At 67.4% G+C, this 56,127-nt stretch carries 54 protein-coding genes (2 of these 54 running past the window's edge); 28 read left to right on the top strand and 26 right to left on the bottom strand.

What is annotated here, in order from left to right:
- On the top strand, positions 1 to 558 hold the 3' portion of the coding sequence (locus ACNJ7K_RS19290) for a YqeB family protein (RefSeq protein WP_159416766.1). The gene continues 126 nt to the left of window position 1, outside the view; 558 of the gene's 684 nt are visible here — the last part of the coding sequence; the start codon falls outside the window, past its left edge; the stop codon is at positions 556 to 558.
- Between the two features lie 82 nt (positions 559 to 640).
- Here the strand turns inward: ACNJ7K_RS19290 and ACNJ7K_RS19285 are convergent, their stop codons facing one another.
- Positions 641 to 1,894: a cytochrome P450 gene (locus ACNJ7K_RS19285; RefSeq protein ID WP_088897557.1), complete on the bottom strand. Its 1,254-nt coding sequence runs from the start codon at positions 1,892 to 1,894 to the stop codon at positions 641 to 643.
- 180 nt (positions 1,895 to 2,074) lie between these two features.
- Here ACNJ7K_RS19285 and ACNJ7K_RS19280 point away from each other — a divergent pair, with 180 nt between their 5' ends.
- The 3 genes from ACNJ7K_RS19280 (at position 2,075) to ACNJ7K_RS19270 (ending at position 4,463) form a co-directional block, all read left to right on the top strand.
- A complete protein-coding gene (locus tag ACNJ7K_RS19280; protein WP_159416767.1) occupies positions 2,075 to 3,238 on the top strand; it encodes a steroid 3-ketoacyl-CoA thiolase in 1,164 nt (387 codons plus the stop codon).
- A 1-nt stretch (position 3,239) separates the two neighbouring features.
- Entirely contained in the window at positions 3,240 to 3,713 is a 474-nt protein-coding gene (locus tag ACNJ7K_RS19275; RefSeq protein WP_487042075.1) for a nitroreductase family deazaflavin-dependent oxidoreductase, read from the top strand.
- Positions 3,714 to 3,803: 90 nt separating this feature from the next.
- Entirely contained in the window at positions 3,804 to 4,463 is a 660-nt protein-coding gene (locus ACNJ7K_RS19270; protein ID WP_120281360.1) for a GNAT family N-acetyltransferase, read from the top strand.
- A 60-nt stretch (positions 4,464 to 4,523) separates the two neighbouring features.
- Here the strand turns inward: ACNJ7K_RS19270 and ACNJ7K_RS19265 are convergent, their stop codons facing one another.
- Together ACNJ7K_RS19265 and ACNJ7K_RS19260 are read right to left on the bottom strand one after the other, a co-directional pair.
- Positions 4,524 to 5,438 (bottom strand): SDR family oxidoreductase, encoded by a 915-nt coding sequence (locus ACNJ7K_RS19265; protein WP_016694674.1) that lies wholly within the window; start codon positions 5,436 to 5,438, stop codon positions 4,524 to 4,526.
- On the bottom strand, positions 5,435 to 6,211 hold the full coding sequence (locus ACNJ7K_RS19260; RefSeq protein WP_016694675.1) for an SDR family oxidoreductase: 777 nt from the start codon (positions 6,209 to 6,211) through the stop codon (positions 5,435 to 5,437). The genes ACNJ7K_RS19265 and ACNJ7K_RS19260 overlap by 4 nt, the downstream gene beginning before the upstream one ends.
- Before the next feature lie 195 nt (positions 6,212 to 6,406).
- Here ACNJ7K_RS19260 and ACNJ7K_RS19255 point away from each other — a divergent pair, with 195 nt between their 5' ends.
- The 6 genes from ACNJ7K_RS19255 to ACNJ7K_RS19230 are packed head-to-tail and all read left to right on the top strand — an operon-like array spanning position 6,407 to position 11,357.
- Entirely contained in the window at positions 6,407 to 6,961 is a 555-nt protein-coding gene (locus tag ACNJ7K_RS19255; RefSeq protein WP_016694676.1) for an FAS1-like dehydratase domain-containing protein, read from the top strand.
- On the top strand, positions 6,958 to 7,365 hold the full coding sequence (locus ACNJ7K_RS19250; RefSeq protein ID WP_016694677.1) for a Zn-ribbon domain-containing OB-fold protein: 408 nt from the start codon (positions 6,958 to 6,960) through the stop codon (positions 7,363 to 7,365). Before ACNJ7K_RS19255 ends, ACNJ7K_RS19250 begins: the two co-directional genes overlap by 4 nt.
- A complete protein-coding gene (locus ACNJ7K_RS19245) occupies positions 7,362 to 7,772 on the top strand; it encodes a hotdog family protein (protein WP_006551927.1) in 411 nt (136 codons plus the stop codon). The genes ACNJ7K_RS19250 and ACNJ7K_RS19245 overlap by 4 nt, the downstream gene beginning before the upstream one ends.
- Complete coding sequence (locus ACNJ7K_RS19240) at positions 7,769 to 8,953, top strand: lipid-transfer protein (protein ID WP_006551928.1); 1,185 nt, start codon at positions 7,769 to 7,771, stop codon at positions 8,951 to 8,953. The genes ACNJ7K_RS19245 and ACNJ7K_RS19240 overlap by 4 nt, the downstream gene beginning before the upstream one ends.
- Before the next feature lie 39 nt (positions 8,954 to 8,992).
- On the top strand, positions 8,993 to 10,225 hold the full coding sequence (locus ACNJ7K_RS19235) for an acyl-CoA dehydrogenase family protein (protein ID WP_016694679.1): 1,233 nt from the start codon (positions 8,993 to 8,995) through the stop codon (positions 10,223 to 10,225).
- Between the two features lies 1 nt (position 10,226).
- Positions 10,227 to 11,357, top strand: a complete 1,131-nt coding sequence (locus ACNJ7K_RS19230; protein ID WP_159416768.1) for an acyl-CoA dehydrogenase family protein — start codon at positions 10,227 to 10,229, stop codon at positions 11,355 to 11,357.
- Between the two features lie 71 nt (positions 11,358 to 11,428).
- Here the strand turns inward: ACNJ7K_RS19230 and ACNJ7K_RS19225 are convergent, their stop codons facing one another.
- Positions 11,429 to 12,034: a TetR/AcrR family transcriptional regulator gene (locus ACNJ7K_RS19225; RefSeq protein ID WP_225623709.1), complete on the bottom strand. Its 606-nt coding sequence runs from the start codon at positions 12,032 to 12,034 to the stop codon at positions 11,429 to 11,431.
- A gap of 238 nt (positions 12,035 to 12,272) precedes the next feature.
- Here ACNJ7K_RS19225 and ACNJ7K_RS19220 point away from each other — a divergent pair, with 238 nt between their 5' ends.
- A complete protein-coding gene (locus ACNJ7K_RS19220; protein ID WP_120281356.1) occupies positions 12,273 to 12,788 on the top strand; it encodes a flavin reductase family protein in 516 nt (171 codons plus the stop codon).
- 50 nt (positions 12,789 to 12,838) lie between these two features.
- On the opposite strand, the gene ACNJ7K_RS19215 is transcribed toward ACNJ7K_RS19220, so the two are convergent.
- From ACNJ7K_RS19215 to ACNJ7K_RS19190, 6 genes are all read right to left on the bottom strand, one after another.
- Positions 12,839 to 14,305, bottom strand: a complete 1,467-nt coding sequence (locus ACNJ7K_RS19215; RefSeq protein WP_268655116.1) for an FAD-dependent oxidoreductase — start codon at positions 14,303 to 14,305, stop codon at positions 12,839 to 12,841.
- A gap of 158 nt (positions 14,306 to 14,463) precedes the next feature.
- Positions 14,464 to 15,633, bottom strand: coding sequence for a 3-hydroxy-9,10-secoandrosta-1,3,5(10)-triene-9,17-dione monooxygenase oxygenase subunit (gene hsaA / locus ACNJ7K_RS19210; protein ID WP_120281354.1), 1,170 nt, complete (start codon positions 15,631 to 15,633; stop codon positions 14,464 to 14,466).
- Between the two features lie 12 nt (positions 15,634 to 15,645).
- On the bottom strand, positions 15,646 to 16,569 hold the full coding sequence (gene bphC, locus ACNJ7K_RS19205; RefSeq protein ID WP_487042074.1) for a biphenyl-2,3-diol 1,2-dioxygenase: 924 nt from the start codon (positions 16,567 to 16,569) through the stop codon (positions 15,646 to 15,648).
- Between the two features lie 34 nt (positions 16,570 to 16,603).
- Positions 16,604 to 17,782 (bottom strand): acyl-CoA dehydrogenase family protein, encoded by a 1,179-nt coding sequence (locus ACNJ7K_RS19200; RefSeq protein WP_159416772.1) that lies wholly within the window; start codon positions 17,780 to 17,782, stop codon positions 16,604 to 16,606.
- Positions 17,783 to 17,950: 168 nt separating this feature from the next.
- Positions 17,951 to 18,817: an alpha/beta fold hydrolase gene (locus ACNJ7K_RS19195; RefSeq protein ID WP_159416773.1), complete on the bottom strand. Its 867-nt coding sequence runs from the start codon at positions 18,815 to 18,817 to the stop codon at positions 17,951 to 17,953.
- Between the two features lie 96 nt (positions 18,818 to 18,913).
- The gene (locus ACNJ7K_RS19190) at positions 18,914 to 19,801 is read right to left on the bottom strand and encodes an IclR family transcriptional regulator (RefSeq protein WP_159419045.1); all 888 of its coding nucleotides are present in this window, start codon (positions 19,799 to 19,801) and stop codon (positions 18,914 to 18,916) included.
- Between the two features lie 279 nt (positions 19,802 to 20,080).
- Here ACNJ7K_RS19190 and ACNJ7K_RS19185 point away from each other — a divergent pair, with 279 nt between their 5' ends.
- The 3 genes from ACNJ7K_RS19185 (at position 20,081) to ACNJ7K_RS19175 (ending at position 23,970) form a co-directional block, all read left to right on the top strand.
- Complete coding sequence (locus ACNJ7K_RS19185; RefSeq protein WP_159416774.1) at positions 20,081 to 21,226, top strand: oxidoreductase; 1,146 nt, start codon at positions 20,081 to 20,083, stop codon at positions 21,224 to 21,226.
- A gap of 227 nt (positions 21,227 to 21,453) precedes the next feature.
- Positions 21,454 to 22,800, top strand: a complete 1,347-nt coding sequence (locus ACNJ7K_RS19180; protein WP_120281348.1) for an MFS transporter — start codon at positions 21,454 to 21,456, stop codon at positions 22,798 to 22,800.
- A gap of 117 nt (positions 22,801 to 22,917) precedes the next feature.
- Positions 22,918 to 23,970, top strand: a complete 1,053-nt coding sequence (locus tag ACNJ7K_RS19175) for a 2Fe-2S iron-sulfur cluster-binding protein (protein ID WP_487042073.1) — start codon at positions 22,918 to 22,920, stop codon at positions 23,968 to 23,970.
- A gap of 174 nt (positions 23,971 to 24,144) precedes the next feature.
- Here ACNJ7K_RS19175 and ACNJ7K_RS19170 read toward each other — a convergent pair whose 3' ends face one another.
- The 5 genes from ACNJ7K_RS19170 to ACNJ7K_RS19150 all read right to left on the bottom strand — a co-directional run bounded on the left by ACNJ7K_RS19170 (position 24,145) and on the right by ACNJ7K_RS19150 (position 29,122).
- On the bottom strand, positions 24,145 to 24,948 hold the full coding sequence (locus ACNJ7K_RS19170) for an SDR family NAD(P)-dependent oxidoreductase (protein ID WP_120281346.1): 804 nt from the start codon (positions 24,946 to 24,948) through the stop codon (positions 24,145 to 24,147).
- Positions 24,949 to 24,997: 49 nt separating this feature from the next.
- Complete coding sequence (locus ACNJ7K_RS19165) at positions 24,998 to 25,267, bottom strand: hypothetical protein (protein ID WP_120281345.1); 270 nt, start codon at positions 25,265 to 25,267, stop codon at positions 24,998 to 25,000.
- Positions 25,268 to 25,278: 11 nt separating this feature from the next.
- Positions 25,279 to 26,439 (bottom strand): 3-ketosteroid-9-alpha-monooxygenase, oxygenase component, encoded by a 1,161-nt coding sequence (locus ACNJ7K_RS19160; RefSeq protein WP_120281344.1) that lies wholly within the window; start codon positions 26,437 to 26,439, stop codon positions 25,279 to 25,281.
- Between the two features lie 167 nt (positions 26,440 to 26,606).
- Positions 26,607 to 28,286: an AMP-binding protein gene (locus ACNJ7K_RS19155; RefSeq protein ID WP_159416776.1), complete on the bottom strand. Its 1,680-nt coding sequence runs from the start codon at positions 28,284 to 28,286 to the stop codon at positions 26,607 to 26,609.
- 26 nt (positions 28,287 to 28,312) lie between these two features.
- Positions 28,313 to 29,122: a MaoC/PaaZ C-terminal domain-containing protein gene (locus ACNJ7K_RS19150; protein WP_120281342.1), complete on the bottom strand. Its 810-nt coding sequence runs from the start codon at positions 29,120 to 29,122 to the stop codon at positions 28,313 to 28,315.
- 235 nt (positions 29,123 to 29,357) lie between these two features.
- Here ACNJ7K_RS19150 and casG point away from each other — a divergent pair, with 235 nt between their 5' ends.
- Positions 29,358 to 31,037, top strand: coding sequence for a steroid-24-oyl-CoA synthetase (gene casG, locus ACNJ7K_RS19145; protein WP_487042072.1), 1,680 nt, complete (start codon positions 29,358 to 29,360; stop codon positions 31,035 to 31,037).
- A 72-nt stretch (positions 31,038 to 31,109) separates the two neighbouring features.
- On the opposite strand, the gene ACNJ7K_RS19140 is transcribed toward casG, so the two are convergent.
- Positions 31,110 to 32,327 (bottom strand): acetyl-CoA C-acetyltransferase, encoded by a 1,218-nt coding sequence (locus tag ACNJ7K_RS19140; protein WP_120281340.1) that lies wholly within the window; start codon positions 32,325 to 32,327, stop codon positions 31,110 to 31,112.
- Between the two features lie 124 nt (positions 32,328 to 32,451).
- Between ACNJ7K_RS19140 and echA20 the strand changes: the two genes are divergently transcribed.
- The 4 genes from echA20 to ipdC are packed head-to-tail and all read left to right on the top strand — an operon-like array spanning position 32,452 to position 35,953.
- Entirely contained in the window at positions 32,452 to 33,213 is a 762-nt protein-coding gene (gene echA20, locus ACNJ7K_RS19135) for a (7aS)-7a-methyl-1,5-dioxo-2,3,5,6,7,7a-hexahydro-1H-indene-carboxyl-CoA hydrolase (protein ID WP_120281339.1), read from the top strand.
- 30 nt (positions 33,214 to 33,243) lie between these two features.
- On the top strand, positions 33,244 to 34,122 hold the full coding sequence (locus ACNJ7K_RS19130; protein WP_179161794.1) for a CoA transferase subunit A: 879 nt from the start codon (positions 33,244 to 33,246) through the stop codon (positions 34,120 to 34,122).
- Entirely contained in the window at positions 34,119 to 34,877 is a 759-nt protein-coding gene (gene ipdB, locus ACNJ7K_RS19125; RefSeq protein ID WP_085469434.1) for a cholesterol ring-cleaving hydrolase subunit IpdB, read from the top strand. The genes ACNJ7K_RS19130 and ipdB overlap by 4 nt, the downstream gene beginning before the upstream one ends.
- Positions 34,874 to 35,953, top strand: a complete 1,080-nt coding sequence (gene ipdC, locus ACNJ7K_RS19120; RefSeq protein ID WP_487042071.1) for a (3aS,4S,5R,7aS)-5-hydroxy-7a-methyl-1-oxo-octahydro-1H-indene-4-carboxyl-CoA dehydrogenase — start codon at positions 34,874 to 34,876, stop codon at positions 35,951 to 35,953. Before ipdB ends, ipdC begins: the two co-directional genes overlap by 4 nt.
- A 91-nt stretch (positions 35,954 to 36,044) precedes the next feature.
- Here ipdC and ACNJ7K_RS19115 read toward each other — a convergent pair whose 3' ends face one another.
- Positions 36,045 to 36,962, bottom strand: a complete 918-nt coding sequence (locus ACNJ7K_RS19115; RefSeq protein ID WP_487042070.1) for a TIGR03564 family F420-dependent LLM class oxidoreductase — start codon at positions 36,960 to 36,962, stop codon at positions 36,045 to 36,047.
- Positions 36,963 to 37,252: 290 nt separating this feature from the next.
- On the opposite strand from ACNJ7K_RS19115, the gene ACNJ7K_RS19110 reads away from it, so the two are divergent.
- Entirely contained in the window at positions 37,253 to 39,220 is a 1,968-nt protein-coding gene (locus ACNJ7K_RS19110) for a CocE/NonD family hydrolase (protein WP_487042069.1), read from the top strand.
- 31 nt (positions 39,221 to 39,251) lie between these two features.
- Here the strand turns inward: ACNJ7K_RS19110 and ACNJ7K_RS19105 are convergent, their stop codons facing one another.
- The 4 genes from ACNJ7K_RS19105 to ACNJ7K_RS19090 all read right to left on the bottom strand — a co-directional run bounded on the left by ACNJ7K_RS19105 (position 39,252) and on the right by ACNJ7K_RS19090 (position 43,885).
- A complete protein-coding gene (locus tag ACNJ7K_RS19105; RefSeq protein ID WP_088897579.1) occupies positions 39,252 to 40,025 on the bottom strand; it encodes a crotonase/enoyl-CoA hydratase family protein in 774 nt (257 codons plus the stop codon).
- Positions 40,026 to 40,109: 84 nt separating this feature from the next.
- Entirely contained in the window at positions 40,110 to 41,042 is a 933-nt protein-coding gene (locus tag ACNJ7K_RS19100; protein ID WP_301179088.1) for a DUF5996 family protein, read from the bottom strand.
- A 327-nt stretch (positions 41,043 to 41,369) separates the two neighbouring features.
- Positions 41,370 to 41,552: a YbdD/YjiX family protein gene (locus ACNJ7K_RS19095; RefSeq protein ID WP_174246939.1), complete on the bottom strand. Its 183-nt coding sequence runs from the start codon at positions 41,550 to 41,552 to the stop codon at positions 41,370 to 41,372.
- Entirely contained in the window at positions 41,549 to 43,885 is a 2,337-nt protein-coding gene (locus ACNJ7K_RS19090; RefSeq protein WP_487042068.1) for a carbon starvation CstA family protein, read from the bottom strand. The genes ACNJ7K_RS19095 and ACNJ7K_RS19090 overlap by 4 nt, the downstream gene beginning before the upstream one ends.
- 207 nt (positions 43,886 to 44,092) lie before the next feature.
- On the opposite strand from ACNJ7K_RS19090, the gene ACNJ7K_RS19085 reads away from it, so the two are divergent.
- Complete coding sequence (locus ACNJ7K_RS19085; protein WP_487042067.1) at positions 44,093 to 44,605, top strand: luciferase domain-containing protein; 513 nt, start codon at positions 44,093 to 44,095, stop codon at positions 44,603 to 44,605.
- Positions 44,606 to 44,614: 9 nt separating this feature from the next.
- Here the strand turns inward: ACNJ7K_RS19085 and ACNJ7K_RS19080 are convergent, their stop codons facing one another.
- The 5 genes from ACNJ7K_RS19080 to ACNJ7K_RS19060 form a co-directional block, all read right to left on the bottom strand.
- Positions 44,615 to 44,884 carry a DUF2277 domain-containing protein gene (locus tag ACNJ7K_RS19080; protein ID WP_230788411.1) on the bottom strand — a complete coding sequence of 90 codons (270 nt, stop codon included), beginning with the start codon at positions 44,882 to 44,884 and terminating at the stop codon, positions 44,615 to 44,617.
- Between the two features lie 117 nt (positions 44,885 to 45,001).
- On the bottom strand, positions 45,002 to 46,150 hold the full coding sequence (locus tag ACNJ7K_RS19075; RefSeq protein WP_229566950.1) for an acetyl-CoA C-acetyltransferase: 1,149 nt from the start codon (positions 46,148 to 46,150) through the stop codon (positions 45,002 to 45,004).
- A gap of 9 nt (positions 46,151 to 46,159) precedes the next feature.
- Positions 46,160 to 46,771 carry a TetR/AcrR family transcriptional regulator gene (locus ACNJ7K_RS19070; RefSeq protein WP_230788416.1) on the bottom strand — a complete coding sequence of 204 codons (612 nt, stop codon included), beginning with the start codon at positions 46,769 to 46,771 and terminating at the stop codon, positions 46,160 to 46,162.
- A 34-nt stretch (positions 46,772 to 46,805) separates the two neighbouring features.
- Positions 46,806 to 47,621, bottom strand: coding sequence for an SDR family oxidoreductase (locus tag ACNJ7K_RS19065; RefSeq protein ID WP_120281326.1), 816 nt, complete (start codon positions 47,619 to 47,621; stop codon positions 46,806 to 46,808).
- On the bottom strand, positions 47,618 to 48,826 hold the full coding sequence (locus ACNJ7K_RS19060; RefSeq protein ID WP_487042066.1) for an acyl-CoA dehydrogenase family protein: 1,209 nt from the start codon (positions 48,824 to 48,826) through the stop codon (positions 47,618 to 47,620). The genes ACNJ7K_RS19065 and ACNJ7K_RS19060 overlap by 4 nt, the downstream gene beginning before the upstream one ends.
- A gap of 44 nt (positions 48,827 to 48,870) precedes the next feature.
- Between ACNJ7K_RS19060 and ACNJ7K_RS19055 the strand changes: the two genes are divergently transcribed.
- The 7 genes from ACNJ7K_RS19055 to ACNJ7K_RS19025 all read left to right on the top strand — a co-directional run.
- Positions 48,871 to 50,418: a FadD3 family acyl-CoA ligase gene (locus ACNJ7K_RS19055; protein ID WP_487042065.1), complete on the top strand. Its 1,548-nt coding sequence runs from the start codon at positions 48,871 to 48,873 to the stop codon at positions 50,416 to 50,418.
- Positions 50,415 to 51,287 carry an enoyl-CoA hydratase gene (locus ACNJ7K_RS19050; protein ID WP_120281323.1) on the top strand — a complete coding sequence of 291 codons (873 nt, stop codon included), beginning with the start codon at positions 50,415 to 50,417 and terminating at the stop codon, positions 51,285 to 51,287. Before ACNJ7K_RS19055 ends, ACNJ7K_RS19050 begins: the two co-directional genes overlap by 4 nt.
- Positions 51,287 to 52,447 (top strand): acyl-CoA dehydrogenase family protein, encoded by a 1,161-nt coding sequence (locus ACNJ7K_RS19045; protein WP_230788419.1) that lies wholly within the window; start codon positions 51,287 to 51,289, stop codon positions 52,445 to 52,447. The genes ACNJ7K_RS19050 and ACNJ7K_RS19045 overlap by 1 nt, the downstream gene beginning before the upstream one ends.
- Positions 52,444 to 53,415, top strand: a complete 972-nt coding sequence (locus ACNJ7K_RS19040; RefSeq protein WP_487042064.1) for an acyl-CoA dehydrogenase family protein — start codon at positions 52,444 to 52,446, stop codon at positions 53,413 to 53,415. The genes ACNJ7K_RS19045 and ACNJ7K_RS19040 overlap by 4 nt, the downstream gene beginning before the upstream one ends.
- Entirely contained in the window at positions 53,412 to 54,461 is a 1,050-nt protein-coding gene (locus ACNJ7K_RS19035; protein ID WP_487042063.1) for an acyl-CoA dehydrogenase family protein, read from the top strand. The genes ACNJ7K_RS19040 and ACNJ7K_RS19035 overlap by 4 nt, the downstream gene beginning before the upstream one ends.
- 269 nt (positions 54,462 to 54,730) lie before the next feature.
- Positions 54,731 to 55,606 (top strand): aldo/keto reductase, encoded by an 876-nt coding sequence (locus ACNJ7K_RS19030; RefSeq protein ID WP_487042062.1) that lies wholly within the window; start codon positions 54,731 to 54,733, stop codon positions 55,604 to 55,606.
- 70 nt (positions 55,607 to 55,676) lie between these two features.
- A protein-coding gene (locus tag ACNJ7K_RS19025; RefSeq protein ID WP_455408037.1) for an acetoacetate decarboxylase family protein crosses the window boundary here: on the top strand, positions 55,677 to 56,127 show its 5' portion. It continues 287 nt past the right edge of the window; only the first 451 of its 738 coding nucleotides appear in the window; its start codon is at positions 55,677 to 55,679; the stop codon falls past the right edge of the window.

The raw sequence follows: 56,127 nt of genomic DNA, 5'->3' as shown, positions 1-56,127 counted from the left end.
GTCGACACCCTTCCGGCGGTTCCCGGCCCGCTCGAACTCTTGGCCGGTCTCACCACGGCGTGGACGATCCCGCTCCTCACCGTCGTCGGCATCGGCGCAGGACTCTTCCTCGCCTCGACGGCGATCCACGAGTCCCTGGCACTGACCGTGGATTCCGAAGGAGTGCTGCTGACCCAGGACGAGCGCGATTTGTACGTGCCGCGCGCGAAGGTCGGGTCGGTGTTCCGCGAAGGCCGCGATCTCGTCCTGCTCGATTCTGCGGAGCGAGAACTCGCGCGACGCAAGGCCGACGACCTGAACGACCGAGCCGTCGCCGACGCATTCACGGCGCACGGTTATCCGTGGAGCGAGAAGAACACCCACGAGGAATCGTTCACCCGGTGGATCGAGGGGCACCCCGGCCTGGACGAGCAGACCCACACCCTGTTGCGGGAGCGACGGGAAGCGCTGTCCGGCAAGAACACACATCTTGCCACCGCACTGCACGAGCAACTGCAGGAACTCGGCGTCGTCGTACGCGACCGGGGGCATCACCAGGAGTACCGCCTCCTGGCGTAGATCTCCCTCCCGGCAGTGGGGTACGAAAACGACGAGGTTCCCGGACACCTGACGGCGTCCGGGAACCTGCGCTGTGGTCCGATCAGTGCTTGACCGGGCATCCTCCCGAGGTCTTGTAGTCGACCTGGAACTCCTTGATGCCGTTGAGCCAGCCCGACCGCAGACGGTGCGGGTCGCCGATCTTGGTGATGTCGGGGATGTGGTCGGCGATGGCGTTGAAGATCAGGTCGATCTCCATGCGGGCGAGGTTCGCGCCGAGGCAGTAGTGCGCACCGGTGCCACCGAAGGCGAGGTGCGGGTTGGGATCCCGGAGAATATCGAACTCGCGGGGGTTCTCGAACACCTCTTCGTCGTTGTTGGCCGAGGCGTACAGCATGACGACACGCTCGCCCTTGCGGATCGTCTGTCCGCCGAGTTCGGTGTCCTCGAGCGCCGTGCGCTGGAACGAGGTGACCGGAGTGGCCCAGCGGATGATCTCGTCGGCGGCGGTCTTCGGCCGGTCGCGCTTGAAGATCTCCCACTGCTCGGGGTTGTCGAGGAAGGCCGCCATGCCATGGGTGATGGCGTTGCGGGTGGTCTCGTTGCCGGCCACCGCGAGGACGATGAAGAAGAAGCCGAACTCCTCGGGAGCGAGCTCGTCGCCGTCGATGTCGGCCTCGATGAGGGTGGTGACGATGTCGTCGGCCGGGTTCTCCTTGCGGGCGGCGGCCATCTGGTAGGCGTAGCCCAGCACCTCCATGGAGGCGGCCGCCGGATCGGCGGTGTTGTCCGGATCGTCGTAGCCCGTCATCTGGTTGGACCACTCGAAGATCTTCGCGCGGTCCTCCTGCGGGACGCCGATGAGATCGGCGATCGCCTGCAGCGGCAGTTCCGCGGCGATCTGCGTGACGAAGTCACCCTGACCGGCCTGGCAGGCCTCCTGGACGATCATCTTGGAGCGACGGTCGAGCTCGTCGCGCAGGCCGTTGATCGCACGGGGCGTGAAACCGCGGGCGACGAGTTTGCGCAGCTTGGTGTGCTCGGGGGCGTCCTTGTTGAGCAGGACGTGACGCTGCAGTTCGATGGCCTCGCGCGGAATGTCGTCGTTGAACCGCGGAATCGCAGTGTTCTCCCAATTGGAGAACACGTCGCTCCGGCGGGAGACCTCACGGACCTCCTCGTGCCGGGAGACAACCCAGAAACCCTCGTCGTGGAAACCACCGACGTCGGGAGACTTCTTGTTCCACCACACCGGTGCCGTCTTGCGCAGTTCCGCGAACTCTTCGAACGGCATACGGTCTGCGTACAGATCGGGATCGGTGAAGTCGATGTCTTCGGGGATGTTCGGCTGCGCCACTGATATCTCTCCTGCCCTGGCGAGTACCGCTCGCGTGATTTGGAACACGTTCTAGAACCATTCAAACACAGGTGCGCCGTGCGACCAAGAGATCCGCACGTCCGTGGGATAATCAAGTTCTGTTGCCTCTCGGAGAAACCTGTTCTATTTTGCGAAGAACGTAGGAGAAAGGAGCCCGAAGTGGGCACACCAGTCATCGTCGAGGCCGCACGGACCCCGATCGGCAAGCGGGGTGGATGGCTCGCGGGCCTGCACGCTGCCGAGATCCTGGGCGCCGTCCAGGCCGGACTCGTCGAACGTGCCGGCATCGACGCCGAGCTCGTCGAACAGGTCATCGGTGGCTGCGTCACCCAGGCGGGCGCCCAGTCCAACAACATCACCCGCACCGCGTGGCTCAACGCCGGCCTGCCCTGGCAGGTCGGCGCGACCACCATCGACGCCCAGTGCGGATCGGCGCAGCAGGCCAACCACCTCATCGCGGGTCTCATCGCCACCGGCGCCATCGACGTGGGCATCGCGTGCGGCATCGAGGCGATGACCCAGGTGCCCCTCGGCGCCAACGTCGGCGATCAGGCCGGCCCGCGTCGCCCCGAGTCGTGGAACATCGACATGCCCAACCAGTTCGAGGCCGCCGAGCGCATCGCGCGGCGCCGCGGTATCACCCGTGAGGACGTCGACGCGCTCGGCGTGCGGTCGCAGCAACTCGCGAAGCATGCCTGGGACGAGGGCCGGTTCGACCGCGAGGTGCTGCCGGTCGTCGCTCCCGTCGTCGACAAGGAGGGCAACCGCACCGGCGAGAAGGCGACCGTCACCCGCGACCAGGGTCTGCGCGAGACGTCGGCCGAGTCGCTGGCGAAGCTGAAGCCCGTACTCGAGGGGGGCATCCACACGGCCGGCACCTCCTCGCAGATCTCCGACGGAGCCGCAGCCGTGCTGCTCATGGACTCCGACCGCGCGAAGGCGCTCGGACTGAAGCCGCGGGCGCGGATCGTCGCGCAGGCACTCGTCGGCGCCGAACCCGAGTTCCACCTCGACGGCCCCGTCCAGGCCACGACGAAGGTTCTCGAGAAGGCGGGCATGAACATCGGCGATCTCGACCTGTTCGAGGTCAACGAGGCGTTCGCATCGGTGCTGCTGTCCTGGGCCCAGGTGCACGGACCCGACATGGACAAGGTCAACGTCAACGGCGGCGCGATCGCGCTCGGCCACCCCGTCGGATCGACCGGTTCCCGTCTCATCACCACCGCGCTGCACGAACTCGAGCGCCGCGACGCATCGACCGCTCTGATCTCGATGTGCGCCGGCGGCGCGCTGGCGACGGGCACCATCATCGAGCGCATCTGACATGAGCACCGAAGCGGCACCGAAGGGCCTCGATTCGAAGGCCACGGTCTCGATCATCAAGTGGATGTCGCGGTTCAACGTCGCGGCGTACCGGGCGACCGGCGGTCGCATCGGCGGGAAGTGGCGCGTGGGAAGCGCCTTCCCGTGGGGCATCCCGGTGTGCCTGGTGACCACGATCGGGCGGAAGACCGGGCAGCCGCGGACGGCACCGCTGCTGTTCCTCGAGGACGGCGACAAGGTGGTCCTCGTCGCCTCCCAGGGAGGACTGCCCAAGCACCCCTTGTGGTTCCGCAACATCCAGGCGAACCCGGAGGTCACGGTGCAGATCAAGTCGCGCATCCGGACCATGCGGGCCCGGGTCGCGAGCGACGAGGAACGAGCGGCCTACTGGCCGCGTCTGACGGCGATGTACCCGGACTTCGACAACTACCAGTCGTGGACCGACCGTGTGATTCCCGTCGTGGTGTGCGAGTGAGCGTCCCGGCCGGCACGGTTCGCCGGGACGGTCCCGTGCGGGAATACTGAGTCTCGTACGTCCAGGTTCTCGACGAAGGGATGTCGCACGATGGCAACCACCAATCACGACAAGGTGCTCGACCGGCGGGAGATCGCGGCCGCGCTGCTCCGGGCGCTCGAACGACGCCACGAGGTGCTCGACGTGATCGTCGAGAGCAAGGATCGGGGCGACGCGGTCGCGAAGCTCGCCTCGCTGCTCGACACCGACGAGTTCTGCGCGGAGGCCGTGCTGAACCTTCCGTTCCGCCGCCTGACGCAGGCGGAGCGGAAGAAGATCCGTGAAGAACTCGACGATCTCGATGCGGTGCTGCAGTGGACGACGGCGGCGCGTCCGTACGCGACCGGCGCGCATTTCCGGTTGCGGCCCATCTCCCACAGCGCCGCCGACACCGCGCTGTTCAAGCAGCGCTGCGCCGACCAGTTGGGTGACGACAGCGACGAGCGGGTCGAGTCCGAGCGGCAACGCGGCACCGAGCTGATGGACGACGAATCCGGGATGTGGCTTGTGGCCGAAGACCTTTCAGGCGACGAGCCGAAGGCCATCGGGTTCGCGTTCGGCGAGCTGACCGGCAACGAGGTCGACGTGCGGATCTGGGTGCATCCCGAGTTCCGCAAGCAGGGTTACGGCACCGCCACGCTCAAGCAGGCGCGTTCCGAACTCGCCGCCTACTTCCCCGGCTCCACCCTCATCGTCCGTACGCCCGCCTAGATCGACGACGCCGTCCGTGCGCGTTTCCGGTGACGATCACCGGAAACGCGCACGGGGACATCACGCTCCGTAGACCGGCGTCGGCGGCTGCGACGCTGCGATCAGCTTCTCGACGACGGGACCGAGTTCCTTCGGATCCCAGCGGTCGCCCTTGTCGATCGCCTCACCGTGGCGCCATCCGTCGGCCAGCGACACCTTGCCACCTTCGGCCTCGAACACGCGCCCGGTCACGTCCTTCGCTTCGGCACTGCCGAGCCATACGACGAGCGGCGAGACGTTCTCCGGCGCCATGGCGTCGAAACCCTCTTCGGGCGCGGCCATCATCTCGGCCATCGCGCCACCGGCACCGACGGTCATGCGGGTGCGCGCCGAGGGTGCGATCGCGTTGACGGTCACGCCGTAGCGGCCGAATTCGGCTGCGGCCTGGATCGTGAGCGTCGCGATGCCGGCCTTGGCGGCGGCGTAGTTGCCCTGACCGATGCTGCCCATCAGTCCGGCGCCCGAGCTGGTGTTGATGATGCGGGCGTCGACGGGGTTGCCGGCCTTGGACTCGGCGCGCCAGTAGGTCATGGCGTGACGCATCGGCGCGAAGTGTCCCTTGAGGTGCACACGGATGACCGCGTCCCATTCCTCTTCGCTCATGTTGGCGAGCATGCGGTCGCGCAGGAAACCCGCGTTGTTGACGAGCACGTCGAGGCGGCCGAAGTTGTCCAGCGCCGTCTTCACGAGGTTCTCGGCACCGGCCCAGTCGGCGACGTCGTCACCGTTGACGACGGCTTCGCCGCCGGCAGCCCGGATCTCCTCGACCACCAGTTCGCCGGGGCTCTCCCCCGTCGCCGTTCCGTCACTGCCGACACCGATGTCGTTGACGACGACCTTCGCACCCTCCGCGGCGAAGGCGAGGGCGTGGGCACGGCCCAGTCCTCGCCCGGCGCCGGTCACGATGACGACGCGCCCGTCCAGCAGTCCACTCACTTCGTCTCCTTCGTTTCGGCCGCTGCCATGTAGGCAGGGCGTTCACCGCCGCCGTGGACGGTCAATGTCGATCCGCTGACGTAGGCCGACAGCGGAGAGGCCAGGAATGCGGCGCAGTGGCCGATGTCCTCGGGTTGGGCCAGCCGCCCCAGCGGAACGGTCTCGCCGACTGCGGCGACGCCTGCCTTGTCGCCGTAGAACAGATGCGACTGTTCGGTTTCGACGAGCCCGACCACCACCGAGTTCACCCGTACCTTCGGTGCCCACTCGACGGCGAGCGACTGTGCGAGACTGTCGACGCCCGCCTTGGCCGCACCGTAAGCCGCGGTTCCCGGCGAGGGGCGCGATCCGCTCACGCTCGAGATGTTGACGATCGAGCCGCCGGTGTCCTGCTTCTGCATCACCGCGTTGGCAGCCTGCGCGACCAGCAGCGGGGACAGCAGGTTCAGTTCCACGATCTTGGCGTGGAACTTCGGGCTGGCATCGGCCGCCAGTGCGTACGGCGACCCGCCGGCGTTGTTCACCACGGCGTCGAGCCGACCGTGACGCTCCACGATGGTCTCGATCAACGTGCCGACCTGATCGGCGTCGCGAACGTCGCACTTCAGGAACTCCGCGGTCCGCCCGTCCACTTCGACAGGCTGTTCGGGTTCGTTGCGTGCGCATGTCACGACGGTCGCTCCGGCGCGCAGGAACACCCTGGTGATGCCCGCACCGACTCCTCGTATCCCCCCGGTGACGAGCACGACCGCACCGCCGAGTCCCAGATCCATTCGCTGCCTCCACGTCGTTCACCCCGCAGAATGCGCGGGTCTCACGCCGACAACTTACCAAGCAATCGCTTGGTTCGGTACTGCTCCCCCTCGTCCTCCGCCACTGCTCCTGCTCAGTGGGAATCACGGGAACTTGCTTGTCGGCCCCACTTAGCGTGACGACGAACGCGCGTGTCGAAGAGGAGTGACTGGGCCATGCAGACCGTCGAGCAGGATTACGAGAAATACGTCGGGCAGGTGGCCGAACCACCCCGCGTGGCCCGGTACGCCGTCAACGACGCCATGATCCGCAACTGGGTCGAGGCCCACGACGACTTCAACCCGATCTACGTCGACGCCGAGGCCGCCCGCGAAACCGGGCGCGACTCCATCGTCTGCCCGCCCGCCATGATCTCCACCTGGATCATGGCCGGCTACCGCCGCTGGCGTGATGTGCAGCGCAAGCGGGCCGAGGGCGTCGTGGAGGATTTCGCGTACTCCCGGATGCTCGCCGACCTCGATCGCGAGGGTTTCACCTCCGTCGTGGCGACGAACGTCGAGCAGGACTACCACCGCGAACTCGTCCCGGGCGATCACATCACCGCCCACTACACGATCGAGTCCGTATCGGAGATCAAGCGAACGGGTCTCGGCGACGGCCGATTCTTCACGCTGTACAAGCGCTACGAGGACCAGAACGGCGAAGTCGTCGCTGAGGAACGCTTCCGGATGCTCCGGTTCAACCCGAACACCGACAAGGAGACGCGATGACCGCCGTCCCCCGGCTCACCATCACCCAGGACAACCAGTTCTGGTTCGACGCCGTCCGTGAGGGCCGACTCGAGATCCAGCAGTGCAGCGACTGCGGCACTCTGCGCCATCCCCCGGGCCCGGCCTGCCCCGCGTGCCGCTCGTTCGAGTGGAAGACCGTCGAATCCTCGCGGCGCGGAACGCTTCACAGCTGGACGATCATCCACCACCCGCAGGATCCGGCCTTCGAGTACCCGCTCGCCGTCGGGCTGATCGACCTCGACGAAGGAATCCGCATCGTCGCCGACATCGCGGGCGTCGACCACGACACCCTCGAGATCGGCATGGAACTCGAGGTGGGATTCTCCGAGCACGCGCACGGCGAGATCCTGCCCCAGCTGCGCAAGCCCGGAGGAGAAGCATGAATCTCACCGAATGCACTGTCGGACAGTCGCTTCCCGAGCTCGTCCTGCCGATGGATCGCACGACCATCGTGGCCACCGCGATCGCGTCACAGGATTTCGAGGACGTGCATCACGACCCGGCTGCCGCACTCGGACGCGGCACCCCGGACGTGTTCATGAGCATCAACGCCACCAACGGTTTCGTCGACCGGTACGTCACCGACTGGACCGGGCCGTCGGCGCGTGTACGCCGCGCGTCGCTGCGCCTGGGCGTGCCCTGCTTCCCCGGCGACCCCATGCACATGAACGGTGAGGTGACCGCAGTCGACGGCGCGGCCGTCACCCTGAAGGTGCAGGGCCGCAACAGCAGAGGCGTCCACGTCACCGCCGAGGTCGTGGTGGAGCCCTACGAGAGGAAGAGCCGATGACCGTCAAGGGCTTCTCCGGAGCCGCCGCTATCGCCGGTATCGGAGCCACCGAATTCTCCAAGAACTCCGGCCGCAGCGAATGGCAACTCGCGTGCGAGTCGGTCCTCGCCGCTCTCGAGGACGCGCAGATCGGCGTCGAAGAGGTCGACGGCTTCGCGCTGTTCACCATGGAGACCAACCCCGAGATCGCCGTCGCCCGCGCGCTCGGCATCCCGGAACTGAAGTTCTTCAGCCGGATCCCGCACGGCGGTGGCGGCGCCTGCGCGCCCGTGCAGCAGGCCGCCCTCGCCGTCTCGAGCGGTGTCGCCGACGTCGTGGTCGTCTATCGCGCCTTCAACGAGCGCTCGGGCCATCGTTTCGGCGCCGGGCCGCCGCCCTTCGCGTACAACTCCAGCACCGACCAGGAATACCGGAACTGGATCAACCCGTACGGTCTGCTCACTCCCGCTCAGCAGGAAGCCTTCCTGGCCCGCACCTACATGCACAAGTACGGGGCGACCAGCGCGGACTTCGGGCAGATCTCGGTGCTCTCGCGCAAGCACGCGGCGAACAATCCCAAGGCCTGGTTCTACGAGCGGCCCATCACCCTCGACGACCACCAGAACTCGCGGATGCTCGCCGACCCGCTGCGTCTGCTGGACTGCTGCCAGGAGAGCGACGGCGGCCAGGCACTGGTCATCGTGAGTGCCGAACGCGCACGGGATCTTCCGCACCCGCCGGCGATCATCACCGCTGCAGCGCAGGGTGTCGGCCCTCAGCAGATCTCGATGAGCAGCTACTACCGCAAGGACATCGACGCGATGCCCGAGGTGGAGCTCGTCGCCCGGCAGATGTGGGCACAGGCCGGTTTCGGCCCCGAAGGTATCGACGCCGCGATCCTGTACGACGCGTTCACCCCCATGGTCCTGCTCCAGCTCGAGGAGTACGGCTTCTGCGGTCGCGGTGAGGCGAAGGACTTCATCGCCGACGGCAACCTCGAGGTGGACGGGCGACTGCCGATCAACACCCACGGCGGTCAGCTCGGTGAAGGCTACATCCACGGCGTCAACGGCATCGCCGAAGGCGTCCGGCTCATCCGCGGCACCTCCGTGAACCAGCCGGCGAAGACACTCGACAACGTGCTCGTCACAGGCGGATCGCCGGTGCCGCACAGCGCGATCGTCCTCTCGGCCGACCGTTAGGCCCGCAACCCGGGCCCCGACCACCTCTCAGGAGACCACATGCATCCCGAGCTGTCCGACAAGTCACGGCGGCTGCGCACCGAACTGCGGGAGTACTTCGCCCGCATCATCGACGACGACGATCGACGCGCCCTGGTCGATCAGACCGAGGGTGGACCGGTCTTCGACAAGATCTACCGGCAGATGGGCGCCGACGGCTGGCTCGGCCTGGGATGGCCCGAGGAGTACGGCGGACGTGGTGAGGACCCTGAGGCGCTCTACGTCTTCTACGACGAGACGATCCGCGCCGGCGCGCCGGTCTCGTTGGTCACGCTCAACACCGTCGCCCCGGCACTGATGAAGTACGGCACGCAGGAGCAGAAGGACTTCTTCCTTCCCAAGATCCTCACGGGTGAACTGAAGTTCGCGATCGGGTACACCGAGCCCGGCGCCGGCACCGACCTCGCCGCGCTCCAGACGCGGGCCCGCATCGACGGTGACGAACTCGTCATCGACGGCAACAAGCTGTTCACGAGTTCGGCCATCTTCGCCGACTGGATCTGGCTCGCCGTGCGCACCGATCCGGACGCGCCCCGCCACAAGGGGATCTCGGTCGTGCTCGTGCCGACCTCGTCGCCGGGCTTCTCCGCCACCGAGATCCAGACCGTCGGCGGAATCAGCACGGCGGTCACGTACTACGAGAACATCCGCGTTCCGCTGAGCAACGTCGTCGGCGAGCTCAACGGCGGCTGGACCCTGATCACGAGCCAGCTCAACCACGAGCGTGTCGCGCTGGCCGCCCGCGGTGGCATCGCCAACGAGATGTACGACGAGGTGCTCGCCTGGGCGAAGCAGGAGCCCTTCGGCCCCGGCGTGCTGTTCGACGTCCCGTGGGTCCGTTCGACTCTGGCCGAGGTCTACGCGCTGTTGTCGGCCGCCGACCTGGTGAACCTGCGTCTGGTGTCGGACATCGCGGCCAACACCCTCGACGGTGGCGACTCCGCCGCGGCGAAGGTGTTCGGAACCGAGGGCGTGGTCGCGGCCTACGGCATGTTGCAGGAGGTGCTCGGCGCCCGCGGTCTGCTGCGTCCCGGTAGCCACGGCGCCGTGATCGAAGGCCGCGTCGAAGCGCTCGGCCGACGCGCGCAGAACAACACCTTCGGTGGTGGCAGCAACGAGGTGATGCGCGAGATCGTGGCGGCGAAGACCCTCGGAATGACCCTGGGCGCCCGTAGGCGCCCCGACGCGACGGCACAGGCTGCGGTGAAGACGCCGGCCGAGACGAGGAGCTGACATGGAATTCGAACTCGATGACGACCTGATCGCGGTCGAGGACCTCGCGTCGCAGGTCTTCGGTTCGCTGGCCAAGGTCGAGCGTGTGGTCGAGGTGGAGCGCAAGGAAGGCGGCTTCGACGCCACCCTGTGGCAGGCACTCGCCGACGCCGGGCTCCTCGGACTCGCTCTACCCGAGTCCGTCGGCGGCGCCGGCATGGGCATGCTCGGGCTCACGACGATCCTGCAGCAGCAGGGCCGTCGCGTCGCCCCCGTTCCCGTGTGGTCCACTGTGGCCGGTGCGGCTCTTCCGCTCGCACAGTTCGGCACGGAAACCCAGGTCGAGCGTTACGTTCCGAAGCTCATCGACGGGTCGGTCGTCCTGACCGGCGCGTTCGACGACACTCCGGGCGCGAGCCCCACCGTGACCGCGATCCGCAAGGGCGACGACCTCGTCATCAGCGGTGAGATTCCGTCCGTTCCGTGGGCTCCCATCATCGCCGGCGTCGTCGTCCCGGTCCGCTGTGACGACGACTCGGTCGCCGTGGTGGTGGCGCCGGTGGACGCGACCGGCGTCGAGGCTGTCCCGGTCGCCGTGACCGGACGTGGCGCCGAAGCGGCGGTGCGCTTCACGGACGTGCACATCGGAGCCGAGGACGTCCTGCCCGGTGACGGTGAGGAGATCGCGGCCTGGACCCGTCGTCGTATCCGCATCGCTCTTGCTGCCGTTCAGCTCGGGGTGTGCGAGGAGACGCTGCGGGCGACGGCCAAGTACACCTCCGAACGCGTGCAGTTCGGCCGCCCGTTGTCCACGAATCAGGCTGTCGCGGTGCGCGCGGCCGACGCCTACCTCGACACCGAAGCGATCCGGCTCACGGTGCGCAAGGCGGCATGGTTGATCGACGTCGGACGCGAGGACGAAGCCGAGTCCGCGGCCCTGGTCGCCAAGTGGTGGGCATCCCGCGGCGGTGTGCGGGTCGGTCTGACCGGCCAGCACCTGCACGGTGGTATCGGCGCCGACATCGACTACCCGATCCACCGCTACTTCCTGTGGGGACGGCAGTTGGCGTTCACCTTCGGCGGGGCGGACGCGACCGCCGCTGCGCTCGGGGACGTCCTCGACACCGCACCCTCGATCGGCGCCGCCGGATAGCCGGCCCGCACTCACGACGCGAGTCCCTTTTCCACACGGGAGAGGGACTCGCGTCGTATCCGGACCTGTCGCTATTCCGTCAGATGGACGAGCAACAGCTCGCAGCTGCTCCGCACGTCCGCCTCGGTCTCCTCGAGCGTCGCTGCACCGTTGAGATACGCGACCAGCAGACCGGACCACATCATCGACAGCAGCCGCACGGCGTTCCGATCCTGTTCGGTCGGGTCGTCGAGGCCCGCCTTGTCGAACAGGATGCGGTGGAACGTCCGCCTCACCTCTTCGGAATCCGGCACCACCGCCGCGGGGGCGGTGCTGTTGGACAGCAACATCGCGGAGGCCAGGAGAGGCCGGTCGACGAACCGCCTGGTCATCTCGATCAGCACCTCGGTGATCGCATCCCGGGCACTCATACCCGGTTTCCGCGCCGGCAACCGATCCGCGCCGAGTTCGAGCCGGTGGAGCAGCACCGCCACGAACAGGTGCGTCTTCGACGGGAAGTACCGGTAGAGGGTCCCGATCGCCACCCCGGCACTCTTCGCGACCTCGGTCATCTGCACGCGGGCCAGTTCGTGTTCGGATCCCAGCCGTGCTGCGGCCTCGAGGATCCGCACCTGCCGTCGCCGCTGCTCGGCCGAGGTCGGCTCGGCTCCGTCCCGCGCCTTACCGATTCTGGGCACCGGTTCCCCTTTCCACGATGACGGCCCGTCGTTTCTGTCCCGCGCCGTCGGGCAGATTGTCGCATCGCGGTTTTTCTGCGGTCCCGAACGGTGGGAGCTCGGGGCCTCGCCGACCCGGGTCGTTCCGGCAGGAAGTCCACTCAGCGAGAAGCCGTTCCGAGGTGTCACGCGTCACCCATACGCTCGATTCGAAGGACGTCGCCGGAGGCAGCGACCAGAGCGAATCGGAGTGAGTCACATGCAGACCCGGATACCGACCTACGAAGCCGAGTTCGACGTCGACGTGCCCGGCCCGGACGAGATGCGCCGCGCCATGGGGCGCTTCGCGAGCGGCGTCACCGTCGTGACCGGCCTCGACGAGGACGGCCCCACCGGCTTCGCGTGCCAGTCGTTCGCGTCGGTCTCGCTCGAGCCGCCCCTCGTGCTGTTCTGCGCCGATCACCGCGGACGAGCTTGGCCGCGACTTCGCCGCACCGGCCGGTTCACCGTCAACGTGCTCGGTGCGAACCAGACCGATCTGTGCTCCCGGTTCGGTTCGAGCCGCGGTCTCAAGTTCGACGGCCTCGACTGGGAGCTCTCCCGCTGGGGCACCCCGTCCCTACCGGGTGTGCTCATGCGGGTGCACGCCTCGATCGAGGACGTGCACGTAGCAGGTGATCACGATGTCGTCATCGGCCGCGTCGCCGAACTCGAATGCCTCGGCGACGAGAGCCCGATGGTGTTCTACCGCGGCGGGTTCGACCTCGGCCGCTGACGGGGAAGGTGTGCGTGCGATGGACGAGCACCGCACGCACATCCCGTCGTCTACGAGGCGGCTGCGCGGATGCCGGCCCGCCGCCCGAAGAAGCTGCCGTCGCCGAGCGAGATACCGCTGCAGTAACCCCAGGCCGACAGACCGGACGTGCAGCGACCCGCCGCATACAGGCCGGGGATCGGATCGCCGTCCACGTGCAGGACCTCCGAGTCGACCGAGGTCTGCAGGCCGCCCAGGGTGAAACCGCCGGTCATGTTCCGCAGGTCGATCGCCGCGATCGGGGAACCGATCGGCCGCACCCACTCGGGCTTCTTCCCGAGGACCGGATCCGTCCTCTGCTCGGCGTGCTTGTTGTACAACTCCACCGTCGCGGTCAGTGCACCCGCGGGCAGTCCCATCTCGGATTCGAGTTCGGCGACCGTCTCACACACCCAGGTGGGCCGGTGACGCAGCTGCGGACTCGAACTCGGCGCCGCCATGCCCTCCTCGTAGGCCTGTTCGTCGAGGACGAGGAACGCCTGGTTGTCGTTCTGGTACATGGTGAGCTGACCGACACGGCCGGGATAGGTGTCCTCGGCGACGTAACGCTGACCGCGACCGTTGACGAGGATGCCGCGTGCGATCAGCTGGGGATCGCAGAAGAAGGCGACCTCGCACGCGTCCATGTGTGCCAGTCGTGCGCCGAGAGCCTGGGCCATCAGGATGCCGCGACCGTCGTGTTCCTCGACGGTCGCCGCAGGGCGCTGGTAGAGCCGCGGCGCGTACGCCTGCATCATCTCGTCGTTGTAGGCGAACGATCCGGTGGCGAGCACGACGCCGCCGCGCGCCCGGACCGCGATGGTCTCACCGAACCGCGTGGCGACGATGCCCACGACCCGCCCGGTTTCGTCGACGACGAGTCGCTGCACCCGGACGTCGGATTCGACGCGGACGCCGACCTCGGCCGCCTTGGCGATGAGGGTGGTCATGAGCACGTAGCCGGCGGCCTGCTCTCCGTTGCGCGGCATGGTCACCTGGGCGAGATGTCCGCGCGGAGCGGGTTCGACGAGCGTGTGGAACGGCGCAGCGTTCTCTCCACCGCTGTACATCAACGAATCGTCGACGGGGCACTCCCAGCCGGGCTGCGACCAGAAGCTCTCCTTGTAGGGCACCCCGCACGCTTCGAGCCAGTCGAAGTGGTCGACGCTGCCCTCGCAGTAGACGTCGAGCTTGTCCTCGTCGACACCCGGTCCGAGAGCCGCGGCGAGGAAGGTCTTCATGTTCTCCGGGGTGTCGTCGAACCCGCAGGCCTTCTGCAACCGGGTGCCACCGCCGAGATAGACGATCCCGCCCGACAGGGCGGCTGCTCCCCCGCCACCGCCGGTGCGTTCGAGCACCAGCACGTCCGCTCCGCTCTCGGCCGCACCGATCGCGGCGGAGACACCGGCGATACCGAAACCGGCGACCACGACATCGGCTTCGAGGTCCCAGCTTCCGATGTCGCGGACGGGGACGGGACGGACCGGGGAAGTGCTCATGGGAGGAAGTTCCTTCCGATAGCGATGCGCGGCAGACTGTTCCGCACGGGGGTCGGGTGATCCCTCCGGACCGTAAACGGCATTCCGGATCGACGTCGGGAAGTTCCCGCTGTTCGAGAAATTCGGAGCGAGCACCTACGAAAAGGCATCGCCGATGCTCAGATCAGGTTGTCCTCGACCGGCAGGCCGAAGGCGTTCCGGCCGTACAACGCATAGGCACGCTCGGGTTCGTTGGCGACGTGGACGCTCCCGGCATGCGCGTCGCGCCAGGCCCGTTCGATGATTCCTCCGAGGAACAGCGACGTGCCTCCGGCCGTCTTGAACAACAGGTCGATCGCCTCCACCGCCCGCTCGGTGGCGCGTACCTGGTCGCGCCGGGTGCGCAGACGCAGGTCCAACGGAATCTCCCTGCCCGCCCGCGCCAGGTCCCACAGTTCGCGGATGTTGCGGTCGAGTTGCAGTGTCGCGGCGTCGATGTCCGATGCTGCGCGTCCCACGGCGACCTGAGCGAACGGGTCGTCCACGAACCGGCCTCCGCCCAGGCTCAGCCGCACTCGTTCGCGCATCGACGACAGGTACTCGTCGTAGCAGCCGGCGACCACCCCCACGATGGGTACGGCGACGGCGGTGGTGAACAACGCAGCGAACGGAATCCGGTACAGCGGTCCGGTATTGACCTTCTGCCCGGGACCGCGCAGCTGCGAGGTCTCGTAGTTGCGCTTGACACGGTGGGCGGGAACGAACACCTCGTCGACGACGATCTCGTCGCTGCTCGTCCCCCGCATTCCGACGACGTTCCACACGTCGCGGATCGTGTAGTCGCTCCGCGGTACGAGCGCCGTGACGAAATCCACCGGCCTGCCCTCCGAGCCGACGACCACCGCGCCGAGGAGTGCCCACGACGCGAATCGGCAGCCGGACGAGAACATCCATGTCCCGGACAGCCGGTAGCCCCCGTCGACCGGGACGAGACGGCCGACCGGGGCATACGCCGACGAGACGAGTGTCGAATCGTCCTCACCCCAGACGTCCTGCTGCGCTCGATCGTCGAACAGCGCGAGATGCCAGGGGTGGACGCCGACGATGGATGTGACCCAGCCCGTCGAACCACAGGCTTTCGAAACGGTGCGTACGACCTCGTAGAAACGCGTCGGCTCGGTCTCCGACCCGCCGTATCGGCGCGGCTGCAGCATGCGGAACACGCCGGCGGAGACCAGATCACGCACCGTCTCGTCGGAGATGCGGCCGAGCCGGTCGGTGTCCGCCGCGCGGTCGGCGATGGCGGGAATCAGGTCCCGCACCGCGCCCGGAACGTCGTCGGCGACCATGAAGTGTCGCGGTCAGCCCGCGGGAGGCGAGAACGCCGCGAGAGGTTCGGAACCGGACCAGTCGTGTCCCCAGTAGCTGTCCGCCGTGATCTCTTCTGCGGTGTAGAAGGTTTCGTCGACGAGCATCCCTTCGGTCCCGAACTCGATGTCCCATCCGCCCGGGGCACGCACGTAGAAGGAGACCATCTTGTCGTTGGTGTGGCGGCCCAGAGTCGACGAGATCGAGAACCCGAGCTTGTTCACCCTGTCCAGGGCCTGGCCGACCGCGTCGAGCGTGTCGACTTCGAGCATCAGATGGACGAGACCGGGCTCGGTTCCGGGCGGGGCCGGGCACAGCGCGAGGCTGTGGTGGCGACGGTTGACACCCAGGAAGCGCACCCGCCGCACCGGCGGCGGTGCCGACAGACCACCGAGTCGTGTCGCGCCGCGCGGGAGGAAACCGAGTACCTCGGTGTAGAACTCGTACGACTCGGCGAACGCCGCGGTGGGCAGGACGACATGGCCGAGACCTTCCTCGCCGGTGTGGAAGACACCGGCGAACGGCGTCACGACCGGACTGTGGTCGAGCACCGGACCGAAGAACACCTCGGTGCGGGTGCCGCCCGGATCGTCGAATGCGATGACCTGCTCGGCGTCGCGGTAGGTCGATTCCTCCTCGGAGAGCACCTCCACCGCGATACCGGCCTTCTCGACCGCTTCGCGCACACGGCGCAGGGCGAACTCGTCCCGCACCTCCCATCCGACGGCGAGCGCCTTGTCGATCTCGCCCGGAAGCACGCTCAGGCGTGCCCGGCGTTCGTCGACACGCAGGTACAGGCCGTCGGGTTCGGGGCCGGTACCGATCGCCATACCGAGTCCGTCGACGACGAGTTCGCGCCACCGCGCGATGTCTGTGGTCTGGATCCTGAGATAACCCAGGCCCCGGATGTCCGTCATATCCGAAAGTTCCTTCGCCGTAAGGTTTGTGGTGTCAGATCATCGACCGCATCATGCCCTGCGGCTCCTCGCCGAGTTGGCAGAGCGTGGAAGCATGGAAGATCGATCCGGGCACGTGGATGGCGTGGCTCAGACCCGCATGGGCGTCGCGCCAGAAGCGCTGCAGCGGGTTGGTCAACTGCAGTGCGCCGCCGCCGGCACGGGCGAAGATCTCGTCGACCGCGGCCACGGCCCGCCAGGCGGCGGCGGTCTGCGTGCGCCGACCGATCGCGCGCTGCTCGAAGGTGACCTCGATGCCCTTCTCCGTCATGTCCCAGAACCGATCGACGGTTTCGAGGATCGCGGCGCGCGAGGCGGCGATCTCCGCAGCGGCCCCGCCGAGGGCCGAGAGCACGTACGGATCCTGCTTGATCGCGGTGCCGGAGACCGTGACCCGCTCACGCTGCGACTCGATGTAGCAGTTCAGGGCGCCTTCGGCGATGCCGATGAGCGACGAGGTGATACCCAGCGGGAAGATGCACGAGAAGGGGAATTTGTAGAGCGTCTCGTCACGTCCGGCGTCCTGCCACGCCACCCCGCCCATGACACGCTCGGCGCGCAGGGTGCGGTATTCGGGCAGGAAGGCGTTCTCCACGATCAGATCCTTCGAGCCGGTGCCGCGCAGGCCGACCACGTTCCAGCTCTCGTGGTCGATGCGGTAGTCGGAGCGCGGCAGCAGCACGTGCAGGCTCTGCGGGGGACTCAGCCGATTGCCGTCCTTGTCGCCGACGGCAGCGCCGATCATGACCCAGTCGCAGTGGTCCGTGCCCGAGGAGAACGACCAGCGGCCGTTGAGGATGTATCCGCCGTCGACGGGAGTTGCGACACCCATCGGCGCGTACGGGGAGGCGATCCAGGTGTCCGGGTTCTCGCCCCACACCTCCTCCTGCGCCTTCGGGTCGAAGAAGGCCATCTCCCAGGGGTGGACACCGACGATGCCGCTGACCCAGCCCGTCGCGCCGTCCATCGCGCCGATGGCCATGGCGGTCTCGGCGAACTCGCGCGGGTGCGCCTCGAGCCCCCCGAATTCCTTCGGTTGCAGGAGCCGGATGACGCCGGCATCACGAAGCCGCTTGGCGCTGCGGTCGGTCAGACGCATGAGCGTGTCGCCTTCGGCACCGTCCGCGCGGATCTCGTCTGCGAACTCCGAAACGGAGTCGAGCACCTGTCCCATGATCTCTCCCACCTGTGAGGGTGACGCCCCCGATACGGCGTGGCGAGCGTCGGTTCCGTTGGTGCCTACAGTCGCAGGAGAACAACACTTCCATTGCCGGAGTTCCACTGAGCGGGAACACCCTGGCGCTCGCCGGGGGTCGAGGAACCGACCCCCGGCGACCGCTGCCTAGGAGTCTTCTCGGGTGAGGAACGCGAGGACGGCCGAGAGCCATGCCTCACGGGCCTCGATCATCGTCCAGTGGCCGCAATTGGGGAATACGTGCAGCTCGCCGTGGCGCAGCTCGCGCATGGGCAGCATGGCCATGTCGACGGGGCTGACCCGGTCGTCGCGACCCCAGGTGAGCAGGGTCGGGGCCGTGATCTTGTGGAGCTGCGCCCAGTACGGAGTGGCGTCGGACGCGGCGGCGGCCTTCGCCCCCGCAGCGAAGGCCGCAGTGCTGTACATACGCCGCGCGATCTCGAGGGTCTTCGGTTCGGTGGCGAGCGTCCACCTCTCCTCGATGAGCTCGTCGGTGATGACCGCGGGGTCGTACACCATGGAACGCAGCCAGCGAACGAGCTTTTCGCGGGTCGGATCGTCGGTGAACTCCATGAGCAACCGGATGCCCTCGCCGGGTGCCGGCGCGAAGACCGATCGTCCCGCGCCCCCGATGGTGACGAGCTTTTCGACCCGATCGGGGTGCGCGATCGCGAACTGCGTTCCGACGATGCCGCCCATCGAGTTACCGATGATCGAGACGCGGTCGAGTCCGAGACCGTCGAGGAAATCGGTGACCGCCACCGACGCCATGGCCATCGGGTGTCCTTCGCACGGGTCGCTCACTCCGAAGCCGGGAAACTCCAGAACGAGGCACCGGAAGTGCTCGGCGAGGTCGGCGAGCACACCGCGGTAGTTCCGCCAGCCGGTGACGCCCGGTCCGGAGCCGTGGAGCAGCAGGAGCGGCTCGCCCGTGCCGGCTTCGTGGTAGCGAAGGGTGCCGCGGTCGGTCGCGAGTTCCCGCGCCGTGTTCTCGAAAGTGAATTCCGTCGTCATACCGACGAGGCTTCCAGTGATTCCCCTCACGTCGCGCGGACGCTCCCGATCACCGGGATGTTCCGGACGTGCCGGCGGCCGGTGAGCGTATGCAGGTTACATCCAGCCGTCCGACTGCGTGGCGAGCATCTGCTCCATGACCTGCGGAGACCACGAGTCTGCAGTGTTCCGCGCGGCACGATTGCGACGAGGTGCGCTCAGCTCCGGGTACAGCGTGTGCGAGATGTCGCGAACCGCGCCGGCGACCAGGGGTGCGATGCGCTCGAGGTGGCCGGGACGGGTGGGACCGCACAGGGAGATCGCGGCGACCGGCGATGCGGGGCTGCGGATCGCGGCGCCCACACAGGACATACCGGTGGTGGCCTCGCCGGTCTCGAACGCCAGGCCGTGACGACGGCGGATGCGATTGAGTTCGAGGTGCAGGGTCGACAGGTCGGCGATGGTCCGCTCGGTGCGACGCGGCAGGTGCGGGCCGGGGTAGAGAGCATCGACCTGTTCCGGCTCGAGTCCGGCGAGCAGCGCCTTCCCGCCGGCCGTGGAGTAGGCGGGTACACGTCCACCGACCCGCGACGGCAGCGTCGCGGCGAGCTGGCCGCCGATCTTGTCGAGGTAGACACAGTCGGGCCCGTCGAGCACGGACAGGTGCGCGACCATCCCGGTCGTCATGTGCAGTTCGTGGAGGAGCGGTGCCGCGGCCTCGCGGACACGGATGTGTCCGTTGTCGCCCTCTCCCATGGCCTTTGCGCGGCGACCGAGGCAGTAGCCGAACGACGCATGGTCGATCCAGTCGAGTCGCACCATCTGGTCGAGGATGCGGTGGACCGTCGAACGCGGAAGTTGGGTGCGGCACGCGACTTCCTCGAGGGTGAGCCGCGATGAGAGATCGTCGAAGGCATCGAGGATGAGGGTCATTCTCTCGACCATCGATGCAGGCAATTCGCGCTTCGGTGCCTGGGAGACCTGCGTACGTTGCGCCTCGGACATCGCCACCCTTTCTCCGGAATCCGATCACCCACGAGAGAAAAACTGAAATTGATTCTTGTGAGCGGATGCCAGAGTACTCGGCGAGTGACCTGTTGCACAATTCCCGATCAGCGGACCGGGCCGATTGCGCGATCCGCGTCTTCCTCATCGACCGTCCGCCGACACGTCTCACTGAGCAGGAGGTCCCTGTCCCCCGGGCCGAGCGATGGGTACAACCTCGGATGTGGGCGGAATCTGCCTGCACCCGTCGCCCGCCGAGCCGAAAGAGTCGAGACCGAGATGTCAGAAACCGAGTCCCCCCTCTTCCGCCCCCTGACGGTGCGCTCCCTCGAGCTCCGCAACCGCATCGTGATGTCCCCGATGACCCGCTCCCACTCCCCGGGTGGCGTACCCGGACCGGACGTGGTCGAGTACTACCGGCGACGCGCCGCGGGCGGCACCGCCCTGATCGTCACCGAGGGCGTCGCCATCGAGCACCCGACGGCAGTCGACAACCCCCGCGTGCCCCACATGTACGGCGAAGCAGCTCTCGAAGGCTGGCGTCGCGTCGTCGATGCGGTCCACGCCGAGGGCGGACGCATCGTTCCCCAGCTCTGGCACGTCGGCCCCCTCTGGGGCGCAATGAGCGCGGATGTCGACCCCGACCTCGTCCCCATGCGACCGTCCGGGATCTGGGGCGAGCTCGGCGTGACGTCCTACGGCGAGGACTACATCGCCCGAGCCTCCGCACCCACGCGAGCCATGACCGCCGAGGACATCGAACAGGTCGTCGCTGCCTACGCCGACGCAGCCGCCGCTGCCGCCGAAGCCGGGTTCGACGGCATCGCACTCCACGGAGGGCACGGCTACCTGCTCGACGCGTTCCTCTGGGAAGGCACCAACCTCCGCGACGACGAATGGGGCGGCGACCTCGAGCGCCGCACCCGCTTCCCCGCGACGGTGGTCGCCGCCATCCGCTCGCGCATCGGCAACGACCTGCCGATCTTCTACCGTTTCTCGCAGCACAAGCAGCAGAACTACGAGGCCCGGATCGCCCACACCCCCGACGAACTGAAGGCCGTCCTCACCCCCTTGAAGGAAGCCGGCGTCGACGTGTTCGACGCGAGCATCCGCCGCTTCGACCTTCCGGCATTCGAAGGCAGCGACCTGACCCTCGCGGGCTGGGCCAAGAAGGTCACCGGCGCACATTCGATGGCCGTGGGCAGTGTCGGAATCGCGACGACCTTGCGGGAGAGCCGCCTCCAGGGCAGCGCGCCCGCGCGCAACAACGTTCCCGAACTCGAACGACGGCTGGGCGACGACGAGTTCGATCTGATCGCCATCGGACGTCTGCATCTCGCCGACCCCTCTCTCGCGACAACCCTCCGCAACGGCGCGGAACTCCCCGAGTTCGACCGCTCGGTACACGAGGCCGCGCTGATCTGACATCCCGAAGGCGGTCTCGCTCAGCGAGATAGCACAGCGTGACAGCTCTCACCTGCGATACCAAGTGATCCGAGCCACTCCCATTCGTGGGGCAGGGAAACACGGCCCGCGTTCGGGTCGCCGAGAGTCTGGAATGTGCTTTGACTTCCTACGCCAATGAACTCTCCCAGCCGGAAGCCGCAACCCCGAAGGGGCGGAGCCGGTTCGACCGGCAGCAACCGGTATGGGTGATCGTGTCGGTCCTGATCGCCGTCGAGATCATCAGCGCGTTCGAAACATCGATGATGTTCGCCGCGATCCCGACGTTGATCACCGAATTCGACAGCGACGCATCGACGGTCGGATGGGCGGTGACGGCCTTCCTCCTCGTCTCGGCTGCCTCGGCCGCCGTGTGCGGACGACTCGGCGACATGTACGGCCGGGAACGGATCCTGATGGTCCTGCTCGCCGTCGCGGCGCTCGGCTCGATCGTCAGCGCCGTCGGCGACAGTCTCACCAGCATCATCATCGGCCGCGCGATCCAAGGTGTGGCCGGCGCGATCCTGCCGCTGTGCATCGGACTGGCCCGTGAGCACCTTCCCGCCTCCCGCGTCCCCGTTGCCGTCGCATTGATCTCCGGCTCCGCAGTCGCAGCAGGTTCCGCGTCGCTGCTCGTCGCCGGTCTGCTGATCGACAACGCCAGCTGGCACATGATCTTCGTCGTCGCAGCCGCATATGCGATCTTCGCTCTGCTGCTCGTCTGGTTCGTCCTGCCGTGGCGTCGGCCCACCGGGACCTCCGAGAAGATCGATTACATCGGCGCGGTCACCTTCGCCGGTGCGGTCGCCGCGATCCTGCTCGGTGTCAACAAGTCCCAGGCATGGGGCTGGTCGGACCCGCGCACCCTCGGTCTCATCCTGGGTGGCGCCGCCGCCCTGGTCCTGCTCGTGCGGTGGGAACTGCGCACCCCCTCCCCCATCATCAACGTGCGACTGTTCGCCGACCGCAAGTTCTCGCTCACGATGCTGGCGACCGTCGCGATCGCGGCGGGACCGCTGGGCGTGGTCACCATGATCATCCCGATCATCATGCAGACGCCCTCCACCGGCGACTTCGGCCTGGGCCTGAGCGCGACACACGCGGGTTGGCTCTCGTTCATCGGTTCTTTGTTCGGATTCGTCTGCACCCCGCTGAGCGGCCGGATCTCCGCCGCAGTGGGTTCACGCGCCTCGATGCTGCTCGGCACCGCCCTGTTCATCGTCGGCGTCGTCGTCATGCTCACCGCGCACCACTCCGTGGTGGCCATGACCGCCATGGTCGTCGTGGTGTCGGTCGCGACCGCCTTCGCCTACACGGCGATTCCGAACCTGATCGTCGAGTCCGTGCCCGAGCACAACACCAGCGAGACGACCGGCACGAACGCCGTGCTGCGCACCGCGGGCCAGGGTGTCGGAACGTCGATCGCGACCATGCTGCTCGCCTTCGCTGCGACCCCCCTCGCAGGGATCAACATGGTCGGCGGCATGCTCATCGCGCTTTCCGTGGTGACCATCGGGATCACCGTGCTGATCCCGCGCACCGCGCGCACCGCCTGATCCGAACGCCCGTCTCCTCCCGCTGTCCCGATTACCGGGAGGAGACGGGCGTCGGCGTCGGCGTCGTTCTACCGTGGTCCGATCGAGAAGTTTTCGTATCGAAGGGAACCCACTGTGATGACAGCCGTTGAGACACCGGTCGGTTCACGCTCCATCGTGCTGACCGTCAGTGCAGTCGTCCAGGAAACCGCCGACGCCGTTTCACTGGTGTTCGACGTACCCGAGGACCGCCGAGCGGACTTCACCTACAAACCGGGACAGTTCCTCACCCTGCGCATTCCGAGCGACATGACGGGTTCCGTTGCGCGGTGCTACTCCCTGGCGAGCTCACCGCACGCCGACGAACCCCTCAAGGTCACGGTCAAGCGCACCGCGGCCGGATACGGTTCGAACTGGCTGTGCGACAACATCGCCGCCGGTCAGAGCATCGAGGTGCTGCCTCCCGCAGGAGTCTTCACCCCGGTCGACCTCACCGAGAAGCTCGTCCTGTTCGCCGGCGGAAGCGGGATCACCCCCGTGATGTCGATCCTCAAGTCGGCACTGCACAGCGGAAACCGCAATGTGGTGGTGGTCTACGGCAATCGCGACGAGAAATCCGTCATCTTCGCCGAAGAACTCCGTGAGCTCGCCGCACGCCACTCCGACGCCCTCACCGTCGTCCACTGGCTCGAGAGCGTGCAGGGCCTGCCGTCCCCGCAGCAGCTCGCGACCTTGATCTCCTCCTTCGCCGATCACCGCGCATACATGTGCGGACCCGGGCCGTTCATGGACACCGTCCGCGAAGGCCTGCTGCTGGCCGGCGTCCCGAAGGACCGGATCCACGCCGAGGTCTTCATCTCGTTGTCCGGCGATCCGTTCGCCGACGTGCCCGCCGTGGAGATCGACGAGTCGGACACCGACGCCGCCTCCGTGACGGTGCAGCTCGACGGCGAGGAACACGACCTCGTGTGGCCGCGCAGCGCCACCCTGGTCGACATCATGCTGTCGAAGGGCCTGGACGTGCCCTACTCCTGCCGAGAGGGCGAGTGCGGCTCGTGCGCGTGCACCGTCGTCGAAGGAGAGGTGGACACCCCGCCGTCGGCGATCCTCGACGAGGAGGACATCGCCAACGGATACGTCCTCGCGTGCCAGGCCAGGCCCAAGAGCAAGAACGTGCGCATCGACTTCTGAACCGGCCGTAGGGAACCGAAGGCCCCGTACCGCCTCTTGCGGTGCGGGGCCTTCGTCCGTCCGGGCGAGATCGTGCGGGAACGGATGCACTCCGCGTACGACGCAGCGTCGTGAAATGGAGCGTCCCCGGGTGCCGTACGGCACCCGGGGACGAGTAGGTGGGGATCGCGCGGATCAGCGGTTCAGCAGGGCCCGCATCGCTGCTGCTGCACCCTCGACGAGCTTGTTCCTCGGGAACCCGCTGCGCTTGACCGCGGCCTCGTAGTTGCCGCCGGCGACCCATACGGGGCCGTCGGTCAGGTGCTCGAGACCTTCACGTGCGACATCCTCCGGCTCGGCGACGAGCATCCCCGGAATGTCGAAGTTCAGACCCGCACGCACCATCGCCGGGGTGCGGGTGACACCGAGGACGAGTTCGACCACATGCACACCGTGCGGTGCGAGTTCGAGCCAGAGGCTCTCGGCGAAGACGCGGCTGAACGCCTTCGATGCCGCGTAGATGCTCTGGTGTTCGGCACCCATGTATCCGGAGAGCGACCCGAGCAGCATGATGCCGCCGCGGCCACGCTCCTTCATCGGCCCACCGAACAGGTGCGACAACTCGATCTGCCGGTGGACGTTGAGGTCGATCACGCCGCGGAACCCGTCGAGGTCGCCGGTGACGAACTCGTGGCCGTAACTGTTCGCGCCGGCGTTGAAGATGAACAGGCCGACCTCGATGTCCTGGGTGGCCGTGCGGATCTGCTCGACGGCGTCGTCGTCGAGCAGATCCAGCGCGAGGGTGCGCACCTGCACGCCGTTGCTCCGCGCCTTGTCCGCCGTCTCCTCCAGCGGTTCCGGCTTACGCGCGATGAGCACGAGATCGAAGCCGGCGCGGCTCAATTCGTCGGCGAACGCGGCGCCGACGCCTTCGGAGCCGCCGGCGATGACAGCCCACGGGCCGTAGTACGAGCGATCGAGGTCGAGGGATTCTGGCATCGTCGGTCCTTCGAGAAGTAGTCGGGAGCGGAAGGTCGGAAGGGAACGGTCACTGCACGATGGGGGCTCGGATCGGGGTGTCGTCGAAGACCTCGATGACACCCGAGGCGGCCGCCTTCGCGATCGCGGCGTCGAGGTTCGAGCACGACATCCGGGGCGCGCCGGGGCGGCCCTCGCGCCCGTCGTCGTCCCGGACGACGGGGCAACGACGGCGCGCGTCGGTGTTCCACTGGATGGACGTGTGCTCCCAGCTGTTCTTCTGCACGAGCACCTGCGCGGCGCATTCACCGCACCGCAACGGCGCCATCCGGTTCTGCATGTTCTCCGCTCCTAGCCCGCAGGGGTGGACTGCTCTTCGAGGGCCTTGCGGGCGATGTTCTCCTCGACTTCCTTCATCCAGGCGGCCACCGGGCGGGTGGTGTCCATCTCGAACTCGAAGCGGTCGGTCATCGCCGGCTCGACGTCCTCGACGTCGACGTAGAACTGCTCGTACCAGCGTCGCAGCTGGTAGACCGGGCCGTCCTCCTCGCACAGGAGCGGGTTGTCGATACGGGTCTTGTTCCGCCAGATCTCGATGTCCTGCTCGAAGCCCTTCGCGATGAAGTTCCCGAACTGCTGGGCGGTCTCCAGGGCCTGCTCGCCTTCGAGGCGGTCGGACTTCTTGACGATCATGCCGTACATCAGGACGAACTTGTCCTGGGAGACCGGGTAGTGGCAGTTGATGAGGACCGACTCGACGTCGTAACCCTCGTACTGGTAGACGAGATCGTCGATCATGAAGGACGGTCCGAAGTAGCTTGCGTCGGAGCGGCTTCCGAGCATCTTCGGTTGTCCTGCCGCGTGCGGACGGGTGTCCTCACGGGCCTGGCCCCGCATGAACTGGCTGGCCACCTGGCCTTCGAAGACGTTCTTGAAGTAGACCGGGAAGGAGTAGTGCACGTAGAAGAAGTGCGCCATGTCGACGATGTTGTCGATGATCTCCCGGCAGTTGGTGTCGACCTCGGTGGTGTACCAGACCCAGTCGGTCCACTCGTCGCTCGTCGCGCCTTCGATGCGCGGGATGGTCACGTCGGCGGGCGGCGGGTTCCCCTGAGGGTCGTGCCACACGAAGAGCATGCCGTCCTGATCGAGGGTGTGCCACGCACGGGTCTTGGCGATGGGAGGAACGCGCCGCGCGTACGGGATGTTCTTGCAGCGCCCGTTTCCGCCCCAGCGCCAATCGTGGAACGGACACGCGATCTCGTCGCCCTTGACCGTGCCCTGGCTGAGATCCCCACCCATGTGCCGGCAGTACGCGTCGAGGATCTTGATCTCGTCGTTGCTGTCGGCCCACACCACGAGCTTGGTCCCGAAGGCCTCGATCGAGTGCGGCTTGCCGTCCTTGAAATCCTTCGACAGACCGAGGCAGTGCCAGCCTCGGGCGAAGCGGGCGGGAGCCGACCCGGCGACGATCTCGCGGATCTCGGATTGTTCGGAAGTGCCGATGCTCACGGTCGTCCGTCCTTTCGGGAGGGAAGCGTTGAGGAGGTCAGGCGGCGGAGTCCGCTGGAGCATTCCGTCGCGATACGACCGAAACGCTAGGTGATCGGTATCACCCCTGATGAGGACATCTCACTGGTCGAGACCTTCCGCCGTCCTGAGACCGCGCCGGGTCGCGATCACGCAACCGGGGCAGGCTCGGCGGTCGGCATCAGGGCCGCTCGGCCGTTGGCGACGAACTCCTTCTCGATGCGTGCGCGTTCCGCGTCGTCGAGCAGCACGTACTCGGAGGTCCGTCCGACACGCACGTAGACCGTGTCGGAGGTGTTCCACGCGACCGCCCGCAACGGAGCCTTGTTCACCTTGTTGCTCCCCGTCAGCGGGATCCGGTCGGTGACGCGCACGAATCGCGGCCACCACTTGTCACCCATGTCGGGCTGCTCGGCGAGGGTCGCCCCGAAGACCACCGGATCGAACTCCGCACCGGGCTCGAGTTCGACGGCGCACATGACCTGATCTCCGGTCGTGGGATCGGGCACGGCGAAGACCGGGGCGGACAGAACGCCCGGCACCCGCAGGATGATGCGCTCGACCGGGGTGGCGGAGAAGTTCTCGCTGTCCACGCGAAGCCAGTCGGAGGATCTTCCGGCGAAGTAGAAGAAGCCGTTCTCGTCGCGGTACCCGAGGTCCCCCGACCAGAAATCGTCGCCCTTGACCCGGTCGGCCATCGCCTCGGGATTCTTGTAGTAGCCCTCGAAGGTGTGGGCGGCACCACACGCGACGATCTGACCGACGGCGTCACTGTTGAGGAGACGACCGGTCTCGTCGAAACGGGCGCGAGGGCACTCCTGCCCCGTGTCCTCGTCGAGGATCCGGACGTCGACACCTCCGACGGCGACGCCGAGCGATCCGGTCGGAGTGTCGGGGGTGCGGTTGATGCGGAAGACACCTTCGCTCATGCCGTAACCCTCGACGACCGTGCAGCCGAAGCGTTCGGAGAAGCGGGCCACGTCGGCTTCGGACGCCTCGGTGCCGAACGCGAGTTCGAGGGTGCTCGCGCGGTCACGGGGGTCCTCCGGCCGACTCAGGATGTACGACAGGGCGCGTCCGACATAATTGACGAAGGTGGCGCCGTAACGGTGGACGTCGGAGGCGAATCTGCTCGCCGAGAACTTCCGGATCAGACAGACGGTCGCGCCGGCATGCATGGCCGTGCCGAGGTTGAGCATGAGCGCGTTCCCGTGGAAGAGCGGCATGCACAGATAGGCCACCGAATCCTCGCGCATGCGCACACGCTCGGTCAGCGGCCCGAGGAGTCGGGCGAATCGTCCCTGACCGACGATGACGGCCTTCGGGGCACCGGTGGACCCGGAACTGAACAGCAGCAGCGCGATGTCGTCGGCGGACGGGATGGTCCCCGGCAGGTCCGCGCCGCGGAACGGCTCGAGGAACTGCCCGTACCGCGCGTCGTCGATGTCGTAGATCCTGTCGGCGGGCAACCCGTGGTCGGTGCCCTCGAGGAGATGGGCGAGGCGGGACTCGGTGACCACGAGGTCGATATCCGCGTGCCGGATGTCCCGGGCGATCTCCGGACCGCTACGGCTGGCGTTGATACCCACCACGGCCGCCCCGGCCAGAGCGCCCGCACCGATCCAGAACACGAAATCCGGGACGTTCTCGAGAAGTATCCCGATATGACGCTGCCGATCTGCCGGGGCGGGCACGGTCGCCACGATCGCGGCGGCACGATCGGCACTTTCCTGGACCACCTCGCCCCAGGTCCACTGCTGGTCCTCGAAACGCAACCCCACCTTCGGGTCACCGTGACGAGCGCGCACTACTTCTGCGAACGTGTCCAAGTCTTTCCTCCAGACGGTTGTGGCGATCAAGCGAAAGCGGCGCGACCGCCGGACAGAACGGCGCCGGTCTCCGTGACGACGTCGAAGCGGGCATCCGCTGCGTCACCCCAGGCGCGGACCTGTGCCGCATCGCCCGGGAAGACGGGGGCCGCGAACCGCCCGAACAGCATCGTCAGATCAGCCGGGTGCGCTCCGAGCATGTCGGCCAGGGGCAGCGTCGCGGCGGCGAGCGTGCACAGTCCGTGCAGGATCGGGCGGGGCTGTCCGATTCGCGCTGCGGCCTCGGGATCGATGTGGATGTGGTGCCGGTCGCCGGTCAGCCGGTAGAGCGCGGCCTGGTCGGCGTGGGTGGTGAGCGTGCCGACCAGGTCGGCCTCCCCCTCCGGCGCAGCCGGCGCCGACGGTCCGCGCTCGCCGCCGAAACCTCCCGCTCCCGGTGCGAACAACGACCAGGTCGCGACGAAGAACTCGCTCTCGACGACGACCTCGAACACCGCCGCCCGGCCCTTGTCCCAGACCTCACCGACGCGCGCCGACATCGCGATCTCCCCGGAACGCGGCAACGGTGCGAGCACCTCGAGGCTCTGGGAGCCGTGGAGCGCGGTGGACGTGTCGAAGGCACCGAGCGCACCGAGCGCATCCGGTGCCCACTGGGCCAGCGTCAGAGCGAACGTCGGCAGTACCCGCAGCCGCTCTTCGAACACGAGGTCGAGGTCCGTCGCACCGGCGCCCACCGCGAGCGCGTACAGGATCGCGTCCCGTTCGTCGTATCGGACCGTGCGGGCACCCAGGTCGTGGCCTCGCCACTGCGCGGGCGTCGACGTCGTTGCGGTCATTCGATCTCAGTCCTTTCTCATGGGGGCGCCGGGCGGCGGCCCGACGGAGACAGGACCTCGCTTTCCACAGACGCCCAGGTCACAGGCTAGGGAGAGCGGTGGTGACCGTCACCGCCCGTCCCACTCACCGGTACATTCGAGGTCGGGGTGACCCGTCGTGAGATTCTGGCGGTACGCACTCGATGGAGGAGGGGACGTTCGTGAAGCGTGCAGGGACACCGGTGGGATACAGGCGATGACCATCCCGTCCGATCCCTCCCATTTCCTCGATCAGCTGGTATCGCGCCTCACCGGCCCCGGCGGCGAGTTCGAGATCGTCGTGCAGGAAGTCCTGGGCACCGCGATGCCCGTCATGCGTAAACGTGACGTCGCCGTGGCGGATCTGCTCTCGCAGTCCCTCGTCTGGGGCGACCGCGAGTACCTGGTCACCGCCGATCGCCGGATCACCTTCGCCCAGAACGCACGCATGTCCTACGCCCTCGCCGCAGCCCTGCACGAGCGGTACGGGGTGCGCTCGGGCGACCGCGTGGCAATCCTGTCGGCGAACAGACCCGAATGGGTCACCGCGTTCTGGGCGACACAGGCCCTCGGCGCGATCTCGGTGGGATTGAACGCCTGGTGGGTCCAGCCGGAACTGGAGTTCGGTATCCGCCATTCGCGACCGCGGGTGGTGTTCGTCGACGGTCCGCGTACCGCGGCCGTCGCCGGCATCGATCGTGCGCAGACCGTGGTGTTGTCGATCGAGGAGGATCTACCGCGGCTGGTCGCGGAGTTCGACCGCGCGCAACCGCCGCCGCCGCGGGTCGCCGAGGACGATCCCGCCGTTCTCCTGTACACCTCGGGCACGAGCGGCGACCCCAAAGGTGCGCTGCACTCGCAACGGAATCTGCTGGCGGTGGTCGACTACCACCGGTACCTCGACGCGATCGCGACGATCTGGACCGGGGCTGCATACGACCGGTCGGTGCCGTCGGACTCCAGATATCTGCTGACATCCTCGCTGTTCCACATCACGAGCCTGCACAACACGATCGTGCCGCGCCTGGCCACCGGCAGCACCGTGGTGATGAATCAGGGATGGTACGGGGTACATCCCGTACTCGAACTCATCGAAGCGGAGCAGGTCACCCATTGGATGGCCGTGCCGTCGATGGCGGCGCGGATGCTCGAGGACGAAGACCTCGACAGATACGACCTGACCTCGTTGACACGCTTCACCCTGTCCTCGGAACCGTCGACACCCGAGTTCAAGCAGCGTCTGCGCGAGCGGCTCCCGTTCGGCAAGCACGCCATGGTCGACAGCTACACCATCACCGAGTGCAGCACGTCGATCGCGGTGGCCTCTGCCGCCGAACTCGAGGAGTTCCCCGGCACGGTGGGCGCGCCGATCATCACGGTGAGCCTCGAGATCCGGGATCAGACCGGCGCATGGCTGCCCGACGGCCGCGTGGGTGAGGTGTGTGTGCGCAGCCCCTTCGTCATGCTCGGCTACTGGGACGACGAAGCCGCGACAGCCGAGGCGATCACGCCCGACCGATGGTTGCGCACAGGCGATTTCGGAGTTGTGGAGAACGGCCGGCTGCGTCTGGTGGGCCGGCGCGCCGACCTCATCCACCAGAACGGCGAAAATGTCTACCCGTCGGAGGTCGAACGCGTCCTCTCCCTGCACCCGGCGGTCCGCGAATGCATGGTGACCGGCGCTCCCCACCCGGAATGGGGTCAGGAGGTGGCGGCGGTGGTCGTGCTCGTCGAGGGCTCCACGGTCACCGTCGAGGAATTGACGACTTTCGCTTCCGAGCATCTCGCGTACTTCAAGGTGCCGACGCAGTGGACGCTGACGTCCTCCCTGTTGCCGCGCAACGCTACTGGGAAGATCATCCGCAAGGGATGGCGCGACACGTCCGGACCCTGGTAATCGCACGCCTGCGCCTCACGAGCGCCATCGGGTGGACCGGGCCGGAGCCCGGCCCACCCGAACGGGGTCGGCTCAGCTCAACCGCTCGAGCACCATCGCCATGCCCTGGCCTCCACCGACGCACATCGTCTCGACACCGAACTGCTTGTCGTGGGTGCGCAGGTTGTTGATGAGTGTCGTGGTGATGCGGGCACCGGTCATTCCGAAGGGGTGACCGAGCGCGATCGCGCCGCCGTTGACGTTGAGCTTGTCCTCGTCGATGCCGAGTTCACGAGCGGAACCGAGGACCTGGACGGCGAAGGCCTCGTTGATCTCGAACAGGTCGATGTCGTCGATTCCCATGTTCGCGTTGGCCAGAGCCTTGCGGGTCGCGTCGATCGGTCCGAGGCCCATGATCTCCGGGGACAGGCCCGAGACACCGGTGGAGACGACACGTGCGAGCGGGGTCAGCCCGAGTTCTTTGGCCTTGGTGTCGGACATGATCACCAGGGCGGCCGCACCGTCGTTGAGCGGGCAGGCGTTGCCGGCGGTCACGGTGCCGTCGGGGCGGAAGACCGGCTTCAGCTGGCTGACCGCCTCGTAGGTGGTGCCCGGACGCGGACCGTCGTCGGTGGACACGACGGTGCCGTCGGCGAGGGTCACCGGGGTGATCTCGCGCTCGAAGAAGCCGCTCTTGATGGCTTCCTCGGCCCGGTTGTGCGAACGCACGCCCCAGCGGTCCTGGTCCTCGCGGGAGATGCCGGTGTGCGAGGCGACGTTCTCGGCGGTCTGCCCCATGCCGAGGTAGACGTCCGGAAGCAGGCCTTCGTTGCGCGGGTCGGTCCACGCCACGCCACCCTCGGCGAGCTTCGCACTGCGCGCCTGCGCGTCGTCGAACAGCGGGTTCTTCGTATTCGGCAGTCCGTCGGCGTTGCCGGTGACGAAGCTCGACACCGACTCGACGCCGGCCGAGACGAACACGTCGCCCTCGCCGGCCTTGATGGCGTGCAGCGCCATGCGGGTGGTCTGCAGCGACGACGAGCAGTAGCGGTTGACGGTGACACCCGGCAGGAAGTCGTAGCCGAGCTGGACCGCCACGACACGCGCGATGTTGAAGCCGGACTGGCCTGCGGGCTGGCCGCAACCGAGCATGAGGTCGTCGATCTCGGCGGGATCGAGCTCGGGAACCTTCGCGAGCGCTGCGGCGACCATCTGCGTCGCGAGGTCGTCCGGACGGATCGACGCGAGCGAGCCCTTACGCGCTCGGCCGATCGGCGACCGTACTGCGGACACGATTACTGCTTCGGGCATCTTCTCTCCTCGATGTTCGGTCGTACTTCGACCCTACGACCCTTCGACCCTCTGGGTCCGGCGGCTATCCTGTGCTAACTTACCAAGCAATCGCTTGGTTCGGTACAGACGTTAGGAACATGCCATGGGCATCACCTCGACCTCCGACAGCGCCGGTATCACCACGGTCACCGTCGACTTCCCGCCCGTGAACGCTCTTCCCTCACAGGCCTGGTTCGACCTGGCCGAGGCCGTGACCACGGCCGGGCGCAGTCTCGACACCCACGCGGTGATCCTGCGCGCCGAGGGCAGAGGCTTCAACGCGGGTGTGGACATCAAGGAAATGCAGGCCACCGAAGGGTTCGACGCCCTGATCGCCGCCAACCACGGGTGCGCCGCCGCATTCGCCGCCGTCTACGACTGCGAGGTACCGGTGATCGTCGCCGTCAACGGCTTCTGCGTCGGAGGCGGCATCGGCCTCGTCGGCAACGCGGACGTCATCGTCGCCTCCGACGACGCCGTCTTCGGTCTGCCCGAGGTCGACCGCGGTGCGCTCGGCGCCGCAACGCATCTCGCGCGCCTCGTCCCTCAGCACATGATGCGCACCCTCTACTACACGGCGCAGAACGTCACCGCGCAGCAGCTCGAGCACTTCGGTTCGGTGTACAAGGTCGTGCCGCGCAGCGAACTGGACGCCACCGCACGCGAGGTCGCCGAGACGATCGCCGCGAAGGACACCCGCGTCATCCGCCGCGCGAAGGAAGCCATCAACCGCATCGACCCCGTCGACGTGAAGACGAGCTACCGCCTCGAGCAGGGTTTCACCTTCGAGCTGAATCTCGCCGGCATCGCCGACGAGCACCGCGACGAGTTCGTCGCAACAGGAAAGCCGCGCAGCAACAGCTGACGCCTCACACCACCAGGAGTTCGGAACACCATGCGTGACAAGAGAATGTCGCTCGACGACGTGGTCGGCGAGCTGCGCAGCGGAATGACCATCGGCCTCGGTGGCTGGGGGTCGCGCCGCAAGCCCATGGCCCTCGTGCGGGCGATCCTCCGCTCGGACGTGAAGGATCTGACCGTCGTCACCTACGGCGGCCCCGATCTGGGTCTGCTGTGCTCGGCGGGCAAGGTGAAGAAGGCCTACTACGGATTCGTCTCGCTCGACTCGGCACCGTTCTACGATCCGTGGTTCGCCAAGGTGCGTACGGGCGGCGAGATCGTCGCCCGCGAGATGGACGAGGGCATGATCAAGTGCGGCCTGGAGGCCGCCGCGGCACGCCTGCCGTTCCTGCCCATCCGCGCAGGCCTGGGCTCGGCCGTCGTCGACTTCTGGGAAGGCGAACTGAAGACCGTCACCTCGCCGTATCCCGGCCCGGACGGCACCGAGACCCTCATCGCCATGCCGGCGCTGAACCTCGACGCGGCGTTCGTTCACCTCAACATCGGCGACAAGCACGGCAACGCCGGCTACCAGGGTGTCGACCCGTACTTCGACGACCTCTACTGCATGGCCGCCGAACGGCGCTACGTCTCGGTCGAGAAAATCGTCGAGACCGAGCAGCTCGTGAAAGAAGTTCCGCTCCAGCAGCTCCTGCTCAACCGCATGATGGTCGACGGGATCGTCGAAGCACCGAACGGGGCGCACTTCACCCTCGCGGGCGACAGCTACGGCCGCGACGAGAAGTTCCAGCGCCACTACGCCGAGTCCGCCAAGGACCCCGAGACATGGCAGGCATTCGTCGACCGTTTCCTCTCGGGCAGCGAGGACGAGTACCAGGCCGCAGTCCAGAAGTTCGCACAGGAGCAGGCATGACCACCACCGAGACCGTGACCCGCGCCGAGTACTGCGCGATCGCATGCGCCGACATCTTCGCGGGTGCCGGCGAGATCATGGCGAGCCCGATGGCGACACTGCCGCAGATCGGCGCACGCCTGGCCAAGCTCACCACCGAGCCCGACCTGCTGATCACCGACGGTGAAGCACTCATCCTCGCCGACGTCCCGGCCCTCGGCGCGAAGGCACCGATCGAAGGCTGGATGCCGTTCCGCAAGGTGTTCGACGTCGTCGCGTCGGGTCGCCGTCACGTCGTGATGGGCGCCAACCAGATCGACCGGTACGGCAACCAGAACCTGTCGGCCTTCGGTCCGCTCCAGCAGCCGACGCGTCAGATGTTCGGTGTGCGTGGCGCTCCCGGCAACACGATCAACCACGCGACCAGCTACTGGGTCGGCAAGCATTCCTCGCGCGTCTTCGTCGACACGGTCGACATCGTCTCGGGTGTCGGATACGACAAGGTCGATCCCGAGAACCCGGCGTACCGCTTCCTGCACATCGCGCGGGTCGTCACCAATCTCGGTGTCTTCGACTTCGGCGGCCCCGGCCACAGCTTCCGGGCGCTCTCGCTGCACCCGGGTGTCGAGGCCGCGACCGTCGCCGAGAACACCTCCTTCGAGGTCGCCGGTCTCGACGAGGCCGGAGTGACCCGCGAACCCACCGCCGAGGAACTGCGTCTGATCCGAGAGGTGATCGACCCCAAGGGACTCCGCGACCGCGAGGTCGCGCTGTGAGCACCCTGCGCACGGCACTGACGGAGCTCGTGGGCATCGAGCACCCCATCGTCCAGACGGGCATGGGCTGGGTGTCCGGTCCGCGGCTGACCGCCGCGACGTCGAACGCCGGTGGCCTCGGCATCCTCGCATCGGCGACGATGACCTATCCCGAGCTCGAAGCGGCGGTGGCGAAGACCAAGTCGCTGACCGACAAGCCGTTCGGTGTGAACATGCGCGCCGACGCTTCGGACGCCGGAGAGCGCATCGACCTGCTGATCCGCGAGAAGGTGAAAGTCGCCTCGTTCGCGCTCGCACCGAAGAAGGAGCTGATCGCCAAGCTCAAGGATCACGGCATCGTCGTGATCCCGTCGATCGGTGCCGCCAAGCATGCCGTGAAGGTCGCCTCGTGGGGTGCCGACGCGGTGATCGTCCAGGGCGGTGAAGGCGGCGGCCATACCGGGCCGGTCGCGACGACGCTGCTGCTCCCGAGCGTGCTCGACGCCGTCGACATCCCGGTCATCGCGGCCGGTGGCTTCTTCGACGGTCGCGGGCTCGCGGCCGCGCTGTCCTACGGTGCTGCCGGTGTCGCGATGGGTACGCGGTTCCTGCTCACGAGCGACAGTGCCGTTCCCGATTCGGTGAAGCAGCAGTACCTCGCACGTGGTCTGCAGGACACCACCGTCTCGCTCAAGGTCGACGGCATGCCGCACCGGGTGCTCAACACCGACCTGGTGAACAGCCTCGAGAAGTCCACCTACGCGAAGGGACTGCTCGCGGCCGCCCGGAACGCGACGAAGTTCAAGGCGATGACGGGCATGAAGTGGTCGACGCTCGTCAAGGACGGCCTCGCCATGAAGAAGGCGAGCGACCGCACCTGGCAGCAGATCATCATGGCCGCCAACACCCCCATGCTCCTCAAAGCCGGTCTCGTGGAGGGCAACACCGAAGCCGGTGTGCTCGCCTCGGGCCAGGTCGTCGGCATGCTCGACGATCTGCCGAGCTGCCAGGAGCTGATCGACCGCATCGTCGCCGAGGCCGTCGAGCGCATCGACGCCCTCTCGGCTCTGCGCGATCAGGGGCGTCCCGCCGCCTGATTCCGATTCCGAGCAGATCGAGACCGGTGTTGTTGTCGAGTTTCCGCGAGAAATCGACAACAACACCGGTCTCGGTCCGTTCCGACGACCGCTATTCGGTGGTGAGCGCGCTCAGAAGAGCTCTGGTGCGACGGAGCGACGCACGCGGATCGTCGCCGACAGGGAGGATTGCCGCCCAGACGTCGGTGACACCCGCATCGAGCAGTCCCTGCAGCTGCCGGCGCACCGACTCCTCGTCGCCGACTATGGCGATGTCCGCCGGGGTACTCGCGCCCGCCTCCTCCAGGACCCGCCGGTAGCTGGGCATTCCCGCGTAGGACGTGGCGGTCGCGGCGACCGCATCCCGCGCCGCGTCCGCGTCGTCGTGGACCGCGACGGGCAGTCCCGCCACGATGCGCGGCTCCGGCCGGCCCGCCCGCGCGGCGGCCGTGTGGATCGAGGGGGCGATCCGCGATTCGATCACCTTCGGCGCCGCCATCCACAGGACCGTGCCGTCGGCCCACTCCCCCGCGACCCGCAGCATCCGCGGCGACATGGCGGACAGCAGGACGGGCACCTCGTGCGCGACGTCGACCATCCGCCCCGCACTGCGGGTCGACCAGGCCTCTCCCCGGAAGTCCACCTTCTCACCACGCAGCAGGGCGGTGACGATCCGGATGTACTCCTCGGTGTTCTGCCCCGGGGTGTCGTACGACAATCCGTAGACGTCCCGGACCAGGCTCTCGTGCGACGGTCCCAATCCGAGCGTGAATCCCGGCCGGCCCATGGCCTCGGCGACGCCCGCGGCGCGGTTCGCCTGCAGCAGCGGGTGGCACGGGTAGGTCTGGAGCACGGCGGTGCCGAGCTCGATCGATCCTGTCTCCCGACCGGCCACCGCGAGAGCTGCCAGCGGGTCGCCCGCGACGGTGCTCGCGAACCACAGGGACGTGAATCCCTCGGCCTCCGCCTGCTGTGCCTGCTTCACGATCCTGTCCGTGGACGACGCTCCGCCCGTGAGCCCGATTCGCATCGACACCTCCGTGATCGCGTCCCCATTCGATGGTGAGAACAGTACTCTCAAACAAAGAGAGTATGGATTCCCGGCGGAAACTGTGGATGGCCGAGTCCGGATAGTTCCCACGATCGGAACCGACGTTGTTGTCGATCCTTCCCGGGATCAACGACAACAACATCGGTTCCGATCCGACTGACTACGGTCGTTGACGGATCCGCCGAGCTCGCGTTACCGTGCGCGGAACTGTTTACCGCAGGCATGGGGGCCCGGTGAGATCACGCACGGTCGCATTCGTCGTGGCGGCAATGACCGCTTGCACCATCACATCCACAGCACCGGCGACCGCCGATCCCACCGGTGGCGCCTCCGGCGCATCCTGGCAGAGCCTCGTCGATGCCCCCGACGCCTATCCCGACACCGCCGTCGAGTGGGACGTACCCATCACATTGAGCGACGGGACGGTGCTCCGCGCCAACGTCTTCCGTCCCGCACACGCCGACGGCACGCCGATCGACGAACCCACACCGGTCGTCCTCGGTCTCACGCCGTACACGAAACTGTTGTCGACGCTGGCGTCGGTGGCGATGGAGGACCCGCAGTTCGCCCCACTCGTGGACGAACTCGGATCCGTCCTGAACTTCGGTGCCCCCTTCGACGGCATCACCGAACTCGCCGCCCCGGCATCCCAACTCGGCCGCGCCTTCGGACTCAACCGCGATCTCGTGCAGAACGGGTACACGCAGGTGATCGTCGACGTGCGGGGCACCGGTTTCTCCCACGGACAGTGGGACGTCCTCGGTCCGCGCGAGCAGCAGGACACCGTCGAGGTCATCGACTGGGCGGCGAAGCAACCGTGGTCGAACGGACGCGTCGGAACGACCGGCGTGTCCTATTCGGCGATCAACCAGATCCAGGCCGCCGGCCTACGACCTGAGGCACTCGACGCGGTCTTCGCCGTCGAACCCGGCAACGACCTGCTGCGCGACATCGTGGGCACCGGCGGCGCCGTGGGCGTGGGCTTCATGCCCGCCTGGCTCGGGCTCGTCAACGGGCTCAAGTGGGTTCCCGATATGCAAGCCCTCCTCCAGGGCCGGTTCGACGCGCAGTGGTTGCGCGACAGGCTCGCCGACCCCGCCACGAAGATCCCCGAACTCTTCGAGGTCCTCACCGCGCCGAGCATCGACGGTGTCTCCCCCGATGCCCTCGCGGTCGCTCAGGACGGCCCGTTCTACCAGGAACGGCAGGCCCGACTCGAGTCGATCGAGGTGCCCACCTTCGTGTTCGGGAACTGGCACGACATCTTCGCCAACAGCGAGCCCGACATCTACAACCGGATTCCCGTCGAACCCGGCCGCAAGCAACTGGTGATGGGCGACGGCTACCACGCGATCCTCGGTACCGGATTCGGCACCCCGGGACATCCGCCGAACATCACGGCGCTCCAGCACGCCTGGTTCGACCGCTGGCTCAAGGACATCGACAACGGCATCGACGAGTACGGCCCGGTCACCCTGCTGCAGCAGGGCGGCGGTTGGGTCACGAACGACGAGTTCCCACGCAGCCCCGTCGACCACGAGAAGCTCTTCCTGTCGGCGGCTCCGAGCGGCACGGCCGGGCACGCTCTCCACGACGGCACACTCGCGACGTCGGCGCCCGAAACCGCGCAACGACTCACCGTCGCCCCGGGACTGCGCGGCTTCTGTTCCCGTGAGGCCGCACAGGGCACCGCCGGCATCGCGGTGCTGTTGGGCGCGGGATGCACGAAGGACGCCCGGTTCAACGAGGCCGAGGGCCTCACCTTCACCAGCGGGCCGGTCACCGAACCGACCGTGCTCTCGGGACCGGTCAACGTGCACCTCGAGACCGTCCTCGACGCCACCGACGGATTCTGGTCGGTTTCCGTGAACGACGTGGCTCCGGACGGACGGTCCACCGTGCTCACCACCGGTTCCCTCGTCTCGTCGCTGCGGGCGATCGAGGATTCGAAGAGCACGTTCACCGCCGACGGCGACTACGCACAGGCACATCCGGTGCTGACCCTCGAGTCCCGGCAGCCGATCGTCCCGGGGCAACCGACGGCCCTCGACATCAGCACGCTGCCGACCGAGGCGGTGCTGCAACCGGGCCACCGCATCCGGGTGGACGTCTACGCCGCGAGCGTCCCGCGCTCGTTGCCGCTCGGCCCGATGCTGGTCGAGAGCGGACTGCGGCCACAGCACCTCGAACTGAACCCTGCCGCACCGAGTTTCGTAACGCTTCCGGTAGCGAAGTAGCCGGCGGGACGTTCCGCTCGGGAAATCGGGATCAGGAGAACGACCCGTGCCGACCCTCTCCGGACGCGAAGCGGGCGGCCCCACCGGCCGCATCGCTCTCGAGGGACTCCATGCCGACCGTGAACTCGAATGCGATCGCCTCCGATTCGGAACGGCCGGACTGGGCGCGGACCGACCGGCGATCGTTGCGCATACACGTCTGAGGGAAGCCGGCGATCTCCCGCGCCATGTCTTCGGCGGCCTCGCGCGCGGTTCCCGGTTCGACCACGCGGTTGGCCAGACCGAAGTCGAGTGCTTCCGCGGCATCGACCGGGCGGCCGGTCAGGATCATGTCCATGGCCCGGCTCTCGCCGATGAGGCGGGGCAGCCGAACGGTCCCGCCGTCGATCAACGGCACGCCCCATCGTCGGCAGAAGACACCGAACACCGCATCGGCGGACGCCACCCGCAGATCGCACCAGATCGCCAGTTCGAGTCCGCCGGCCACCGCGTAGCCCTCCACCGCCGCGATCACCGGTTTCGACAGCGCCATGCGTGTCGGTCCCATCGGTCCGTCGCCGCCCTCATCGAGGACATTCTGCTCCTCGGTGCCGATGGCCTCGAGATTCGCACCCGCACAGAAGTTCCCGCCCTCTCCGAAGAGGACTGCGACATCGGCGTCGGGGTCGGTGTCGAAGGTCCGGAACGCGTCGGCGAGTTCGGCGGCCATCGGACCGTCGACCGCGTTCCGGCGCTCGGGACGGGCCATGATCACGGTCGTCACCCGGTCGCGTGTCTCGACGCGGATCGACTCGTACTGCGTCATCCCTGCCCTCTCCCGTTCAGCAATCCCGGAGTTCAAAAGGTCTCGAATCGAACTCTGCTGCAACAAGTTTCGTGACGGTACCTGTCACCGGTCGCCGGGCCGACGCTCGAGAGCGTCCCGATCCCACGCACCGAGGCGGGCAGCGGCCTCGTAGGTGCTGTGCAGGAAGTCCATCAGTTCCGCATCGGGATCGGCCGCGGTCCGCACCGCCTCGTAGGGCAACACGAACTCCCCCAGCTCGGCGGAATAGTGGGCGGCGTCCGGCCGCACCGGGGAATCGTCGAAACCGTCGAGCCCCGGATAGACGTAGGAATAGAACGCTCCTTCGTCCCCACCACCCGGCCAGAACCCGCAGCTGCTGAGCTCGTGCGAGTAGGCCTCCGTCATCACCCGGTCGGGGCAGTTCGGGATCCCGCCGGGGTGCGGCGGGGCGGTACGTCCGGAGAACCGGGTGCACGCGAGGTCCATCGCTCCCCAGAAGAAGTGCACCGGACTGACCTTGCCGAGGAACTCCGCCCGGAACACCTGCAGGACGCGATGAGCCTGCACGAGCTGCCGCCAGAAGAGGTGAGCGGCCTCGCCGTCGTAGCTGTCGTGCTCACGGTCCCGAGCGAACGGGATCGCCGGATCCACCTCGTTGGGTGTGCCATGGATGCGGGTCGCGATGCCCAGTTCGTCCAGCGCTTCGAGGGTGCGGGTGTAGAACTCCGCCACCGGCTGTGCGACGAGAGGCACCGAACGACTGCGACCGTCGCCCGCACGGATGTGCAGACGGTGTTCGAAGAGGTCGAATTCCATGTCGAAGACGGTGCGCCCATACGGAATCGACGAGGTGCCCAGACCTCGTGGTGTGACGTACAGCGTCGTCTGCCACCAGTGGTTGACCGTCGGCGCATGCGCCATGCGGATCTTGCCGACGATCTGCAACCACATGTGGAGGGTGTCGCGTGTGTCGGCCCATTCCACCGTCCGCAGACTCGGCCACGCATCACCGGAAACAGGTACTGATTCGTGCACAACGCCTCCCACAGTGTCGAGGAATCGGGTCAGGAGAACGAACCGTGTCCACCTTCCCCTGGACGCGAACCGTGCGGCACCACCGGCCGCGTCGCTGCCGAGGGAATCCGTGCCGACCATGAATTCGAATGCGATCGCCTCGGGTTCGGAACGACCGAACTGCTCGTAGGCAGATCGACGATCGTTGCGGATACAGGTCTGTGGAAATTCGGTGATGTCACACTCGCGACGTTCCGATGCTCGGGGCGGGCCATGATGACGGTCGTTACCCGATCGCGCGTCTCGACGCGGATCGATTCGTACTTCGTCATGTCCGTCCTCCCCCGCTCAACAGCATCGGCTTCCCGGGTTCGCATCCGCTGCGGCGTGCCGCTCACGCCAGTAGTCGCGTTCGCTCAGCGGTGGTCGATCCGGATGCTGGCGGCGGTGCAGATCGACGTACCGCGCGTAGTCGTGGTCGCCCATGACGGCACCGATCCACCACCAGGCACGACGCAGTACGGCGATCACGACCCGTCTCCGTCCTTGTGATGCGAGGCATGGGTGTGCGCAGCTCCCGGGGCCCGGACCTTGCCCGAGGCGATCAACTCGTCCCACTCCTTCTGCAGTTCCCGTTCGGCCGGTGTGGGCACGAAACCGGCGGGCGCGAAGATCTTCGACGGGACGTCGGGTGTCTCGGTGGTGGGCATACCTCCGGCGCGGATCGATCTGATGCACACCACCACCCCGGCCGCGACGACGATCAGCACGAGGCTCGCGAACACGATCGACAGGGTGCCCTGGATGAACGTGTTGCGGATGACGGCGTCGATCTCGTCGGCCGTCCTCGCCGAACCGAATGTGGTTGCGCCGGAGTTCTTCGCGTCGACGAAAGCGCGGTGCTGGGCCCAGTACCCCACCGCGCGGTCGCCGGAGAAGATCTTCTGCCACGACGCCGTCATCGTCACGATCAGGTCCCACACCAACGGCACACCGGGGATCCAGGCCCACTTCACCAGTCCCTTCTTCACGACGATGGTGAGCACGACCGTCAGGGCGATCGCGGCGAGCAACTGGTTGGCGATGCCGAACAGCGGGAACAGAGTGTTGATGCCACCGAGCGGGTCGGTGACGCCCATCAGCAGGATCGCACCCCACAGGCCGACGACCACTGCGGAGCACAGCCACGCACCGGGACGCCAGGACGGATCCTTGAAGCGACGGGCCGGGCCACCGAAGTTGCCGAGCGAATCCGAGAGCATGAACCGCGCGACACGCGTTCCTGCGTCGACGGTCGTGAGGATGAACAGCGCCTCGAACATGATCGCGAAGTGGTACCAGAACGATTTGAGGCTGTCGCCGCCGAACAGATCGCTGAGCACCTGCGACATGCCGAACGCGAGCGTCGGGGCACCACCGGTACGGGAGATGATCGACTCCTCCCCCACACCCTCCGCGGCGGCGGAGATCTGCTCGGGAGTGATGTCCGGCGATCCCAGGCCGAGTCCGTTGACGTAGGCGGCGGCGGTCTCCGGGGTGCCACCGGTGAGGGCGGCCGGTGCGTTGAGCGTGAAGTACAGGTGCTGGTCGATGATGCACGCGGTGACCAGGGCCATGATCGCGACGAACGACTCGGTGAGCATGCCGCCGTAGCCGATCAGCCGGGTCTGCTTCTCCTTCTCGAGCAGTTTCGGGGTGGTGCCCGAGGAGATGAGCGCGTGGAATCCCGACAGTGCGCCACATGCGATGGTGATGAACAGGAACGGGAACAGCGACCCGGCGAAGGCCGGGCCGTCACCGTCGATGGCGAACGACGTGACGTCGGGCATCTCCAGGGCCGGACGCGCGACGAGGATGCCGATGGCCAGCAGCACGATGGTGCCGACCTTCATGAAGGTCGACAGATAGTCGCGCGGGGCGAGCAGCAACCACACCGGCAGTACCGACGCGGCGAATCCGTAGGCGATCATCAGCCACGAGATCGTCACCGGGGAGAGGGTGAACCAATCGGCGCCCCAGTCGGTCTCGGCGACCCAGCCACCCGCGATGATCGCGACGAGCAGCAGGACGACGCCGATCAGTGACACCTCCGCGACCTTGCCGGGTCGCAGGTAGCGCAGATAGACGCCCATGAACAGCGCGATGGGGATCGTCATGGCGATGGAGAACAGGCCCCACGGACTGTCGGCGAGCGCGTTCACGACCACCAATGCCAGCACCGCGATCAGGATGATCATGATGACGAAGACCGCGATGAGTGCCGCGACGCCACCGATCGGTCCGAGTTCCTCGCGGGCCATCTGGCCGAGGCTGCGACCGCGGCGGCGCGACGAGATCCACAGGACGAGGAAGTCCTGGACCGCACCGGCGAAGACGACACCGACGATGATCCAGATCGTGCCGGGCAGATAACCCATCTGCGCAGCGAGCACCGGGCCGACGAGTGGGCCCGCGCCGGCGATGGCGGCGAAGTGGTGGCCGAACAACACCCGACGGTCCGTCGGCATGTAGTCCTTGCCGTTCTCGAGTTCCTCCGCAGGTGTCGCACGGTCGTCGCGCGGCTGCACGATCTTGCGTTCGATGAACTTCGCGTAGAAGCGATAGGCGACGAGATAGGTGCAGACGGCGGCGATGACGAACCAGACGGCGTTGATCTCCTCGCCGCGCACCAACGCGATCATCGACCACGCGAACGCGCCCAGAACTGCGAGGACGAGGAAGACGATGCGTGCGGTCGGCGAGATGGGAGTGCGGTCGACGACACCGACGGGTGGCAGATCGGGATCGGTCCGAAGATATTCGACGTCCGGACGTTCCTCCGGGAGGGACTGCGACGCGGTGTCCGACACCGGTTCCGGGGGCATGGCTGCTCCTCACCAGGACCGTCGCGAATCCGCGGAGTGTCGGCGACGGACCTCGACAACGTGCACGCTGCTGACGTGCGTGACGCTACCGGACCGGACCCTCTCTCCGACGGCAGTTCGGGCGCCTGGTGCGGAACGGTCCCGGACGCCTGTCGCCCGATCGGATCGACCACACTGGAGTGAAAAGCGCCACCGACAGGAGCACGAATGACTCACGCAGAACTCGACATACCGATTCGTCGCGGTGACCGGCCGACGACGACTCCCACCAATCCTCACATGCAACTCGACCAGAACGCTCCGGTCGAATGGCAGAACAGGTTGCGCGACCATGCGCTGGCACTGCCGGGCGTCACGCGCGGCGCCAGTGGGGTGTCCGTGCCCGGCACTGTTGCGTTCTTCCTTCACACGCCACCGGAACCGCCGTCGATTCCCGACATTCTGGGCGGCGAGTGGGGACACATCCATCCGCACTCCGACGGCAGCCTTCATGTCAACCTCCCGACGGGTCTCGCCGAGAAACTGATCGACGCGGGCTGGGTCGAGTACCACAGCCTGGTCGGCCGTGGTGTCCTCCCACCGATCGTCGTCATGCTCTACGGTCCGCGCGACGAGGACGAGATCGCCGTCTGCTCGGCGATCGTCGAAGAGGCGTATCTCGCTGCGGGTGGGCAGCGCGCGGATGCGAGCGGGCGGCCGCTCGGGCTCGCAGCTATCTGATCGGCCGCGTCAGCTCTGCGCTGCGATCCTCGCGCGCACTTCGGGCCGGCGCAGCGGCGGAACCGTCGGCGGTGGTTGCCGACGATCGGGAAGGGCTTCGAGTAGGCGCGTGGTCGTTGCGGTGACCTCGGCGACGGCCTGCTCGAAAGGCTCGCGCGTGGCATCGGAGAGTTTGTGGATCCCGCTGACCTTACGGACGTACTGCCGCGCGGCCGCTTCGATCTCCTCGGCGGTCGCAGCCGGCTCGAGCCCGCGCAGCTCCGTGATGTTCCGGCACATGCTTCGAGGGTAGACGCCACTCGAGTGCCGAACCGAACATTCGCGCGCCCGCTGTCGATCCGCTACGGCAATTGCTGCAGCGGATGACGAACGGGCGCGCGAATGTGAAGGAGCAGGTCAGATGCGTTCGATGATGGTCACGTTGGCGGTGCCGCCACCCTCGCAGATGGTGAGCAGGCCGTAGCGGCCACCGGTGCGCTCGAGTTCGTTGAGCAGCGTCGACATGAGCTTGGTGCCGGTCGCGCCGAGCGGGTGACCGAGGGCGATCGCGCCCCCGTTGACGTTGACCTTCGACGGGTCGGCGCCGATCTCCTTGATCCACGCCAGGACGACCGGCGCGAAGGCCTCGTTGATCTCGATGAGGTCGATGTCGTCGATCGTCAGACCGGTCTTCTCGAGGGCGTACTGCGTCGCCGGGATGGGAGCGGTGAGCATGAAGATCGGGTCGTCGCCGCGGGCGCTGAGGTGGTGGATGCGCGCGCGGGGCTTCAATCCGTACTTCTTCACGGCCTCGTCGGAGGCGAGCAGCACCGCGGACGCACCGTCGGAGATCTGGCTGGCGACGGCGGCGGTGAGACGACCACCCTCGACGAGCGGCTGCAGCGACGCCATCTTCTCGAGGCTGGTCTCGCGCGGGCCCTCGTCGACGGCCGCATCACCGAGCGGCACGATCTCGTTCTCGAAGCGTCCCTCGGCGATGGCAGCCTTGGCGCGCTCGTGGCTCTGCAGCGCCCACTTCTCGAGTTCCTCGCGGCTGAGGTCCCACTTCTCGGCGATCATCTCGGCGCCCTTGAACTGCGAGACCTCGTCGCTGCCGTAGCGCTCGGTCCAGCCGGTCGACCCGCCGAAGGGGGTGTCGAAGCCGTACTGCTGTCCGACGATCATGGCTGCGGAGATCGGGATCTGCGTCATGTTCTGCACGCCGCCGGCGACGATGAGGTCGGCGGTGTTGCTGAGGATCGCCTGGGCGCCGAAGTGCAGGGCCTGCTGGCTCGACCCGCACTGACGGTCGACGGTCACGCCGGGTACGTGCTGCGGGTAACCGGCGGCCAGCCACGCGGTGCGGGCGATGTTGCCGGCCTGGCCGCCGATGGCGTCGACGCAACCGAACACCACGTCGTCGACGTCGGCGGGGTCGATGCCCGTGCGCTCGACGAGCGCCTTGATCACGTGCGCGCCCAGGTCGGCCGGGTGCACGTCCGCGAGCCCACCCTTCTTCTTGCCGATGGGGGTGCGCACCGCGTCGACGATGTAGGCCTCGGTCATGATGTCTCCTTAGGAAGAATTCTGGTTCGACAGTCCGTCGAGAACGATGGAAAGGTATTGCTGGGCAACCTGGTCGATGCTGAGCGCGCCCCCCGGGCGGTACCAGCGGACCGCGACCCAGACCGTGTCGCGCAGGAACCGGAAGACGAGTTCGACGTCGAGATCCGGACGGAAGGAACCGTCGGCGACGCCGCGTTCGATCACGCCCACCCACAGGTCGCGGAACTCGATGTTGAGTTCACCGATGTAGGCGAAGCGGTCGCCTTCGAGATGCTTGGCCTCACCCTGGTAGATGGCGACGGCGGCGTGCGACCGGTCGATCGCCTCGTAGGAGGTCGTCACCAGCGCTGCGAGCGTGTCACGCGACGGCAGGTCGGACGCGACGATCTTGCGGTAGCTGTCGAACAGGTCGCCGAGGAATGCGCGCAGGATCTCGTCGACCATCGACTCCTTCGAATCGAAATGGTGGTAGAGGCTGCCGGAAAGGATGCCGGCGGCATCGGCGATATCGCGTACGGTCGTCGCCCGGACGCCTCGCGAGGCGAACAGCTCGGCAGCGATGTCAAGCAGTTCCGCGCGGCGCCCGGACTTGCCGCTGTTGTCGTCACGAGCAGGAGTCATACGGACATCCTTTCAAGCCGACAGGAGGGCGAGATCATGCGCGCTGGGAGGAGACCGATACGACCTCGCCGGTCAGATAGGTGGTGTAGTCGCTGGCGAGCATCGCGATCGTCGCCGCGACCTCCCACACCTCGGCTGCGCGCCCGAACGCTTCGTCGGAGGCGAGCCGATCGAGCAGTTCCTCACTGGTGACCTTCGCGAGGAAGGCGTGACGCGCGATGGACGGGGCTACCGCGTTGATCCGCACGCCGTACTCGGCGGCCTCGATCGCCGAGCAGCGGGTCAGGGCCATGACGCCGGCCTTCGCGGCGGCGTAGTGCGCCTGCGAGTGCTGCGCGCGCCAGCCGAGGACCGAGGCGTTGTTGACGAGGACACCGCCGTGGTCGACCGATCGGAAGTACCGCAGCGCAGCGCGGGTTGCGCGAAATGTGCTGGTGAGGGTGATGTCGAGGACGCGATCCCACTGGTCGTCGGTCATGTCCACGACGGGCGTCTCACCGCCGAGGCCCGCATTGTTGATGAGGACGTCGATGCGGCCGAGCTGTTCGGCCGCCCCGGTGATGAGCGCGTCGACCTGCTCGGTGGACGAGACGTCGCAGACGATCGACGCGACCTGCTGCTCCGGGAACTCGGCGGCGAGCTTGTCCGCGGCTTCTCCGAGACGACGCTCGTGGAAGTCCGAGATCAGCACGTCGGCGCCCTCGAGCAGTGCTCGTCGTGCGGACGAGAACCCGATCCCGGTGCCCGCGGCGGCGGTGACGACGACCTTCTTGCCTGCGAGGAGGCCGTGGCCGGGGGTCTCGACGGGCGGGGTCGCGAGGGGCGAGGTGGTCTGGGGTGTAGCGGTCACGGACGTGCCTCCCGGGGAAGGCCGAGCACGCGCTCGGCGATGATATTGCGCTGGACCTCGTTGGATCCGCCGTAGATGGTGTCGGCGCGGGTGAACAGGAACAGTCGCTGCCACTGCGCGAGTTCGAGATGTTCGGGATCGGTGATGTCGGAGGGATTCCCGGCATGGTCGTGGTCGGGTCCGACGAGCGAGGACGCGCCCTGCACGTCCATCGCCAGCTCACCGAGGTCGCGATGCCAGTTGGCCCACAGCAGCTTGGCCACCGAGGCCTGGCCTGGATCGGCGTCGCCCAGGGTGCGCAGGGCGTGAGCGCGCATGACGCGCAACCCGATCCGGGCCCGGGCGATCCGCTCACGGATGTGCGGGTCGTCGAATGCGCCGTTTTCGCGGGCGATCTCGACGATGCCGTCGAGTTCGCGGGCGAAGCCGATCTGCTGGCCGAGCGTCGAGACGCCACGTTCGAAGGTCAGCAGTCCCATCGCGACCTTCCACCCGTCACCCGGGGCGCCGACGACAAGGTCGGCGTCGGTGACGGCGTCGTCGAAGAAGACCTCGTTGAACTCGGAGGTGCCGGTGAGCTGCTGGATGGGCCGGACCGTCACGCCGGGCTGGTCGAGCGGGACGAGCAGGAAGCTCAGTCCGTGATGCCGCGTCGAGCCCGGTTCGGTGCGGGCCACGACGAAGGCCCACTGCGCGACGTGTGCGAGCGACGTCCAGACCTTCTGGCCGTTGATCACCCACTTGTCGCCTTCGAGACGGGCAGTGGTGGAGACGTTGGCGAGGTCGGAGCCCGCTCCGGGCTCGGAGTAGCCCTGCGCCCACAGTTCGGTGACGTTGCGGATTCCGGGCAGGAAGCGCTTCTTCTGCTCCTCGGTCCCGAAGGCGATGAGGGTGGGGCCGAGCAGTTCTTCACCGAGGTGGTTGACGCGCGCAGGGGCATTCGCCTTCGCGTACTCCTCGTGGAAGATCACGCGCTGATCCATCGTCGCGCCGCGTCCGCCGTACTCGGTGGGCCATCCGATGCAGGTCCATCCGGACTCTGCCAGGTGACGATCCCACGCGAGTCGCTGTTCGAAGAATTCGTGTTCGCTGCCGGGTCCGCCCTTGCCTCTGAGCTCGACGAATTCGCCGGTCAGATTGTCTTCGAGCCACTGTCGTACGGTGGCCGCGAACTCCGCATTGTCCTGGCTCTCGCTCTGGTGCACGTCTGTACGATAACCTACCAAGCAATTGCTAGGTAGGGAGCTACGTGAACACAACACCCGGAACCACGCCGGCCGCCCTCATCCGTGCCGCTCGCGACCACGCGGACCGGCTCGCCCTCGTCGACGGCGACACCCGGCTGACTTTCACCGAACTGCACGAACGCGTCCGGGTCTTCGCTGCGGCGCTCGTGGCACGAGGCCTGAAGAACGGCGACCGCGTCGCGGTCTGGTCACCCAATACGTTCCACTGGGAGATCGCCGCCCTGGGCGTGCACTGGGCGGGCGGGGTCCTCGTCCCCGTCAACACCCGCTACACCGGCACCGAGGCCGCCGACATCGTCGAACGGGTCCACGCCACCGCGCTCGTCGTCGCCGGCGATTTCCTCGGCACCGACAGATACGCCGCGCTGCGCGAAGCCGCGCCCGATCTCGTCGTTCCGACAGTGGTGCGGATCCCTCTGGGCGGCAACGACAACCCGAGCGACGACGTGATCGGGTGGGACGACTTCCTCGGTCTCGCTACCGAGCCGTTGCTCGCGCAGGCGGACGAGCGTGCGCGATCGGTGCAGCCCGACGACGTCTCCGACATCCTCTTCACCTCCGGCACGACCGGTCGCAGCAAAGGCGTGCTGAGCGCACACCGCCAGCTCATCGGAGTCGCACAGGCCTGGGCCGACTGCGCCGCGCTGACCCCCGACGACAATTATCTGATCATCAACCCGTTCTTCCACAGCTTCGGCTACAAGGCGGGCTTCGTCGCCGCACTGCTCGCCGGCTCCACCGTCGTCCCGATGGCCGTCTTCGACACCGAGAAGGTCATGGCGATCGTCGCGCAGGAGAACATCAGCGTGCTGCCCGGCGCACCGACGATCTATCAGAGCATCCTCGACCACCCGCGCCGCGGCGACTACGACATGTCGAATCTGCGCGTGGCCGTCACGGGTGCCGCACCGGTTCCCGTCTCGCTCGTCGAACGCATGCAGAACGAAATGAGCTTCGACGCCGTGCTCACCGCCTACGGACAGACCGAGGCCGTGGTCGCCACGATGTGCCGCATCGACGACGACCCCGTGACCGTGTCGAACTCTTCGGGCCGCGCCACGGCCGACTTCGAGGTGCGTATCGGCGACAAGGGCGAGATCCTGCTGCGCGGCCCCAACGTGATGCTGGGCTATCTCGACGATCCCGAGGCCACCGCGCAGACGGTCGACGAGGACGGCTGGCTCCACACCGGCGACGTGGGCGTCCTCGACGACCGCGGCTATCTCGACATCACCGACCGCCTCAAGGACATGTACATCAGCGGCGGTTTCAACGTCTATCCCGCCGAGGTCGAGGCGGCGCTGTTGCGCCTGCCGGGGGTCCACGAGGTCGCCGTGATCGGCGTTCCCGACGAGCGCATGGGTGAGGTCGGCAGGGCGTTCGTCGTCCCGCTGGACGGACATCCGCTCACCGAGGACGACGTGATCGCGTATGCCAGAGACAAACTCGCCAACTTCAAGGCGCCGCGCTCGGTTCGGTTCGTCGACGCGCTGCCCCGAAATCCGTCCGGCAAGGTACTGAAGAACGTTCTGCGTGAGGAGAAGTCATGACCGTCCCGTTCGAGCCCGATGTCGTCACCTACGAGGTGCGTGACGGCGTCGCGATCGTCACCCTGAATCGCCCCGACTATCGCAATGCCCAGAACTCGGTCATGACCTACGCGCTCGACGCGGCGTTCGAGAAGGCCGTCGAGGACGACGAGGTCAAGGTGATCGTGCTGGCCGGCAACGGCAAGCACTTCTCGGCCGGTCACGATCTGGGCACCCCCGGACGCGATCACCACGTGCACTACGACAACAAGGCCGTCATGTGGTGGGACCACGTCGACAAGGAAGGCGGCGACCAGCGTTACGCCCGTGAGATGGAGGTGTACCTGGGGATGTGCCGTCGCTGGCGCGAGATCCCCAAGCCCACCATCGCGTCCGTCCAGGGCGCCTGCATCGCCGGCGGTCTGATGCTCGCGTGGGTGTGCGACCTCATCGTCGCCTCCGACGACGCGTTCTTCTCCGATCCCGTGGTGCGCATGGGTATCCCCGGTGTCGAGTACTTCGCCCATCCCTGGGTTCTCGGCACTCGTTTCGCCAAGGAAATCCTCTACACCGGCGACCGGTTCTCGGCGCAGCGCGCGTACGAGGTGGGCATGGTCAACCGGGTCGTCCCGCGTGAGGAGCTCGAGTCCGAGACCCTCGCCCTCGCCGCCCGCATCGCGGAGATGCCGCGCTTCGGGCTCGCGCTCACCAAGCGTGCGGTCAACCAGTGCGAGGACCAGATGGGCATGCGCAACGGCATGGACTCGGTGTTCGGCCTGCACCACTTCGCCCACTCCTACAACGCCGAGGTCGGCACCGACTCCCTCGGCGGCATGAACGCCAAGTCGATGGCCGCGAGCGCGCGCCCGGTCCAGGAAGGGTCCAAGTAGTGAATCTCGAACTCGACGACGCCACCGTCGCGTTCCGCGACGAAGTGCGCGCCTTCCTCGAGGCGAACGTTCCGAGCACACCGCTGAAGTCGATGGACACCGCGGAGGGCTTCGAACAGCACCGGGAGTGGGAACGGCGCCTGGCCGACGCACGACTGTCGGTCGTCTCCTGGCCCGAAGAACTGGGCGGACGCGACGCGACGCTCGAACAGTGGGTGGTCTTCGAAGAGGAGTACTACCGTGCGGGCGCCCCGGGACGCGTGAGCCAGAACGGAATCTTCCTGCTCGCCCCCACCCTCTTCGAGCACGCTCATCCCGAGCAACTCGCACGCATCATGCCGCGTATGGCCCGCGCCGACGACATCTGGGCGCAGGCCTGGTCGGAGCCCGAATCCGGTTCGGATCTCGCGTCGCTGCGCTCGACCGCCACGAAGGTCGACGGTGGCTGGCTGCTCAACGGCCAGAAGACGTGGAGCTCGCGCGCCTCCTACGCCGACATGGGCTTCGGCCTGTTCCGGTCCGATCCGGAGGCGCAACGTCACAAGGGCATCACGTACTTCATGTTCGATCTGCGCGCCGAAGGGGTCACCGTTCGCCCCATCCCGCAACTCGACGGCGAACCGGGCTTCGCGGAGATCTTCCTCGAGGACGTCTTCGTCCCCGACGATCCCGAGCGCCCCGGCGAATCCGGAGTGATCGGTGCGGTGAACGAGGGCTGGCGGGTCGCGATGAGCACCGCGTCCAACGAGCGCGGTCTGTCGCTGCGCGCACCGGGCCGATTCCTCGCCACCACAGACCGGCTGCTGCGCGCCTACGGCGAGTCCGACCTCCACGGCGACACGGCGCTGCGCAACCGCGTCGCCGACGCGTGGATCGGGGCGCGCGCCTACGAGCTGTCGACCTGGGCGACCGTCACGCGCCTGACCTCCGGTGGGCAGCTGGGCGCCGAATCGTCGATCAACAAGGTGTTCTGGTCCGAGTGGGACATCGCCGCGCACGAGACGGCGCTCGACCTGCAGGGCGCGGACGCCGAACTCGTCGACGGCTGGACCGACGGTTATCTGTTCTCACTGTCGGGCCCGATCTACGCCGGTACCAACGAAATCCAGAAGAACGTCATCGCCGAGCGGCTGCTCGGCCTTCCGAGGGGTGAGCGATGAGATTCGCACTCGACGAGTCCCATGAGGACTTCGCGTCCAGTATCGACGCCCTGCTCACCAAGTCGGACATGCCGCAGGTGATCCGTGCGTGGAACAGCGGCGACACGACACCGGGTCTGCAGGTGTGGGAACGACTGGCCGAGACCGGCGTCAACGGTCTGCTCGTCTCGGAGGAGCACGACGGTCTCGGGGCCGACGCGGTCGATCTCGTCGTCGCCGTCGAACAGCTCGGTCGCCATGCCGTGCCCGGTCCGGTGGTCGAAACCGTCGCGGTGGCACCGGTTCTGCTCGCAGCCGTGGCACCCGAGCGTCTCGGTCCTCTTGCCGCCGGCTCGCTCGCCACCCTCGCGATGCTCCCCCACGCGCCGTACGCGGTCGACGCGCATATCGCCGACCTCGCGCTGCACGTGGCCGACGGCACCGTCTCGGTGGGCACTCCGGGTGAGACGCGCGAGTCGATCGATCGGTCGCGCACGCTCGCCTCGCTCACTGCCGGCGAGTCGCTCGGATCCGCAGATACCGCTGCGGCTTTCGATATCGGCGTCCTCGCGTCCGCCGCTCAGCTCCAGGGCCTGGGCCGGACTCTGCTCGACACCACCGTCGAGTACGCGCAGCAGCGTAAGCAGTTCGGTCGTGCGATCGGCTCCTTCCAGGCGGTCAAGCACCATCTCGCCGAGGTGGCAGTCGCGCTGGAGATGGCACGTCCGCTACTGCACGGCGCGGCCATCGCCGTCCGCGACGAGCTGCCCACCGCGTCCCGGGACGTCTCGGCGGCCAAGGTCGCGTGCGGCGACGCCGCCTATCTCGCCGCGCGCACGGCACTGCAGGTGCACGGCGCGATCGGCTACACCCAGGAATACGATCTGTCGCTGTGGATCACGAAGGTCCGCGCGCTCGTCACCGCGTGGGGCACCCCCGACGAGCACCGGGCACGCGTGGTCGCGGCACTCGAGAGCGAGGCGTCGTGACGTTCGAGACGGAAGAGCGCGCCGCACTGCGGGACTCGGTGCGCACCCTGCTCGCCAAGCATTCCGATTCGGCTGCCGTCCGGCGGGCGATCACCACCGGCAGCGGATACGACGACGAACTGTGGACGATGCTCGTCGAGCAGGTCGGGGTCGCGGCCCTCGCAGTCCCCGAGGAATACGACGGTGTGGGCGCCTCGTGGGTCGAGACTCACGTGGTGCTCGAGGAACTCGGCCGCACGCTCACGCCGTCGCCCTTCCTCGGGTCGGCGGTGCTCGCGGCGCAGACCGTGCTGCTGTCCGGTGATACCGATGCGGCGACGCGTCTGCTCCCCGGCATCGCGGCCGGCGACGTCGTCGCGGTGTGCTGGGCGTCGGCCGCCGGCTGGCAGCGTCCCGGTGTGTGCGCCGAGGGCGACGTGCTGACCGGAACCGCGCACTACGTCCTCGGCGGCGACATCGCGTCCACTCTGCTCGTGCTCGCCGTCGACGGCGACACGGTCGGCCTGTTCGAGGTCGATCCGGAGACCGACGGGGTGACGCGGCGCCGCGTGCCCACGATGGATCCCACACGTTCCCTCGCGGAGGTGTCGTTCTCGGCGGTGACCGGCCGTCGTCTGTCGTCGTCCGACGATCTCGTCGACCGGTTGCAGGCGTCCGCGGCGATCGCCCTGTCGGCCGAGCAGGTGGGCGCCGCGCAGGCCGTGCTCGACCTGACCGTCGACTACGCGAAGAACCGCAAGCAGTTCGGTCGCGCGATCGGATCGTTCCAGGCGCTCAAGCACCGCATGGCCGACATGTACGCGCTCGTGGAGACGGCGCGGTCGATGTCGTATGCGGCTGCGTTGTCGCAGGATCCGCAGGACGCGTACGCAGCGAAGATCTACTGTTCGGAGGCCTTCCAGCAGGTCGCGTCGGAGGCCGTGCAACTGCACGGCGGGATCGCGATCACCTGGGAGCACGACGCGCAGTTGTTCTTCAAGCGGGCGCACGGCAGCGCCCAGTTGTTCGGGCAACCGCGCGAATACCTGAGCGCGGTCTCCGCCTGAACGATATCGTCGGCGGCGCTCCCTGCGAAAGATCGGTGATGCGCCTCCTCGATTCCTCGGTTCCGCTCCCCGTTCGTCCCCGCCGCGTCCTCGTGGCGGGGACGAACGGTTCCGGCAGGACGACCATCGCCGCGGGGATCGGGGAGATCCTCGACCTTCCGCACGTCGAGATCGATGGGCTCCATCACGGTCCGAACCGGCCGGGAGGAGAACATCTGATCGTCCGGGATTCCTCGCGCCCACCGCGGCGGCTCGCTAACGTCGGAGAGATGACACCTCCCACGATCACGCTGAATTCCGGAACGACGATCCCGCAGCTGGGCCTGGGAGTCTGGCAGGCCACCAACGACGAGACCGAACACGCGGTCCGATACGCGATCGACGAGGCCGGTTACCGGCACATCGACACGGCCGCGGCGTACGGCAACGAGGAAGGCGTCGGGCGCGCGCTCGCCGCGTCGTCGGTGCCGCGCGAGGACATCTTCGTAACCACCAAGCTGTGGAACTCCGATCAGGGCTACGAGCCGGCGCTGAAGGCCTTCGACACGAGTCTGAAGAAGCTGGGCACCGAGTACGTCGACCTGTACCTGATCCACTGGCCGCTGCAGGACCGCGAGCGTCTGCTGCGGACCTGGGACGCCCTCGAGAAGATCGCCGAGTCCGGGCGTGCGAAGGCCGTCGGGGTGTGCAACTTCGAGCCGCACCATCTGCAGTTGCTGGTCGATCGTGGCGGGCTGCTGCCGGCGGTGGATCAGGTGGAACTGCACCCGCATCTCCCCCAGACCGAGATCCGCCGGTTCGCGTCCGAACACGGCATCGCCGTGGAGTCGTGGAGCCCGCTCGGGGGCACGAGCAACTCGGGCTGGGGTCCGAACTCGAAGCCGAACACCCTGCTCGTCGACCCGATCGTCACCCGCATCGCCGACCGTCACAGCAAGTCGGCCGCGCAGGTGCTGATCCGCTGGCATCTGCAGAACGGACTGATCGTCATCCCGAAGTCGGTGCACGAGCAGCGTATCTCCCAGAACATCGACGTCTTCGACTTCGAGCTCGACGAGCTCGACCTCAGCGAACTCCACACGCTCGACGACGGCACGCGGGTGGGCGCGCATCCCGACGAGATGAACATCGGCGCCCCCTCCTGATCCCTTCCCTCCGGAACTGGAACGTGTTCTCATTGTCGGGGTACGCACGTCCGACTTCCGGAAGGCAGCGATGAGCGAGACGACGACGCATCTGGTGCTGGGCCAACCGGTCACGATGCCCGTGCAGGTCCGAACGGCCACGGCGTTCATGGGGATGTTCTCGGTTCCCGTGCGCCCCGCGCAGGAACTCGTCGCCCACACCGGGCTCGAGATCCTGCAGTACCGGCCGGGCCACGGGATCTGCACGATCGTCTTCGTGGACTACGTCGACGGGGATCTCGGCCCGTACAACGAGTTCGGGGTGTGCTTCCTCGTCCGCAACCACCGCAACCGCGGCGACGGCATCGTCGACGACTGGCGGAGCCTGGTCGGCGGGCAGGCCGGTGCGCTCATCCACCACCTGCCCGTCGACGGCGACTTCACTCTCGCGGCGGGACGCGGCATCTGGGGTTTCCCGAAGACCCTCGCCGACTTCGACGCCGACCACGACAGCAGCACCAAACGTGGTTCGGTCTCCGCCG

This window comes from Rhodococcus shunpengi, assembly GCF_048381395.1.
Lineage (GTDB): Bacteria > Actinomycetota > Actinomycetes > Mycobacteriales > Mycobacteriaceae > Rhodococcus.
The sequence above is the reverse complement of the archived record's forward strand: the minus strand, read 5'-3'. Positions and strand labels throughout refer to the sequence as shown.

Bases quoted from the DNA above. Each gene is read 5' to 3' on its own strand.
- ACNJ7K_RS19275 (WP_487042075.1), top strand. From the start codon at position 3,240: ATGAGCACCGAAGCGGCACCGAAGGGCCTCGATTCGAAGGCCACGGTC.
- ACNJ7K_RS19270 (WP_120281360.1), top strand. From the start codon at position 3,804: ATGGCAACCACCAATCACGACAAGGTGCTCGACCGGCGGGAGATCGCG.
- ACNJ7K_RS19260 (WP_016694675.1), bottom strand. From the start codon at position 6,211: ATGGATCTGGGACTCGGCGGTGCGGTCGTGCTCGTCACCGGGGGGATA.
- ACNJ7K_RS19255 (WP_016694676.1), top strand. From the start codon at position 6,407: ATGCAGACCGTCGAGCAGGATTACGAGAAATACGTCGGGCAGGTGGCC.
- ACNJ7K_RS19250 (WP_016694677.1), top strand. From the start codon at position 6,958: ATGACCGCCGTCCCCCGGCTCACCATCACCCAGGACAACCAGTTCTGG.
- ACNJ7K_RS19245 (WP_006551927.1), top strand. From the start codon at position 7,362: ATGAATCTCACCGAATGCACTGTCGGACAGTCGCTTCCCGAGCTCGTC.
- ACNJ7K_RS19240 (WP_006551928.1), top strand. From the start codon at position 7,769: ATGACCGTCAAGGGCTTCTCCGGAGCCGCCGCTATCGCCGGTATCGGA.
- ACNJ7K_RS19235 (WP_016694679.1), top strand. From the start codon at position 8,993: ATGCATCCCGAGCTGTCCGACAAGTCACGGCGGCTGCGCACCGAACTG.
- ACNJ7K_RS19230 (WP_159416768.1), top strand. From the start codon at position 10,227: ATGGAATTCGAACTCGATGACGACCTGATCGCGGTCGAGGACCTCGCG.
- ACNJ7K_RS19220 (WP_120281356.1), top strand. From the start codon at position 12,273: ATGCAGACCCGGATACCGACCTACGAAGCCGAGTTCGACGTCGACGTG.
- ACNJ7K_RS19215 (WP_268655116.1), bottom strand. From the start codon at position 14,305: ATGAGCACTTCCCCGGTCCGTCCCGTCCCCGTCCGCGACATCGGAAGC.
- hsaA (WP_120281354.1), bottom strand. From the start codon at position 15,633: ATGGTCGCCGACGACGTTCCGGGCGCGGTGCGGGACCTGATTCCCGCC.
- bphC (WP_487042074.1), bottom strand. From the start codon at position 16,569: ATGACGGACATCCGGGGCCTGGGTTATCTCAGGATCCAGACCACAGAC.
- ACNJ7K_RS19200 (WP_159416772.1), bottom strand. From the start codon at position 17,782: ATGGGACAGGTGCTCGACTCCGTTTCGGAGTTCGCAGACGAGATCCGC.
- ACNJ7K_RS19195 (WP_159416773.1), bottom strand. From the start codon at position 18,817: ATGACGACGGAATTCACTTTCGAGAACACGGCGCGGGAACTCGCGACC.
- ACNJ7K_RS19190 (WP_159419045.1), bottom strand. From the start codon at position 19,801: ATGTCCGAGGCGCAACGTACGCAGGTCTCCCAGGCACCGAAGCGCGAA.
- ACNJ7K_RS19185 (WP_159416774.1), top strand. From the start codon at position 20,081: ATGTCAGAAACCGAGTCCCCCCTCTTCCGCCCCCTGACGGTGCGCTCC.
- ACNJ7K_RS19175 (WP_487042073.1), top strand. From the start codon at position 22,918: ATGACAGCCGTTGAGACACCGGTCGGTTCACGCTCCATCGTGCTGACC.
- ACNJ7K_RS19170 (WP_120281346.1), bottom strand. From the start codon at position 24,948: ATGCCAGAATCCCTCGACCTCGATCGCTCGTACTACGGCCCGTGGGCT.
- ACNJ7K_RS19165 (WP_120281345.1), bottom strand. From the start codon at position 25,267: ATGCAGAACCGGATGGCGCCGTTGCGGTGCGGTGAATGCGCCGCGCAG.
- ACNJ7K_RS19150 (WP_120281342.1), bottom strand. From the start codon at position 29,122: ATGACCGCAACGACGTCGACGCCCGCGCAGTGGCGAGGCCACGACCTG.
- casG (WP_487042072.1), top strand. From the start codon at position 29,358: ATGACCATCCCGTCCGATCCCTCCCATTTCCTCGATCAGCTGGTATCG.
- ACNJ7K_RS19140 (WP_120281340.1), bottom strand. From the start codon at position 32,327: ATGCCCGAAGCAGTAATCGTGTCCGCAGTACGGTCGCCGATCGGCCGA.
- echA20 (WP_120281339.1), top strand. From the start codon at position 32,452: ATGGGCATCACCTCGACCTCCGACAGCGCCGGTATCACCACGGTCACC.
- ACNJ7K_RS19130 (WP_179161794.1), top strand. From the start codon at position 33,244: ATGCGTGACAAGAGAATGTCGCTCGACGACGTGGTCGGCGAGCTGCGC.
- ipdB (WP_085469434.1), top strand. From the start codon at position 34,119: ATGACCACCACCGAGACCGTGACCCGCGCCGAGTACTGCGCGATCGCA.
- ACNJ7K_RS19115 (WP_487042070.1), bottom strand. From the start codon at position 36,962: ATGCGAATCGGGCTCACGGGCGGAGCGTCGTCCACGGACAGGATCGTG.
- ACNJ7K_RS19110 (WP_487042069.1), top strand. From the start codon at position 37,253: ATGACCGCTTGCACCATCACATCCACAGCACCGGCGACCGCCGATCCC.
- ACNJ7K_RS19105 (WP_088897579.1), bottom strand. From the start codon at position 40,025: ATGACGCAGTACGAGTCGATCCGCGTCGAGACACGCGACCGGGTGACG.
- ACNJ7K_RS19090 (WP_487042068.1), bottom strand. From the start codon at position 43,885: ATGCCCCCGGAACCGGTGTCGGACACCGCGTCGCAGTCCCTCCCGGAG.
- ACNJ7K_RS19085 (WP_487042067.1), top strand. From the start codon at position 44,093: ATGACTCACGCAGAACTCGACATACCGATTCGTCGCGGTGACCGGCCG.
- ACNJ7K_RS19080 (WP_230788411.1), bottom strand. From the start codon at position 44,884: ATGTGCCGGAACATCACGGAGCTGCGCGGGCTCGAGCCGGCTGCGACC.
- ACNJ7K_RS19075 (WP_229566950.1), bottom strand. From the start codon at position 46,150: ATGACCGAGGCCTACATCGTCGACGCGGTGCGCACCCCCATCGGCAAG.
- ACNJ7K_RS19070 (WP_230788416.1), bottom strand. From the start codon at position 46,771: ATGACTCCTGCTCGTGACGACAACAGCGGCAAGTCCGGGCGCCGCGCG.
- ACNJ7K_RS19050 (WP_120281323.1), top strand. From the start codon at position 50,415: ATGACCGTCCCGTTCGAGCCCGATGTCGTCACCTACGAGGTGCGTGAC.
- ACNJ7K_RS19040 (WP_487042064.1), top strand. From the start codon at position 52,444: ATGAGATTCGCACTCGACGAGTCCCATGAGGACTTCGCGTCCAGTATC.
- ACNJ7K_RS19030 (WP_487042062.1), top strand. From the start codon at position 54,731: ATGACACCTCCCACGATCACGCTGAATTCCGGAACGACGATCCCGCAG.